Source organism: Arthrobacter sp. zg-Y40 (assembly GCF_020731535.1).
GTDB lineage: Bacteria > Actinomycetota > Actinomycetes > Actinomycetales > Micrococcaceae > Arthrobacter_B.
In genome coordinates this window covers 1-56,093 of the sequence record NZ_JAJFZS010000005.1, presented here as the reverse complement: position 1 = coordinate 56,093, position 56,093 = coordinate 1, and the positions used below count along the sequence as shown (strand labels likewise).

Genomic DNA, 56,093 nt, shown 5'->3' with positions numbered 1-56,093 from the left:
GCAAGGGTGATGTGCGGGCGCAGCGTCTGCGCGAACATGAAGTTCGGGTCGCCCGCCATGAACCCGGCAGTGTCCCCAATCCCGCAGGCGGCCAGGAACCCGGTCAGCTCTGTCAGCAGGGCTGCGTGCAGCGCGGCAAGCTGCGGGGTGGGAGCGTATTCCGCCACGAGGGTCCGTCCGTGCGCGCCGAATCCGGTCAGGTGCACGGGCTGCAGCCGGAAGGAGTCCTCGGGCAGGAGGGCCTCTGTCCGCTCGATGTATCCCGCCAGCAGCTGCCCGTAGTCAGGCAGGCTGATGCCCGTGGCCGCACTGATGACCCGGTGCACGTCAAGCACTTTACCGAAATGGATGAGTGTCAAGTGCAGCTGGCCGCGCGGCACCGGACGGGTCCCGCGCGGCGCACCCGAGGTTAGGGAATCCCGCAGGGCGAGCAGATGCGCCAGCGAGCCAGCGTCGGGCTGCATCTGGGCATACAGCCGCCGGTTGGCATCAAAACCGGTGCGGTGCTCGGGCATGTCAGCAGTCTAGACCGGTCCTCCGTGCCTAGGATGTGGGGATGGTTTTCGAAATCCCCCGGCTGGTCGACGGCCCGCTGGCGCTGCGCCCGCATACTCCTGCCGACCTCGACGCCGTCTACGCCCGGTGCCTGGACCCGCTCACAATCAAGTGGACCACGGTCCCGCTGGACTATACGCCGGAGATGGCGCGGGAGTATCTTGCGGGCATTTCGGTGCCGCAGGAAAATGCCGTGTCCTGGGCGTTGGAAACCGGGGGAAACTACGCCGGGACCATCGACCTGCGCTTCCAGGGTGCGAACTCGGGCAACCTGGGCTTCGTCACGTCACCGGAATTCCGCGGCCGCGGCCTGATGTCCCGCGCCGTGCGGCTGGTACTCGGCCACGCCTTCGATGAGCTGGGCTGGGACGTGGTGACTTGGAGCGCGAACGCCGGAAACGCCGGCAGCTACAAAACGGTCTGGCGCTGCGGATTTCCGGCACCGATAGCCGTTCCCTATCTGCTAAACCACCGCGGCAAGATGGTTGAAGGCTGGATTTCCACCCTGGCCAACGGCGATTCGAGGGAGCCGGCGGCCAGCTGGGCCGACACAGCACGGCGGCTGCCGTCCGTGCCGGCGGGCGTGGAGTAACGCCTAGAGTTCGTCCGCCTTGGGCAGTGTGAGGTCATCGTTGCGGGTCAGTTCCTCCACATTGACGTCCTTGAACGTGATCACGCGGACGCTCTTCACAAACCTGGCGGAGCGGTAGACATCCCATACCCAGGCGTCCTGGAGCGTCAGGTCGAAGTAGATCTCGCCGTCGGCGGAGCGGGCCTGGAGGTCCACATGGTTGGCCAGGTAGAACCGCCGTTCGGTTTCCACCACGTAGCTGAAGAGACCGACAACGTCCCGGTACTCCCGGTACAGCTGGAGCTCCATGTCCGTTTCATAGTTCTCAAGGTCTTCGGCGCTCATGTTCCTATCATCCCCCCAACTGGGCTTAGGTCGTCCCCCGGCACCGCCGCCGTTTCCCCGGGCCTCGGCTTGGAGCCCAGATGCCAGGACATGCGGTGCAGCGGCGTAGGTCCATGGGTATCGATGGCCGCACGGTGCGACTCGGTGGCATAGCCCTTATTGATCTCCCACGCGTAGTGCGGGTTAGCAGCGGCAAACTCTACCATCATGGCGTCGCGTTCCACTTTCGCCAGGACGCTGGCAGCCGCTACGCTCAGGCACTGCATATCTGCCTTGATCCTGGTGTGGACTTCCGCGTCGCAGCCCTCGCCTGGGGCCAGCGCCGCGGGACCGCCGACGCCGCCGACGCCGCCGGCTGCCTCCAGACCGTCGAAGAGACTTCCCTGCCGCTCGGGGGAAAGCCAGTTGTAATTGCCGTCCAAAAGCACGACGTCGGGCCGCCGGGTGAGGCACACCTGATCCCAGGCCCGCGTTCCCGCGAGCCGCAGCGCTGCCGTCAGCCCAAACAGGTCGATCTCCGCAGCGGTAGCGTGTCCGACGCCCCAGGCCAGCGCCCATTTCTTGATCTGGGGCACCAGGGCGTTCCGGTCCGCCACGGAGAGCAGTTTGCTGTCCTTGACGCCTTTCAGGGAACGCACCGTGGCCAGGTCAACGGCCACCAGCCCCACCGACACCGGGCCAGCAAGGGCACCACGCCCCACCTCGTCGCAACCGGCAAGGATTTGGTGCCCCTGCGCGGCGAAGGTCCGTTCAAAACGCAGGGTGGGTGCCTTGGACGCCGCGGAAGCTCTTACGGCAGTGCTCACTTGCTGCTGCTTCCTTCGGGTTCCGGAACGTTTTCGAAGACCTCGGAATAGCTGCTGACTCCGCCGATCCGGTTCAGCGGCCAAGCGGTCACTACAGCCTTGCCCTCAATGTCCCCTACGTCGACGAAGCCGCCGCCCTCACCGGCCTGGTGCTCGCGCGAATCGGCGGAGGCGTTGCGGTGGTCCCCCATCACCCAGACCTTGCCTTCAGGGACTACCACATCGAAGGGAATGTCAGAGGCAGTGGCGCCGGGGTAAAGGTACGGCTCGTCCAGGGCTTCGCCGTTGACGGTGATCTTGCCGTCCGCATCGCAGCACACCACGTGGTCGCCTTCGGTGCCGATGACCCGCTTGACCAGGTGCTGCTGTGATTCATCCGGGAGCAGCCCCACGAAGGTGAGCGCCTCGCGTACCGGATTCGCCGGCTTTTCAACTGTTTGCGGCAGCCAGCCCTTGGTGTCCTTGAACACCACCACGTCGCCGCGGTTCAGGTCTATCGGCTGCGGCACCAGCAGGTTGACGAAGATCCGGTCATTGATCTCCAGCGTCTCTTCCATGGACCCCGAGGGGATATAGAACGCCCGGAAAAGGAAGGTCTTGATCAGGAAGGAAAGCACCAGGGCTATCACCACGATGGTCAGCACTTCCCGCAGCCACGCCCCGAGCCCCCGCTTCTTCTGCTTGGGTGCCATGGCGTGGGCGGCGTGGTCCCGCTGCTCCCCGGAGCCGGGCGTCCCGTCGGGGGACTGGTCCGGTTGCTGCGACATTGCGTTTCCTCTTATTTCTCCGTTGTCCACTCGGCTCCTAAGGATAGCCGGTCAATATTGGTACTGCGTCCGAGCGGCCAAAGAATCCGCTGGGCCTGCCCAATCACCCTTTCGGTGGAGATCAGCCCGCCGCCCGGTGCCCCCAGCAGCGAACGGGAATCCGCCGAAACGGAGCGGTGGTCCCCCAGGACCCACAGGCGGCCCTCGGGAACGACGACGTCGAACGGCTGCTCGCTGGGGGCGTCACCTTCATAAACGTACGGCTCATCCACCGGAGTTCCGTTAACGGTGATTCGGGGATCTGAGTCACTGCAGCAGCTGACACGGTCCCCCGCCACACCGACCACCCGCTTCACGTACACGGTGTCGCTGCCGGCCAGGCCCACCCAGCGGGCCACGGTGACGGCCGCCTCTTCAAGGGCGGGACGTCCACTGTGCAGGGGTGCCAGCGAGCCGCGGCCGTCAAAGACCACGACGTCGCCGCGGCGGATGTCCTCCGACGCATACGCGATCCGGGACACCAGCACACGGTCTCCGGGTTCGAGCAGCGGCTGCATGGAATCCGAGGGGATGTAGAAAACGTCAAACAGGAAGGCCCGGACAAGGGCGGCGAGGATGACCGCCGCAGCGAGAGCACATAGCACAAAACGCCAGCCCGCAATCCGGGGCCGGCGTTCTGTGTGCTTCGCGGAGGGGTCCCCGGAGGCGGATGCTGCAGACAAGTAAATTACTTGGCGGGACGGAAGTCGCGCTTTTCCTTGATCTTGGCTGCCTTGCCACGCAGGTCGCGCATGTAGTACAGCTTGGCGCGGCGGACGTCGCCCTTGGATACAACCTCGATCTTGTCGATGACCGGGGAGTGTACCGGGAAGGTACGCTCCACGCCGACGCCGAAGCTGACCTTGCGGACCGTGAAGGTCGCGCGGAGGCCGTCGCCCTGGCGCTTGAGCACGAAGCCCTGGAAGACCTGAACACGGGTGTTCTTGCCTTCGATGATGTTTACGTGAACCTTGACCGTGTCACCGGCGCGGAACTCGGGGATGTCCGTACGCAGGGAGCCTGCGTCAACAGAATCTAGGATGTGCATTTGTTTATCACTCCTGGTGGACGCCACAGGTCATCCACTTTGGTAACGGCAGCAAGAATGCGTCCCGAAACCGGGGCCGCACGGATGCTGTCGAAGGTAAAGGACCGGCAGGAACCCGAAGTTGGGCTGCCGGCGTGCCTGGCTGTTGGCCGCGTTCCCCCTGTGGCAGGTACGGACCCAGATGGCACAATGCTTTATTTTGCCATATCCGACCCGGCACCACCAATCAGCTGGAGCGGATCGGGCGGGGCATCAGGCCGGAGGAAGGATCCGGCCGCCGCGCACTTCGTACCCCAGGGCGGCCAGGGTGGCCAGGTCCGCTTTGTCCAGGGCAGCGGCGTCGATCTTTTCGATCAGGTCCGGGCGGCGGGCCGCGGTGCGGCGCAGCTGCTCGTCCCGCCGGAAACGGGCGATTTTCCCGTGGTTGCCGCTGAGCAGGACTTCGGGGACGGGCCGGTTCCGCCAGTCGGAGGGCTTGGTGTAAACCGGGTATTCCAGGAGCCCGTCGGAATGGGATTCCTCCACCAGCGACTCGGGGTTGCCGACGACGCCGGGCACCAGCCGGCCCACGGCTTCCACCATGGCCAGCACAGCCACTTCCCCGCCGTTGAGCACATAGTCGCCCAGGCTGACGGGACGCACGTCGAAGTGTTCCCCGGCCCATTCCAGGACCCGTTCGTCGATTCCTTCGTAGCGGCCGCAGGCGAAGACCAGGTGCTTCTCCTCAGCCAGCTCGTAGGCCATGGCCTGGGTGAACACCGCGCCCGCCGGCGAAGGAACAATCAGGACGGGGCGTTCGTCGCCGTCGCCGGCAACCGATTCCAGCGCCGCCGCCCAGGGTTCGGGCTTCATGACCATTCCCGCTCCCCCGCCGTAGGGAGTGTCATCCACGGTGCGGTGCCGGTCGGTGGTGAAGTCCCGCAGGTCATGCACGGACAGGTCCAGCAGTCCGTCCTGCCGGGCCTTGCCGATGAGGGACAGCTCAAGGGCGGCGAGGTACTCCGGGAAGATACTGACGACGTCGATACGCACTTACTGTCCGGCTTCCTTCGTGTCGGCCGCGCCGGCTTCGGGCTTCTTGTCTTCGAGCTTCTTGTCTTCGGGCTTGTTCAGCTCGAAGAGACCCTCGGGCGGAGTGAGCAGCACGTAGCCGCCTTCGACGTTCACTTCAGGGACGATGGCCTCAACGAACGGCACCAGGATTTCCGCGCCGTTGGCGTCTTCGACCACCAGCAGGTCCTGGACCGTAAGGGTCCGCAGCCCGCTGACGGTGCCAACGACGTCGTTGCCCACCCGCGCCTTCAGGCCCACCAGTTCGTGCTCATACCAACCTTCGTCGTCGTCATCTTCGTCGGCGGTTTCGGTATCGATGAACAGCTTGACGCCGCGCAGTTCCTCGGCGCCGTTGCGGTCCTCTACTTCCTCGAAACCGAGCAGCAGGATGTCTTTGTTCCAGCGGGCACTGATCACTGTCAGCGGCCCCTTGGAGGCCGGCTCCACGGTGAGTTCGGTGCCGGGGACAAAGCGGTCCGCGGGCGCGTCGGTCAGCACCTGGACGGTCACTTCGCCGCGGATGCCGTGCGGCTTGCCGATGCGTGCCACCTGTAACTGCATGGAATCTCCTCTGTCGGGGTTGTCTCGCCTGGGATGGTGGGGCGGGAACCCGCCTCACAAAAAATCCGGCCCCTGCACCATTATCTGGTGTCGGGGCCGGATCCTGTGTACTGCTTTTACTGCTGGTACTGCAAGGAAGAACTGTCCGCTTCCGCTGCGCCGTTGATTATCAGCGGCGCCGGTCGGTGTCCACAACGTCAACCCGGACCTGCTCACCGTTGGCAAGGGCGGCGATGACCGTGCGCAGTGCGCGGGCCGTCCGTCCCTGCCGGCCGATGACCCGGCCCAGATCTTCCTGGTGAACCCGAACCTCGAGGGTTTCCCCACGGCGGTTGCTCTTGGCGGAAACGTTGACATCCTCAGGGTTGTCAACGATTCCGCGCACGAGGTGCTCCAGTGCTTCAGCGAGCAATTTACTCAGCCTCAGCCTCGGCGGAAGCCTCAGGAGCTTCCTCCTTCTTGGCCTTGGGGGTGATTGCCTCGGGGACAATCACGGACTTCTTTTCGGGAGCCACGAAGGCTTCCTTCGGGGCCTTGGTACGCAGGGTACCTTCCTGGCCGTCGATGTTCTTGAACTTCTGCCAGTCACCGGTGATCTTCAGCAGTGCTGCGACCTGCTCGGACGGCTGGGCGCCGACGCCGAGCCAGTACTGGGCGCGGTCGGACTTGATGTCGATGTACGACGGGTCCTCGGTCGGACGGTACAGTCCGATTTCCTCGATGGCACGGCCATCGCGCTTGGCACGGGAATCCATGACAACAACGCGGTAGTGTGCTGAGAACTTCTTGCCAAGGCGCTTAAGGCGAATCTTTACGGCCACTTTTGTGGTCACTCCTGATCTGAAATGGGGCGAACCCGTACTTCTGCTCCCGTGGGGCGGGCCATAACGTTAGGGTTCAAAAGGACAAGATGCATGCACGGAGAGAGGGGCCGCGCAGATCGAGTACCTGACCATTGTGCCAGATGGTTCCTCGTTTTGCGACTCACGGCGCCGGCGGGCCCAAAGCGGTTCCCCGGCGGTCCCGGTCAACCCGCGGCGACCCGCAGCCGGTTGCGCCACGGATCCTCGAAGACCAGTTCGGCACCCGTGTGGTGGCTGGCAACGCCCGCAGTCTTCAGGCGGTCGGCCAGCCCTGCGACGTCGTCCGCGGACGGGACGCTGATCAGCACCTCCCCCAATCCCAAGGTGTCGCGGCGCGGCCCGGCGCCTCGGCTGTTCCACACATTCATGGCCATGTGATGGTGGTAGCCGCCGGCGGAAACGAACAGCGCCTGCCCATGGAACCCGGCGGTCCGCTCAAAGCCGAGCGTGGAAACGTAGAAGGCTTCGGCAGTTGCCGTGTCCCCCACCTGCAGGTGGACGTGCCCGACGGCGGCCGCGGAGCCCCGCAGTCCGTCCAGTGCCGCTTCGGTCAGGTGTTCCCGGAGGTAGGCCTGCGGGGACAGGGCCAGCGAAGCCATCTTTACCTGCCGGCCTGCGCCGGTGTTATCCCATTCCCAGGCATCCCGCGGCCTGTCGTAATACAGTTCGATGCCGTTGCCTTCCGGGTCGGTGAAGTAAAAGGCTTCGCTGACCAGATGGTCCGCCGACCCTGCGAATGCCGTGGGGTCATACTGCGCCGCCGAAGCGACGGCCGCGGCCAGTGCCGCCCGGTCTTCGAAAAGAATGGCGGTGTGAAACAGCCCTGCCTCCCCGCGGGAGGCGACCTGCAGGCCCGGCGCCGGGGCCAGATGCACCACCGGCACAGCGCCGCGGCCCAGGTACAGCCCCCCGTCCGCTTCTGCGATCACCTCCAGGCCGAGTGCGCCCCGGTAGTATCCGGAGACCTTCGCCAGATCCCCCACCCTGAGCATCACCGTGCCCATGGCCAGGTTGGCGGGCAGCCGGTCATTTACTTGAACGTTCATGTAAACAGCTTACTTGAAGGTTCATCTAATGGCGAGCCGGGGTTCTCCGTCCGCCAGCCCGGCCAGCAGTTCGGCGACCACCGGCGTCTTCGACTGTGTGTAGTCATCCCAGCCGCCGGCGCTCCCGGCCGCAGATTGCTTGGCAGCCAGATACCGGGCACGGGCCTGGGGGTCATGGCGGAGCAGGTCGCGGAAAACAACGCGGCGCACGCCGACGAGGAGGTCCACCACGTCCTTGGCTGGCAGATCCGGCACCGAGGTGGAACCGATGTGTTCGACCTGCGCATCCGGCACCTGCCTGCGGATGCGCACTGCCATCTCCGCCGCCATGGCTACCCACTCGGAATACCTGCTCGGAACCAGGACCACAGGTTGCTGCTCGCTCATGAGGGCTTCATGCCATCACGCGGCAGCGGCTGTCCCAGCCACGCCCGCATCGCCACCCGTTTGCCCAGGGAGTCCAGGCCCAGCAGCTTTTCGTGCTGCCGCAGGCCCGCCAATCCACCCTCGGGATCAACCACCACTTCGAACCCGCAACTGGCATAGAACGGTGCGTTGAACGGCACGTCGGCAAACGTGCAGAGCGTCATGGAGCCATACCCCTGCTCCCGTGCCCAGCCGAGGGCAGCCTTCACCAGGGTGCGGCCGAGTCCGGCGCCGGCGGCATCGGGATGGACCGACAGCTGCTCCAGATGGGCCTCGCCGTCGACTTCCTCCAGCCGGGCGAAGCCGACGGGCGGCAGCGCCGTGGCTGCATCCCGCAGTCCAGACGCTCCGTCCAAGAGGGCATCGGAGGCCGATTCCAGCGCAGGCAGGAAGGGAAGGTCCTCCGGCTCCGCGCTACGGATTAACGCTCTGACCATCAGCTCTCCCCGTGCCGGCGGGCGAGGAACTCCCGGATGGCCTGTGCTCCGGAGTCCGTGTCCTGCGGGCGGTGGTTCCCGCCAACCTGCCGGTGTTCGGCGCCGGTGGATACCAAGAAATCCGCCACTTCCTCGTACAAAGGTTCCCACCCGCCCGTAAGGACGAGTGTGGGAACGCCCGGAACAATGTCCAGCGGAGCATCCCAGGGCGGCTGTTGCAGGCGCAGGCGGGCGGCCGAGCGGAGACCGGCCTCGTCCGGGGCCGCCGCTGCTTCGGCCGCGAAGACCCGGCGGACAAATTCACGCTGGTATTGCGCGTCCGACGGGCCGGGCGCCGCGTCGAAAAGGGGCTGCAGCAGCTCGCGGTGCGCCGTCGTGGCGGGCAGGTCACGGGTGAGGGAGAAGACGGCCGGTTCGCACAGGACCAGGGAGGACACCCCCGCCGGGTCGCGCAGAGCCGCCAGCATGGCCGGAACCGCACCGGCCGAATGCGCCACCAGATGTCCGCGTCCGCCGAGCGCTTCCCGGATGATGGCAATATCGGTCTCCAGATCGGGCGGCAGCGGTTCGGCGACGGCGTCGTAGCCGTGGCGTCGAAGGAACAGGCAGTCATAGTCCAGGGCAAGCCCGTGCTGCCGCGGCCAGGCGGCAGCACCGAAACTGCCGGCGCCGTGCACAAACACCACTCGTTCCCGAGGCAAATCCACTCCTAATGTCCAAGAATTCCGGAGAAACCCTCCAGCGGCGGCATCATCCTGCGGGGCAGGGGTGCAGGCACCGGACCGGCGGATGCCGGCTCCCCGTTGACCAGCTCCACCACGGTGCCCAGCTCCAGGGCCTCCACCGCGGCCCCCCACCGCCGGCCGTGCCCCTCGTCCGTCCCCCTGCTCCAATCCATCAGGGGAACAAAGCGTGCTTCCCGCTCCCCGCCGGCTCCGGTGAACGCCGAGACAGAGGTGGACAGCACACCTCCGTCGAACAGGAAGGCGATGGAGTCGCCCTGTCCCTGCCCCTGCGCCTGTCCCTGTCCATGGGAGCCCTGCACGTAGTCGAGGACCAGGACACGGCCGACGTCGGACCCGGGGTCCAGCGTTGCGCGGGCAACGCGGCGGGCAGCGGAGCGCGGATCTTCCCCGCCCTTGACCACACCGCCGGGCAGCTCCCAGGCGTTGCCGTTGCGCAGCAACAGCACGCGGTGGTCACGGGTGCGGATCAGGACCTGGACCGTGATGCTGCGCCGGAAGACCGACCCGTAAAAGCCGCTCAGCCCCTGTGCCGCCATGCCGGCCCCTTCCTGTGGTGGCCCCTGCTTCCGCGATTGCGCCGTTTCAGGCACGCACACGCCATTAAACACACAACGCCGGACAAGTGGTCCGGCGTTGTGTGCTGCGCAGCAGGTATTCCTACTTGCCCAGGAACTTATCGAAGCCCTTGGGCAGGTTCAGCGACGAGGGGTCGAAGTCCGCGTCCTGGGCCCCGAAGGCGCTGCCGGTCGGAAGCGCCTTGCGGGCACCGGCGGCCCGGGCCTCTGCTTCCGCCCGTTCCTGGGCGGCCTTCGCCGGGTTGCCCGACTTGGCCTTCTTCTTGCCCTTGGCTGCCTGCTGCTTCTTCCGGGCACCGCCGAAGCCGCCGGGGCCTGCCATACCCGGCATGCCGGGGATGCCGCCGCCGGCAGCCATCTTCTTCATCATCTTCTGGGCCTGGACAAAACGTTCCAGCAGGCCGTTGACCTCGGAGACGTGCACGCCGGAGCCGCGGGCAATGCGGGCGCGGCGGGAGCCGTTGATGATCTTCGGGGCCACGCGCTCGTGCGGAGTCATGGAGCGGACAATGGCTTCGACCCGGTCGATCTCGCGTTCGTCGAAGTTCTCCAGCTGCTCACGCATGCCGGCGGCACCGGGCATCATCATGAGCATCTTCTTCATGGAACCCATTTTGCGGATCTGCTGCATCTGGGCGAGGAAGTCATCCAGGGTGAAGTCTTCCTGGTCGGCGAACTTCTTCGCCATCCGGTTGGCTTCATCCTTGTCCCAGCTCTGCTCCGCCTGCTCGATGAGCGTCAGGACGTCACCCAGGTCCAGGATGCGGCTGGCCATGCGGTCCGGGTGGAAGATCTCGAAGTCCGTCAGGGCCTCGCCGGTGGAGGCGAACATGATCGGCTTGCCGGTCACCGAGGCCACGGACAGCGCGGCACCGCCGCGGGCATCACCGTCGAGCTTGGTCAGGACGACGCCGGTGAAGTTCACGCCCTCGTTGAAGGCCTGGGCCGTGTTCACGGCGTCCTGGCCAATCATGGCGTCAATCACGAAGAGGACTTCGTCCGGGTTGATGGCGGCGCGGATGTCCGCGGCCTGCTGCATCAGTTCGGCGTCCACGCCCAGGCGGCCGGCGGTGTCTACGATAACGACGTCGTGCAGCTTGGTGCGGGCTTCCTGGATGCCCTGGCGGGCCACGGCAACGGGATCACCGGTGGCGGCCTCGAACTCGGAGGACACGCCGGGGTGCGGTGCGTAGACCGGCACGCCGGCGCGTTCGCCGTTGACCTGGAGCTGGCGGACGGCGTTGGGCCGCTGCAGGTCCGCTGCGACCAGCAGCGGGCTGTGGCCCTGGGACTTCAGGTGCTTGGAAAGCTTGCCGGCGAGGGTGGTCTTACCGGCACCCTGGAGGCCTGCGAGCATAATGACCGTGGGCGGGTTCTTCGCCAGGCGCAGGCGCCGCGTTTCGCCGCCGAGGATAGCTTTGAGCTCTTCGTTGACGATCTTGACGACCTGCTGGCCCGGATTCAGGGCCTGGGAAACTTCGGACCCGAGGGCACGTTCCTTGACAGTGGCGGTGAACGCACGCACCACGGGAACGGCGACGTCGGCGTCCAGGAGGGCGCGGCGGATCTCTCGCACGGTGGCGTCGACGTCGGCCTCGGTGAGCCGGCCCTTGCCGCGCAGGTTTTTGAAGGTTGAAGTCAACCGGTCAGACAGTGAATTAAACACGTGCCGCGCACTTCTTTCGTCAGTTTCTTCGCCTTGTTTGCCAGGCCCAGCTGTTAAGGGTACCAAGCCGCTCCGCCTATTTGCCTCCCCTGCCCTACCTCCGCGGCGGCGGCGGTGGGACGCTGGAGTCATGGCCGATCCCCAGCGTGTGCGGACCCTTCTCATCCTTGGCGGCACCGGAGACCTTGCCGAGCGCCTGCTGCTGCCCGGCCTTGCCCGGGTGGTCAGCCGCGGACGCGCGCCCGGGCTGACCGTTATCGGGTCCGGGTCCCGGGAATGGACCCGGGAGCAGTGGCAGGACCGCATGCGGGCATGCTTCGCCGAAGCCTCCGAAGCTGCCGATGAATCCGGCGCCGAATATCTGGCCGACACGGTGGAACGCGGCCGGTACCTGCAGCTGGACCTGTCCAAGGGCGCCGAGCTGGCAGATAGGATCCGGGACCTGGAGCCTCCCCTGGCCGTCTATTTCGCGCTGCCTCCTGCCCTGGCGGTGCAGGCCGTGGGGAAACTGCAGGCCGGCGACCTGCCGCCGGACACCCGGCTGGTGCTGGAAAAGCCTTTCGGCAGCGATCAGGCGTCCGCCGTTGCTTTGAACGAGGCCCTCGCCCGGCTGGTTCCCGAAGAGAATATATTCCGGGTGGACCACTTCCTGGGCATGACCACGGTCATGGATATCCTGGGCCTGCGGTTCACCAACCGGCTGCTGGAACCGGCGTGGAGCAACCTGCACATCGAGAAGATGGAGATCGTTTTCGACGAGCAGTTGGGCTTGGAAGGGCGGGCGAAGTACTACGACTCCGCAGGAGCCCTGAAGGACATGATCCAGAGCCACCTGCTTCACATCATGGCGTTTATGGCCATCGAGGCACCGGCCACCCTCGGCGAGCGCGACCTGCGCGATCTGGTGGCGGCTACCCTGCGCGCCTCCGTCGCCGACCCGGCCGCCAGCCGCCGCGCCCGGTACACCGCCGGCAGCGTGGACGGACGGGAGATCGAGGCTTATGCGGACTCCCCCGGTGTTGATCCCTCCCGCGGCACCGAGACCCTGGCCGAGGTGGACATCCGGATCAACAATGACCGCTGGGCCGGGGTTCCGTTTATCCTCCGCTCCGGCAAGGCCATGAGCCGTGCCCGCAAGGAGGTGCTGGTGACGTTCCGGCCGGTCAGCCACCTGCCGGAGGGGTTCACGGGGATCACCGACCTGCCTTCGCGGCTGCGGATTTCCTTCGGCCCGGCGGAAATTGAGCTGGAACTGAACATCAACGGACCGCAGAGCGTGTTCCGGCTTGAACGCACGGGCTTGAAGGGACCCACCCACGTGTCGCACTTGACCCCGTACGGCGAGGTGATCGAATCGGTGCTCAACGGCGATCCGTTGCTTTCGGTCCGTGCCGACATAGCCGCTGAGTGCTGGCGGATCGTGGATCCGGTGCTGCAGGCATGGGCCGCCGACGAGGTCCCGATGGAGTCCTACCCTGCCGGAACACAGGGACCGCCCGGCTGGAATACCAGCCGGGCGGACCTGTAGGGAGTAGCTAGAGTGCACTGTCCCCGCGTTCGCCGGTACGCACCCGCAGTGCCTCTTCCACGTTGACCACCCACACCTTGCCGTCGCCGGCCCGGCCGGTGTTGGCGGTGGAAACCAGCACATCCACAATGTCATTGACCCATTCGTTGGCCACCAGCACCTCCACCCGCACCTTGGGCAGCAGGTCCACGGTGTACTCCGCACCCCGGTAGACCTCGGTGTGCCCGCGCTGGCGGCCGTAGCCGTTCGCGGAACTGACGGTTAGTCCCTGCACCCCGTAGCTTTCCAGGCTGCCCCGGACGGCGTCGAGCTTCTCGGGCCGGACAATAGCGGTTACGAGTTTCATGAGTTGACCGTCTCCTTGGTGGTGGTGCGTGCCGTATCCGGGAAGGGCGTGAAAGCGCCGCCCGTGCCGAGCCCGTCGAATTCGTAGGCCGTTTCGGCGTGTTCGCTCAGGTCCACGCCGTTGATCTCGTCTTCTTCGGAGATCCGGAAGCCCATGGTCTTGTGGATCGCCAGGCCAATGACCAGGGTCACCACGGCCGAGAAGACGATGGTGATCAGGGCTGCGGCCAACTGCGCGCCGAGCTGCCCGAGACCGCCGCCGTAGAACAGGCCGCCGCCGGCGCCGTCGGCCGGCAGGGCGATGAAGCCCAAGGCGAGGGTGCCCACGAGCCCGGCTACCAGGTGGACGCCTACGACGTCGAGGGAGTCGTCATAGCCGAACCGGTACTTCAGGCCGATCGCCAGGGCGGAAAGGACACCGGCAACCACACCCAGTCCCACCGCGGCCAGCGGGCTGACGTTGGCGCAGGCCGGGGTGATGGCCACCAGGCCGGCGACGACGCCGGAAGCGGCTCCCAGCGAGGTGGCCCGGCCGTCGCGGATCCGTTCGGTCAGCAGCCAGCCGAGCATGGCGGCGGCGGGGGCGGCGAGCGTGTTGATCCAGATGAGGCCCGCCTCTTCAGCAGTACCGGCGGCGCCGCCGTTGAATCCGAACCAGCCGAACCAGAGCAGGGTGGCGCCCAGCATCACGAAGGGGATGTTGTGCGGACGCTGGCTGGGGTCCTTGCCGAAGCCCTTGCGCTTGCCGATGATCAGGGCCAGGACCAGTCCGGCCGCGCCGGCGTTGATGTGGACCACGGTGCCGCCGGCGAAGTCGATGGCCTCGCCCACCACGGAACCCACCGCGCCGTCGGCGCCGAGCAGTCCGCCGCCCCAGACCATAAAGGCCAGCGGGCAGTAGACCAGGGTCACCCAGATCGGGACGAAGACCGCCCATGCACCGAACTTGGTGCGGTCCGCAACGGCCCCGCTGATCAGGGCCACGGTGATGATGGCAAACGTTGCCCCGTATCCGGCGGTGATGAGGTCTTCGCTGCCCAGGATGTCTTCCAGGCCGAAGGAGGTGAAGGGGTTGCCGAACAGTCCGGCGATGCCGTCCCCGCCGGTCATGGAGAAGCCCCAGAGCACCCAGACCACACCGATGAGTCCGATGGATACAAAGCTCATCATCATCATGTTCAGAGCGGCCTTGGCGCGGGTCATGCCGCCGTAGAAGAACGCCACCCCCGGTGTCATAAGCAGCACCAGAGCTGCCGAAACCATTACCCAGACGTGACCTGCTGACAGATCCATCTTCACGTCCCTTCGCGTTTGGCGGGCATCTCCCGCACCACGAACTTTGCCGGGGCCAGATTTCCGGCCGGGCGTAGGGGTGTTGCCGGGAGGTTACAAACACGCAGGTCCGGTAAAAGGGCGGTGACGGGGAGGTTTCCATTGCGTTTCCGGGTACGCAAAAGCCCCGCCTCCCTTGCCGGGAGACGGGGCTTTGAGCTGCGGCGGGTACTAGCCCAGCAGGGCGTCCACGAAGCTTTCGGCTTCGAACGGGGCGAGGTCGTCCGCGCCTTCACCCAGTCCCACGAGCTTCACCGGCACACCCAGGGTGCGCTGGATGGCGACGACGATTCCGCCCTTGGCGGTGCCGTCCAGCTTGGTCAGCACAATGCCGGAAATGTTGACCACGTCGGCGAAGACCTTCGCCTGGGTCAGGCCGTTCTGGCCCGTGGTGGCGTCCAGCACCAGCAGGACCTCGTCCACGGCGGCCTGCTTTTCGATGACCCGCTTGACCTTGCCGAGCTCATCCATCAGGCCGACCTTGTTCTGCAGGCGCCCGGCCGTGTCGATCAGGACCACGTCCGCTTCGCCGTCGATGCCGGCCTTGACCGCTTCAAACGCCACCGACGCCGGGTCGGCGCCGTCGATTTCGGAACGCACGGTGGGCACGCCCACGCGCTGGCCCCAGGTGGCCAGCTGCTCGGCGGCGGCTGCACGGAAGGTATCCGCGGCGCCCAGCACCACGTCCTTGTCTTCGGCCACCAGGACGCGGGCCAGCTTGCCCACCGTGGTGGTCTTGCCGACGCCGTTGACGCCCACCACCATCACGACGGCGGGGGTCTCGGCGTGCCGGGTAACAGCCAGCGAGCGGTCCATTGACGGATCCACCAGTTTGATCAGTTCCTCGCGCAGCATTGCGTGGACTTCCTGCGGGTCCTGGCTGCCGGAAACCTTGACGCGTGCGCGCAGGGCGTCCACCAGTTCCATGGTGGGTTCGGTGCCGAGGTCCGCGAGGAGGAGCGTTTCCTCGATTTCATCCCAGACATCCTCGTCAATCCGGTCGCTGGAAAGCAGCGCCAGCAGCGCCTTGCCCAGCGCGTTGTTGGATTTGGCCAGGCGGGCGCGGAGGCGGGCCAGGCGGCCCTGGACGGGTTCGGGCGTCTCGAGGCCCGGAGCTTCCGGGGCGGGAGCTTCCTCCAGGCCGCGCAGGTCATCGGGAACAACGACGCCGGTCTCCCCCGGCGGTGCCTCAAGCGTGTCGGTGCCGGCACCGGATCCGGTGACCGGGTCGTTGGCGTCGCGGCGGGTGGGGTACATGCTCTTGGGCGTGCGCCGGGTCCGTACCAGCAGCGCAGCGACAGAGCCGACCACAGCCAAGGCGACAAGGACGTAGATCACTATCGATAGGGTCTCATTCACGCTTCCAAGCTTCTCACAGACGGCTCTTTGACTCCCCGGGAATCTGAGAGAATCGCCTTATCATGGTGCGCACTCCCCGAATCCGAATCCCGCAGGAAATCCAAGTCCTGATCGCCGCTGCCTTCGTCATTGCCCTCGGCTTTGGCCTGGTGGCCCCGGTCCTTCCGCAGTTTGCCCTGAGTTTCGACGTCGGCGTGACCGCGTCCTCGGTGATCGTCAGCGCGTTCGCGTTCACCCGGCTGGTGTTCGCGCCGGCCGGCGGGGTGCTGCTGGAAAAACTCGGCGAACGCCCGGTCTATATCGCCGGGCTGCTGATCGTGGCCCTGTCCACCGCCGCGTGTGCCTTCGCGCAGTCCTATTGGCAACTGCTGGTCTTCCGTGGCCTGGGCGGTATCGGGTCCACCATGTTCACTATCTCCGCGATGGCCCTGATCATCAGGCTCGCTCCCCCGGAGGTCCGCGGCCGGGTCTCCAGCGCCTACGCCTCGTCCTTCCTGCTGGGCAACATCGGCGGGCCGCTGCTCGGCGGGCTGCTGGCCGGTTTCGGGCTGCGGATCCCGTTCCTGGTCTATGCCGCCGCCCTGGTCCTGGCCGCCGGCGTGGTGTTCCTGCGGCTCAAAGACACCCGTCCGGTGGCCGGTGCCGAGGAGAGTGCCGCCCCGAAGCTGCCGGTGCTCACGGTCCGGGAAGCACTGAAGGACTCCGCCTACCGGGGCGCCCTTGCCTCATCCTTCGCCAACGGGTGGTCTTCCTTCGGCGTCCGCAACGCGCTGGTGCCGCTGTTCGCGGCCGCGGCCCTGTCCGCGGGCCCGGAAGTGGCCGGCATATCGCTGACCGCCTTCGCTGCGGGCACCGCCGTCGTACTGACCTTCTCCGGCCGGCTGGCCGACAGCTGGGGGCGCCGGCCGATGATCCTGCTCGGACTGGCCATTAACGCGGTGGCCACCGCACTGATCGGCTTCAGCTCCAGCGTTCCGGAATTCCTGATCATTTCCGCCATAGCCGGCATGGGCACCGGCCTGCTGAACCCCGCCCAGCAGGCCGCCGTGGGCGACATCATCGGCAACGGGCGCAGCGGCGGCAAGGTGCTGGCCACCTTCCAGATGGCCAGCGACACCGGTGCCATTGCCGGCCCCGTGCTGGCCGGTATGCTGGCGGACCGCCTGGGCTACTCCTGGGCGTTCGGAGTGACCGGGGGCATTATGGCGCTGGGCTTCGTGGCGTGGCTGGCCGCGCGGGAAACCCTGCCCGCCCGGAAAGCGGCCCCGGCCAGCACTACCATCGAGGAATGAAGCCTTTCCTGCTCCTGGCCACCCGGGCCGAAGACGACGCCGCCGATGAGGAATATGCCTCCTTCCTGCGCTTCGGCGGGCTGGGCGAGGAGCAGCTGCACCGGGTACGCCTGGAGTCCGGCCCCATGCCGCCGGTGGACCTGGCTGACTACAGCGGTGTGATTGTGGGCGGCGGCCCGTTCAATTCCAGTGATCCGGAAGAATCCAAGTCCGCCGTGCAGCTGCGGGTCGAGGCCGAGATGGCCGCGCTGCTGGACGAGGTTGCGGGGCGGGACTTCCCGTTCTTCGGCGCCTGCTACGGCGTGGGCACCTTGGGCCGGCACCAGGGCGCCGTGGTGGACCGCACGTACGGCGAGCCCGTGGGGCCGGTGGAGATTGCGCTGACGCCGGCCGGCCGGGCGGATCCCTTGCTGGAGGGCATCCCGGAGACCTTCGCGGCCTATGTCGGCCACAAGGAGGCGGTGGCGCAGCTGCCTCCGAACGCGGTTAACCTTGCCGGCTCGGCCACGTGCCCGGTGCAGATGTTCCGGGTCCGGACCAACCTGTACGCCACCCAGTTCCATCCCGAGCTGGACGTGGCCGGGCTGCTGACGCGGATCTCGGTGTACCGGAACGCAGGATATTTCCCGCCGGAGGAAGCAGAGACCGTGATGGATGCCGTGCGGGGCTCGGCAGTACACGTGCCGCCGCGCATCCTGGCGAACTTCACCGCACGGTACGCCCGCTAGGGGTTATCCCCGTCCTGCCCGGGCGTCCCGCGCTCGATGCGCTGGCTGATCACGGTGGACACGCCGTCGCCGCGCATAGTCACCCCGTACAGTGCGTCCGCCACCTCCATGGTGCGTTTCTGGTGCGTGATCACAATGAGCTGGCTGGACTCGCGCAGTTCCTCGAAGATGGTGATCAGCCGGCCCAGGTTCGTGTCATCCAAGGCTGCCTCCACCTCGTCCATCACGTAGAACGGCGAGGGCCGGGCCTTGAAGATTGCCACCAGGAGCGCGACGGCGGTCAGGGACCGTTCCCCGCCGGAGAGCAGGGACAGCCGCTTGATTTTCTTCCCCGCAGGACGGGCATGGACCTCAATGCCGGTGGTGAGCATGTTGTCCGGGTCGGTGAGCACCAGCCGGCCTTCGCCGCCGGGAAACAGCCGCGCGAACACATGCTTGAACTGCTCGGCGGTGTCCCGGTAGGCGGCCGTAAACACTTCCTCCACCCGGCGGTCAACGTCGGCAATGATGTCCAGCAGGTCCTTGCGGGTGGCTTTGAGGTCTTCCAGCTGGGTGGAAAGGAACTGGTGGCGTTCCTCCAGTGCCGCGAACTCCTCCAGTGCCAGCGGGTTCACCTTGCCCAGTGCGGCCAGATCGCGTTCAGCGCGCTTCAGGCGTTTTTCCTGCTCGGCCCGGACGTACGGGATGCCCTCCATCAGGGGGTTGCCGTCCTCGTCCACGGGGGTGTGCAGGGCGGCCCACTTGTCCGCACCCTTCCCCTCCGCAGCATCGGCCGGCACCGGAACCGGCTGGTCCGGTCCGAAGTTGGCCACCAGGTGCTCGGCCGTCATGCCCAGCTCCTCCAGCGCCCGGGCCTCGAGCGTCTCGATCCGCAGCCTCTGCTGGGCCCTGGCCAGCTCGTCCCGGTGTACGGAGTCGGTGAGCCGTGCCAGCTCCGCGGCGGCGTCGTTGTTGGCGCTGCGGACTGCTGCCAGTTCGGTTTCGCGGGCCGCCCGGGATTCTTCGGCCAGGTCCCGTTCCGCGGCGGCCAGCACCAGGGACACCTGCAGGTGCGCCAGCACCGCATCCGCGCCAGCCGCCACGGCAACGGCGCGTTCCCGCTGCACTGCGCGGCGGCGGGCACGCTCCGCTGCGGCTTCCCGTGCCCGCCGCTCGGCGACGGCGGAGCGTTCCAGCGCCTCGGCACGCCCGGCAACTGCTTTGAGCTGCTCTTCGGCCGAGCGCAGGCCCAGGCGGGCGTCCATTTCCGCCTGCCGTGCGGCGGACGCTGCGAGCGCCAGCGCATCCCGCTGTCCGGCGGAGGGTTCTTCCTCGGTGGCGTTGTCCTCTCCTGCCGCCGCCAGCCGTTCGGTCACTGCCGCGAGCTTTTCTTCTTCCGCGGCGGCGTTGGCGTCCGCTGCAGCCACCAGTCCGGCCAGGCGCTCGGCTTCTCCGGCTGCAGCACGCACGGCTGAGCCCAAGGTGCCCAACTGTTCGGCGGTGGCTGCCAGCCGTGCGTCGGATTCATGCAGGGCGGCCAGCGCGGCCTCTGCACGGGTTCGCGCTGCCGCCACCCGGGCGGCGGCGGACCCGATCCCTGCCCCTGCTTCCTCCGCCCTGATGCGTGCAGCCTGCAGCCGGGCGTCAGTTTCATCCACCGCAGCCTGGATTTCGAGCAGGCCGGGGGCCGTGGCCGAGCCGCCCCGGGCACTGTAGGCACTCAGCACGTCGCCGTCGGCGGTAATGACCCGGGCAGCGGGATCCGCCGAGAGCAGGACGGCGGCAGCCGACAGGCTATCCACCGCTACGGCGTCAGCCAGCAGGACATTCAGGGCCGCCTGCACCTGCACCTGGTCCTCGGCACTGATCAGGGACAGCACCGGCACGGCGCCGGGAGGCAGCACGGCCTGCCTTGCCGGGACCACGGCGCCCGGAGCGTTTTCCCCGGCGGGACCGGACCCGGCAAGAAGCAGATCCGTCTGCCCCTCCCCCATGTCCTTGAGGTACTGCAGCGCCCGGACGGCGGCGTCGAGGTCCGCTACGGCCACGGCCTCGGCAGCTGTGCCGAGGGCAGCGGCAACGGTGCGTTCAAAGCCGGGCTTAACACTGATCGACAAAGGTGCCAGCACCCCGGGCAGCCCGGCGTCCCGCAGTGCTGTGCTGCCGTCACGGCGGTCCAGTCCGACGGCGAGCGCTTCGCGGCGCGCTGTCAGGGTTTCCGTCTCGCGGACGGCTTCACGCTCGGCAACCTGCACCTGCTGCAGGGCCGCCGCTGCGTCGTCGAGGTCTGCCTGCGCCGCTTCGAACTCTGCGTCGAGGTCCGCTTCCCCGGCCTCGGCACCGGCAGCGGTTCCTTCCAGCCGGCCAAAGGCTTCCTGCGCTTTGGCGCGCCGCTCTTCGGCTGCCGCGATGGAAGTCCGCAGGCGTCCGGCCTCGGCGCGGGCGGAGGCCAGGCGGGAGCGGGCTGCTTCCACCTGGCCGGCCAGCCGCGCCTGCCCTTCACGCCGGTCCGCTGCGGCCCGGAGCAGGGCTGCGTAGCGCCGCTCTTCGGCGGTTGCGTCCTCTTCAGCCGCTTCGCGGATCTCCACGGCGTCTTCCAGCCGGACCCGCAGGTCCTCGATGTCCGCTTCCAGGGCGGCGGCTTCGGCGCGCACCCGGTCCGCCGAGGCCTGCAGCTGTTCAGGGTCCCGGCCGGTGCCGGCAACGGGTTCAGCCGTCCCCAGCAGCCGGGCACGTTCGGCAGCGAGGGCGGCAAGGGAACGGAACCTCTCCTGCAGGGAGGACAGCTCGTACCAGGTGTCCCGTGCCGCATTCAGTTCCGGAGCTGCCCGGGCTGCCAGCGCCTCCAGCTCGGCCTGACGTTCCCGGCTTGCGGCGACGGCGGCTTCCACCGCCACGCGGCGGGCCTTGAGGGCGGATTCGTCTGCGGCTTCCTTCTCGTAGGCAGCAGTGAGGGTGGCCAGGTCATCGGCGAGCAGCCGGGAGCGGGCGTCCCGGACGTCCTGCTGCACCGTCTTGGCGCGGCGGGCGACGGCGGCCTGCTTGCCCAGCGGCCCCAACTGGCGGCGCAGTTCGGCCGTGAGGTCGGTGACGCGGGCCAGGTTCGCGGCCATGGCATCCAGCTTGCGGAGGGTTTTCTCCTTGCGCCGGCGGTGCTTGAGGATGCCGGCGGCTTCCTCAATGAAACCGCGGCGCTCCTCTGGAGTGGCATGCAGCACCTTGTCGAGCTGGCCCTGGCCCACTATGACATGCATCTCACGGCCCAGCCCCGAGTCCGAGAGCAGTTCCTGGATGTCCAGGAGCCGGCAGGGGCTGCCGTTGATGGCGTACTCGGAGCCGCCGGCCCGGAAGAGCGTGCGGGAAATGGTGACTTCGGAGTATTCGATCGGCAGGGCGCCGTCGGCGTTGTCGATGGTCAGGGACACCTGGGCCCGGCCCAGCGGCGCCCGGCCGGAGGTGCCGGCGAAGATGACGTCCTCCATCTTCCCGCCGCGCAGTGTCTTGGCTCCCTGTTCGCCCATCACCCAGGCCAGGGCGTCCACCACGTTGGACTTCCCGGACCCGTTGGGGCCCACCACGGCGGTGACGCCGGGTTCGAACTCGAAGGTGGTGGCCGATGCGAAGGACTTGAATCCTCGCATGGTCAGGGTTTTCAGGTGCACGGGGGTTAATCTTTCCTGCCGGGGTTGATTCCCTAAATCTACGCGGTTAGCGTCAAAATTCCGCTCTACTCGGAGAGCGTAATCCGGCATTTCCCTGCTGATTCGCCGCGCCGGAAAGTAGGCTTCTAAAAGAGTCATATGATTTTAGGGCGTGGATGCAGGCTTCACGGCGGCCGCCAGCGCGATAGTTTCAGCAGCAGACAAGGCAGGCATTTTGACCGGGAACTTCAACTTCCAGCACTCCAATTCGGCCATCCTCAGCGTGAACAGCGTCGAAGCTCCGATGGTTATGAGTTCAAGTGAATTCGACCAGCGGCTTGAGCCATCGCTCAAGCGGCTGCGTCTCTCCAAACGCCTGCTGGAACGGGTTGCCGGCGTCAGCGAGCGGCGCTGGTGGGCCCCTGGAACAGGGTTCGACGACGGCGCCATCGAGGCGGGCGCCAAGGCCCTCGCCGAGGCGGGGATCGAGGCCTCCGAGATCGGCCTGCTGATCAACACCTCGGTGACCCGCCGCAACCTTGAGCCTTCCGTTGCTGTGAAGATCCACAACGGGCTGGGCCTGCCTTCTTCCGCCATGAACTTCGACCTGGCCAATGCCTGCCTCGGCTTCGTGAACGGCATCACGCTGGCGTCCAACATGATCGACTCGGGGCAGATCAACTACGCCCTGATTGTTGCCGGCGAAGATTCCCAGGGCGTGCAGGAGGCCACGTTCGACCGGCTGAACGCCCCGGACTCCACCCGCCAGGACTACCTGCGGGAATTCGCCACCCTGACGTTGGGCTCCGGTGCCGCGGCTGCCGTGATCGGCCGCGCCGACAAGCACCCCGGTTCGCACCGCATCCTCGGCGGTGTCTCCCGTGCAGGCACCCAGCACCATGAGCTGTGCGTGGGCGGCGTGGACGGCATGTACACCGACACTAAGGGCCTGCTGGACGGCGGCCTGGAACTGGTGGTCGACGGCTGGAATGAAGCTCAGGAAAACGGCTGGAACTGGAGCGGCATGGACCGCTATGTCACCCATCAGGTGTCCAACTCCTACACCAACGCCATCATCAAGGCCGTGGACCTGGACCGTTCCAAGGTGCCGATCACGTTCCCGACCTGGGGCAACGTGGGCCCGGCGTCGCTGCCGATGACCCTGGCGCAGGAGTCCAAGACCCTCAACCCCGGGGACCGTGTGCTGTGCATGGGAGTGGGGTCCGGCCTGAACACCACCATGATGGAGATTGCGTGGTAGAGGAGCTTTGGCCCGGCGTTTCCCCCGCCTGGTCCTCGTTTGTCCGCGTACCCTCAACCGCCGCCGTCGACCGGCCCGGCACCGTACACAAGTGGCATGTGCTGGACAACGGTCCTGATCTGGCCGCCGCCGGCGTCGAACCGGAAGGTACGCTGCTGTGCGTCCACGGCAACCCCACCTGGTCCTACCTCTGGCGCAGCATGCTGGCCGCCGGCGCAACGGCGCAGAAGCCGTGGCGGGTAGTGGCCGTCGACCAGTTGGACATGGGCTTTTCCCAGCGGACGGGCACCTTCCGCCGCCTTGAGGACCGGATCACCGACCTTGGCAACCTGACAGACGCGCTGGGCATCAGCGGCCAGGTGGTCACCGCCGGACACGACTGGGGCGGCGTCATTTCCCTGGGCTGGGCACTGCGGCACCGCCGCGAGCTTGCCGGCGTAGTACTGACCAACACCGCCGTGCACCCGGCAGGTTTCTCCCTGCCGCCGGCCTTGAAACTGGCCCTGCACCCGGCCGTCCACCCGTGGGGAACCCGGAGCACCGACGCGTTCATCCGCGTCACCCATGCCCTGGCCCAGCCGGCGCTGTCCGCCGACGTGAAGAACGCTTTCGCCCTGCCGTACCGCAGCGCGGCCCGCCGGGAAGGCGTGGCGAACTTCGTGGCAGACATTCCGGCTGACGAAACGCATCCGAGCTGGCGCACCCTGAACACTGTGGCCGACGGCATCCGCCGTCTCAACGTTCCCTCCCTGGTGCTCTGGGGACCCAAGGACCCGGTGTTCTCCGACCGGTACCTGCGCGACCTGCTGGAGCGGCTGCCGGCTTCTTCGGTGCACCGCTTCGAGGGCGCCGGTCATCTGCTGCACGAAGACGTGGACATTGCCTCACCGGTGTTCTCCTGGCTGCATACTGCCGTGGAGGCCCCGGCCGACACCTCGCTGCGGCGCAGCGAGCCGTTCCGGCCCATGCTCGCCGAACTCGACGAGCGCGCCGACGACACGAGCGCCGCCGTCGTCGATATGGCCCCGCTGGGCGGAAACGGTGCCGGCACACAGCCGCGCACACTGTCCTGGGCCGAGCTGGCCGAGCGGGTCAACGCCCTGGCCGCCGGACTGGCCGCCGCCGGGGTGCGCCCCGGCACCCGGGTGAACCTGCTGGTACCGCCGGGCATTGAACTGACCTCGCTGATCTACGCCTGCCTGCGCCTGAACGCCGTGATTGTGGTGGCCGACGCCGGTCTGGGCACCAAGGGGCTGGGGCGCGCCATCAAGGGCGCCGGTCCCGCGTTCCTCATCGGAATCGACCGTGCGCTCATCGGAGCGCGGGCGCTGGGCTGGCCCGGCACGCGGATCAGCGTCACCGAACTGGCCCCGGCCCGTAAACGGCTGCTGGGCGTCAAGCATTCGGTGGCCGAGCTCATTGCCGGCGGCAGCACAGCCGAGGTGCCGTGGTTCCCCGCGGAACCGGACGCCGATGCCGCTGTCCTCTTCACATCCGGGTCCACCGGTCCGGCCAAGGGTGTGGTGTACACCCACCGCCAGCTTGCCGCCATGCGCGATGCGATCAAGGACACCTACAACCTGCGCGCCGGCACCTCACTGGTGGCAGGCTTCGCGCCGTTTGCCCTGCTGGGTCCGGCCCTGGGCGCCACGTCGGTGACTCCGGACATGGATGTAACCTCCCCGCGTACGCTGACCGCTTCGGCCCTTGCCGACGCCGCAGTGGCCGTGAATGCCACCACCGTTTTCGCCTCCCCCGCCGCGCTGACCAATGTGACAGCAACTTCCGGAGAGCTGGACGCCGCGCAGCGGACAGCGCTGGGACAGGTGGACCTGCTGCTTTCGGCCGGCGCCCCCATTGGCGAGCAACTGCTGGCCATGGTCCAGGACCTGGTGCCCAACGCGTCGCTGCACACGCCTTACGGTATGACCGAGGCGCTGCCGGTGACGGACATCAGCCTGGCGGGCATCCGTGCTGCGGGCTCCGGCAACGGCGTCTGTGTTGGCACCCCGGTGTCCCGTGCCGAGGTGGCCATTGCCGAGGTGTTCCCCGATGGTTCGGTGGGCAGCGACCCGCTGACCACGGCGAACCGTACCGGCGAAATCCTTGTCCGTGCCCCGCATGTGAAGGACCGGTATGACAGGCTCTGGATTACCGAGCGCCACAGTTCTTCGATTACCGGCTGGCACCGCACCGGCGACGTCGGCCACCTCGACGGGGACGGACGGCTGTGGGTGGAGGGCCGCCTGGGGCACATCCTCACCACCGCAGAGGGCGTCCGCACGCCGGTAGCCGCTGAGCAGGCTGCCGAGTCGGTCTACGGCGTGGGCCGGGTGGCCGTGGTCGGCGTCGGACCGGCCGGGGCCCAGGTCCCTGTTGCCGTACTGGAAACCTCGCCGCCGGTCCGGCGGGCCGGAACGGCCGCTGCGGATCTGTCCGCCAAGGTCCGGTCACAGGTACTGGAGCTGTGCGGCATTGACCTCGCCGCGGTGCTGGTGCTGCCGGCGATGCCCACCGACATCCGGCACAACTCCAAGATCGACCGAACCGCGCTGGCCGGCTGGGCCTCGCAGCTGCTGGCCGGGGGGCCGGTGCCAAAGCTTGGAAAGCAGAGCAAGCACGGCAAGGGCGGCCCCGCGGTTCCTGCTTCTGCGGGCGCTGACGGTTCCTCAGCCGGTACCGCCGGCGGCTCCGGATCGCTGCCTGTCTTTGAGGAGGCTTCCCGATGAGCACCTCCGGCAACCTGGCGCCCCGCAACGTCCTGGTGACCGGTGCCAGCGGCCTGCTTGGCGGCGCCGTCGCTGAGCTGCTTGCTGCCAAGGGACACAAGGTACGCACCCTGCAGCGCCGTCCCGGGCTGCCCGGAACGGATTTCGTGGCCGGGTCCGTGGCGGATCCCAAGGCCGCTGCCCGTGCCGTGGAGGGCATGGACGCCGTCATCCACCTTGCCGCCAAGGTGTCCTTTACGGGCGAATGGCAGGAGTTCGAAGAAACCAACATCCTCGGAACCCAGATACTGCTCAAGGCAGCCCGGGAAGCCGGGGTACGCGACGTCGTCTTCGTTTCCTCTCCGTCCGTGGCCCACTTTGGTGAACCAATTGCCGGCGCCGGCGCAGGCAAGGCCGACCCCGAAAGGGCCCGCGGTTTTTACGCCTCGTCCAAGGCCGAGGCCGAACTGCTGGCCTTGGCCGCGAATTCGGCCGAATTCCGGGTGGCAGCCATCCGGCCGCACATCGTCTGGGGCCCCGGTGACACCCAGCTGGTGGAACGGGTCATTGACCGTGCACGGTCCGGCCGACTGCCGCTGCTGGACGCCGGTGCAGCCCTGATCGACACCACGTACATCGACAACGCCGCCTCCGCGATCGTCCGGGGACTGGAACGGATGGACGCCGCCCAGGGCAAGGCGCTGGTGGTGACCAACGGCCAGCCGCGTCCTGTCGGTGAGCTGATCGCCGGCATTTGCGCCGCCGCCGGAGTAAGCGCTCCCCGCTGGAGCGTGCCCGGCGTGGCCGCCCGTAAAGCCGGCAGCGTCATCGAACGTGTATGGCTGGCCGCAGGGCGCCGCGGGCTGGTTCACGACGAGCCCCCCATGACGCGTTTCCTGGCCGAGCAGCTTTCGACGTCGCACTGGTTTGACCAGCGCGAAACCCGGGAGGTGCTGGACTGGACGCCTGAGGTGTCGATCGAGGACGGCATGGCCCGGCTTGCGCTCCATTACGGCGGCGGGGTGGCCCGGTGAGGAGTCTCGCTGCGGTTGGATCGTGGCCGGTGGACAATGTTTCCGTAGCCGTCCTCGGAGCGGACGGCGAAGTGCTGGGCACTGCCGGCGACCAGGACCGTCCGTACCGCTTGGCGTCCGTCACCAAACTGCTCAGCGCCTACACGGTCCTGATTGCCCTGGATGAGGGCGCGCTGGAACTGGACCAGCCGGCGGGACCGGAGGGTTCCACCGTGCGTCATTTGCTGGCGCATTCGGGCGGTTACGATTTCGGCGAGCGCACCGTCCGGTATGCCCCGGGCACCCGCCGGCTGTATTCGAATGCCGGCTTCGAAGTGCTCGGCGAGACGTTGGAAGAAGCAACCGATATTTCATTTGCCGACTACATGCGTGAAGGTGTGCTGAGCCCGCTGGGAATGTCCGCCACCACGCTGGAGGGATCGCCCGCAGCCGGGGCGGTGTCTACTGCTGCGGACCTGACCCGCTTTGCCGCGGAGCTTCAGTCCCCCACGCTGACTGATCCGGGCCGGCTCGCGGAAGCGACCCGTGTGGTCTTCCCGGGCTTGGCGGGGGTACTGCCCGGGTTCGGCCGGCAGAAGGAGAACGACTGGGGTCTCGGCTTTGAAATCCGCGCCCGCAAGTCTCCGCACTGGACCGGTGCCAACAGCTCCCCGAGGACATTCGGCCATTTCGGTCAGTCCGGTACCTTCCTTTGGGTAGACCCCGCAGCCCGCGCAGCAGCCGTTTGCCTCACTGACCGGGACTTCGGTCCGTGGGCAGCCGAGGCCTGGCCAGCGTTGACTGATGCGGTCCTGGCGGAGCTCGCAGACCACTAGCGCCGGCTAAGCCGCCCTCAGGTAGTCCACAACGCAGGCTTCCAAGGTTCCGTCTGCGAAGCGCGGAGGCCCTGGATCCACGGCGGGCCCGTTCCGCATCCGGTCTTGAGGCGACCCGGGCAGCGGCGGTGCCGAGGACTGGTAGGTGTGCCCGGTTGGAGTCATGGTCTCAACCGTGTGCGGCCCCGGCTGGTCGACCGGTCGGACTCGCCAATCAGGTGCTTCCTTGGCCTGGTTGCATGCCTCGCACAGTCCCTGGCCGTTCACGATACTGGTGACCCCGCCGTCCTTGTGCGGATGTACATGGTCGATCTGCCGGATCGGTGCCCCGCACCACGGCATGCGGCAGGTTTGGTCCCGCGCGGCGATGAAGCGGGCCATCGATTCAGGGAACAGCCGGGCACGGGTGTCCATTGCGACCAGCTGCCCGCTGGTCGGATCCGCATAGAGCCGCCGGATCCAGCGTTCTGCGCTTTTGTCCCGCTTCGACTGCCCCCGCCCTGACTGGCGGGCGCCGGTGTTCCTGCTGCGTCCCCCTCCGCTGTCCCCGTCTGCGCGGCGCGTCCGGCCGTTATCCCCGTCTCTCCCGCTCCCCCGCAGCAGGTCCCTCGCCCACTGCGCAGGCACGGGACCATACCCCGGGACAAACGCGGGCTCCGATTCTCCACCCAGCAGGGTCCGGTCCGACATGACCAGCTGCACTTCCACCTTCATCTGGCCCGCATCGGTCTGGCCGGTAATCCGCTCCACGAGGGTATCGGCCATGATCTGGCCCCGCCCCCGGGCATCCCCCGCCGCACGGAGGCGATCCGCTTCACGGGACAAGGCCGCATAAACGCCGACTCCCTGGGCCACGGGCAGCAGCCCGGTCAGGTAGGTCATGGTATCCGGAGCGGGGCGGCAGGAGACGAACCGCTCGGTGGCGGCTTTGGCTGCCCGGTTTACGGCGGCCTTCGGATCCAGCCGGTAGGCGGCGCCTCTGGCCCGGGCAATGATCTGGCGGTCACCCAGTGTTTCCAGCACGCGGGGGTCTCCGGCAACTTCTGCATCTACCCGCTGCCGGTCCTCCACGCTGAGGCACGCCGTCTCCCGAACGAGCAACGTTGCCCGCCATTCGCTGATAGCGCCGGTGGTCAAGGCCTGCAAGGTGCACGGCATCTCGGACGTCAGGGCTTTTGCGAAGCCCAGCAGCCGCCCGCCTCGGTTCGGAGACTCCCTGCGTGCCAACGCAATCTGTGAAGAGATCCCGCGGCCCACATCCTCACGGCGCATTCCTGCTGCGGCCTGTTTCCGGCGCTGGGAAGCATCAAACGCTGCGGCGGCCCGGGCTTGGGCGGCTGAGGCGGCGGCTTTCAGTTCCTCGAGTGCCCGTATCCGGTCGATGAGTTCGCTGTCCTCCGGTTCCGCTCCCGACACCAGGCCAGCTTGGTCAACCAGCACCTCCACCCACCCATGCACCATGGCGCTGCCAGCTACGGCAGTGCCGGCCAGCCGGTGCTCCTGAGGCGACGAGTATTCGAACATGTATTCGATTTTAGGCGGCGGGACAGAGGTAAAACAGGGCAGAAGTACCTGTTCCGCTACCTGTTTTTGCTCTGTTCGCGGCCACTCAGCCCGGGAGGCCGATGCTCCGACGCTATGCCGCGCACACGGATATGTGCACAACCGGACAGCCGACCCGCTAGCCTGCTGGAATGGAAACCTGGCACCGGAACCAACTGAGCATGAGCCAGGGTGAGCTTGTGCAACAGTGGCTGCCGGGGGTTCGCCTCATCCGGGATCTCTCCTGGGCCCTCTCGGACACAGCGGTACTGGAAGTCGAATCCGGGGAGCGCCGGTACGTCGTCAAAGCCGCCGGTCTTTCCAACCACCACATAGGACGCGAGATCGCGGCGCATGAATCATGGACGCGGGTATGGAGCCGGCAGCACCGTGCACCGCGGCTCGTCCGCTCGGACCTCGCCCAGACGGTCCTCGTCACGGAATATCTCGATGGATCGCTGGCGGAGGGGACCACGGCCGAGCATGACCCGGAAGTTCATCACCAGGCGGGTTCGCTGCTGCGTCAGTTCCATGATCAGACCTCGCATACCAACAAGGGCTACGAGAGCGCAGCAACGGCCAGGGCGCTGTCTTGGCTGGAACGGCCGCACCGCATCGAGAAGTCCCAAGTGGAAGACGCCAGGACCATCCTTGCCGCCTATTCGCCAAAGCCGGTAACGGTGGTTCCGACCCACGGCGACTGGCAGCCGCGCAACTGGCTTCTCCATGGCACGGAACTGAGAATCATCGACTTCGGCCGGTTCGCGTTCCGCCCCGCTCTCACGGACTTCTGCCGCCTGGCAGCGCAGCAATGGCGCACCCACCCGCAGCTGAAGGACGTCTTCTTGGCAGGCTACGGTGCAGGCCTCGGGGACGGCGTGCGGGAAGATGACAGCGACATGGAACTCTGGCATATGACGCTGCTGCGCGAAGCAGTCTCCACCGCGGTGTGGGCCTACCAAACCGGCGACCATGCGTTCGAGCGGCAGGGACATCGGATGCTGGCCGACGCGCTGGCTACCTTCCGCACGGATGGATTCCATGCGCACACAACAAAAGGACAATCGTGAGGATCTTCGACCCGCAGATCATCCTGTTCGTGGCCGACACGGAAGGGGCAGCAGCTTCACCCCGGTGACCGAGGGCCACCGGGCGTGCCTCACCCTGTGGACCGACGACGTCGCTGCAGCCTATGCCACGGCCCTCAACGCCGGCGCAAAGGACCTTGAGGGTCCCCACCCGTTCCTGGACGGAAGGCTCCGGGTGGCGTTCGTGGAGGACCCGGACGGACATCCGCTCCAGTTCGTGGAACGTCGGTAGTGTTGGCTACCAGCGCCCGTTCCGCGGCCACGGCTGGCACACCGGACAACTGTAAGAGGACCGGTTCATAAAGGAATCCCTGCGGATCAGCGGATTTCGCCCCAGGGAAGCGCACCGCAGGCACGGTTCCCCCTCCCGGCCGTAGGCGTTCAGGGACCGGGAGAAGTAGCCGGACGCCCCGTTGACATTCACATACAGGGAATCGAAGCTCGTCCCGCCGGCGTCCAGCGCCCGGGTCATCACGTCCTGCGCCGCCTCAATCAGCCGCAGCGCATCCGCACGGCGCATGGTGTCCGTGGGCCGGGCAAAGTGCATCCGCGCAGCCCACAGCGATTCATCCGCATAGATGTTCCCCACCCCGGACACCAGCCCCTGGTCCAGCAGGGCACGCTTGATCCCGGTCCGCCGGGCACGCAGCCGGCGGTAAAAGTCATCGAAGGAAAAGGCCGGATCCAGCGGATCTCGGGCAATGTGCGCGGCCTCTTGCGCCACCAGCGGCAGTCCGGTTTCGGAAAGGCCGCCGGGAGCGCCGTCGGGCGTCGGCACCAGGTCGGTGAGGAACACGCCGCCGAAAATCCGCTGGTCCACGAACCGCAGCTCGGAGGGCATGGCCGCACCGGCGTCGTCGACCGCCGGACTGAGCGAAAAGCGCACCTTGAGGTGCTTCTCGTCCGGCAGCGCGGAGTCTTCCATCAGCAGTTGGCCGCTCATCCCCAGATGCGCCATGAGCGCCAGAGACGGCACGCCGTCGTGATCCTCCTCGACCAGCGGAAGCCACAGGAACTTGCCGCGGCGCACGACGTCGGTGACCACAGCGCCCTCAAGGTTGCCTACCAGGTCCTCGGGACCGGCAGCGTGGCGCCGCACGGAGCGGGCGTCCAGGATCTCGACGCCGGTGATGGTCCGGCCGCGGACCCAGGAGGCGAGTCCGCGCCGGACAACCTCGACTTCGGGAAGCTCAGGCACGGCGGAACCGCCTAGGAACCGGCAGCCGCGGCGTCGGCTTCCCTGGAATTGATCATCTTCCAGGACGCGGCGGCAGCTTCCTGCTCCGCTTCCTTCTTGGAGTGGCCGGTACCCGTGCCGAAGGCCGTATCCCCAATATGGAGCACGGCAACGAAGCTGCGCGAGTGGTCCGGGCCGGAACCGGTGACACGGTATTCGATGTCGCCCATTTTCCGGCTCGCGGCGATCTCCTGGATGCTCGTTTTCCAGTCCGTACCGGCGCCCAGGGCATCGGCGTCGGAGAGGAGCGGTCCCACCAGCCGCATCACCATCTGGCGTGCGGTTTCAATCCCGTGGTCCAGATATACGGCGCCGATAACGGCTTCCGTGGTGTCCGCGAGGATGGAGGACTTGTCGCGTCCGTTGGTGAGCTTTTCACCCTGGCCGAGCAGGATGTATTCGCCCAGCCCCAGGTCGCGGGCAATGCCGGCCAGGGCGCGGGTACTCACGACGGCGGAGCGGCGCTTGGCCAGCTCCCCCTCGGAAAGGTCAGGATTATCCCGGTAGAGCGCATCGGTCACCGAGAACCCCAGAATGGAATCGCCAAGGAATTCGAGGCGTTCGTTCGTGGGGATGCCGCCCTGCTCGTAAGCGTAGGAGCGGTGCGTGAGCGCAAGACGAAGCGTCCCGGCGTCGATATCGACACCGAGACGCTTCATAAGCTCTTCAGTATTCTTCACTTTTTGGATACAACCCGAAAAGCAGTATTCACGGCCCTGGCAGCGGTTCCCCTAAAGGTGTGCATGGCAGGGCCGAACACTGGTCTTAGACGTCCGCGACCTTGCGGCCCTTGTATTCAAGGAACAGCGCGGTGCCGGCGGAATCGGTGACGACCTTGGCCTGGTGCGGCAGGCTATAGGTGACGCGGCCGTTCTCCACGGTCTTCACCAGGTTGGGCGCGGTCGCCTTCCACTGGGACCGGCGTGCACGTGTATTCGCGCGGGACATTTTCCGCTTCGGAACAGCCACGGCTAACTCTCTTCTCTCTCGTCTGACTCTGTACTTGGTGCCGCAGTATCTTCTGCGGCCGTGCCGGTCAACCCTGCGAGGGCTGCCCAGCGAGGATCCACTGCTTCATGGTGGTGACCCGGATCCTCCTCTAGGCGCGCTCCGCATTCGGAGCAAAGGCCTGGGCAGTCTTCCCGGCACACCGGCTGGAACGGCATGGTAAGAACCACGGCGTCCCGCAATACCGGCTCAAGATCGATGACATCTCGCTCGATCCGGCGTTGCTCTTCTTCCTCGTCTTCTTCGAAGGACTCAGCGTCCTCGTAGTAGAAGAGTTCCTGCACATCGACTTCTTGGTCGTACGCGAGTGGCTTCAGGCACCTGCCGCATTCGCCCCTTACGGGAGCGATGACTACGCCGGATACCAGAATCCCTTCGTGCACGGCCTCCAACCTCAAGTCAACCTCGAGCTCGGATCCTTCCGGAACGCCGATAAGCGCAACACCGAAGTCTTTCGGTGCCGGTACATGTTCATGCAAGGTCCGCATCGTTCCCGGGCTGCGCCCGAGGTCCCTGACGTTGATTGCCAGGGGTGTATTCGGATTGGACCGCGAAAATTCGCTAATGAGAACTCCTGTAGAACATAGACCGACATATCATCTTAGCCTGACTTGCCGGAATCTCTCAAACTGCGGCTGCGCTGCAGCCACGGAGCCCGCGCATGCACGGAACTCCGAGGTCCAGTTTACCCGCCTGCGGGCCAAGAGCTAATCGGCGGCAAGCAGGCGCTTGAGCACGGCTGCCGGGACAAATCCGCTGATGTCTCCGCCCAGGGCGGCGACCTCCTTGATCAGGGAGGATGAGAGGTGGGTATAGCTTCCCTCGGCGGGCAGGAAGACGGTTTCGACGCCGGTGAGGTGCCGGTTCATCACGGCCATCGGCAGTTCGTACTGGTAGTCCTGGACGGACCGCAGGCCCTTTACTATGGCGCCGGCACCGTGCTCGCGGCAGAACTCCGCCAGCAGCCCCTCCCCCATGGGAACCACGGATACCCCGCGCAGCGAGCCCAGTGCCTCGGCCGCCAGTTCCAGGCGCTGTTCGGCCGGGAAACGGTACTTCTTCGCATAGTTGGTGGACACCGCCACAATGACCTCGTCAAAGAGGCTTGCCGCGCGGGCAATGACCTCAATATGGCCGTTGTGGATAGGGTCAAAGGAACCTGGGCATACAGCGCGTCGCATAAGTCGAATCTACCGGGTCCGGCAGGGTAATACTGGAAGAATGAGTTTCTCCACCCCCGCGTCCCTGCTCCGCTCCCGGCAGGCAGCCGGCCCCGCGCCCTGGCAGCGCACCGCCGCCGGCGCCAACCTGCTCGCAGCAGACGGCAACCTGGGCGTGACCATCTTCGAAGAAATCACCGCCACGGCCGGCCGGCACAACGCCATCAACCTCGGCCAGGGGTTCCCGGACGAGGACGGCCCGGCGGAAATGCTCGACGCCGCCCGCGCCGCCATTGCTTCCGGCGCCAACCAGTACGCGCCGGGCCAGGGACTGCCGGTGCTGCGCGAGGCCATCGCCGCCCACCAGGACCGCTTCTACTCCCTGGCAGTGGATCCCGGAACCGAGGTGATTGTCAGCACCGGAGCCACCGAGGCCATCGCATCGGCGCTGCTGGCGCTGGCTGGCCCGGGAGACGAAGTGCTGACCTTCGAGCCGTTCTACGATTCCTACGGTGCCGTGATCGGCCTCAGCGGCGCCACGCACACCACCGTTGCCCTGCAGGCCCCGCATTTCCTGCCCGACGACGGCGCGCTGGAGGCCGCGTTCAGCGAGCGCACCAGGGTGGTGCTGGTGAACAACCCGCACAACCCCACCGGGACCGTCCTGCCGCGTGAAGTGCTCCAGCAGGTCGTGGACCTGGCGGCGCGGTACAACGCCGTGATCGTCACCGATGAAGTGTATGAACACCTCACCTTCGGGCCGCAGCACATCCCCGTCGCCACCCTGCCGGGGGCGGCCGAGCGGACACTGACCGTTTCCTCCGCCGGCAAGACGTTCTCCGTGACGGGCTGGAAGATCGGCTGGCTCACCGGCCCGGCACCGCTGGTGTCCGCGGTCCGGACGGTCAAGACCTTCCTGAGCTACACCTCCGGCACCCCGTTCCAGTACGCCGTTGCGGTTGGCCTGGGCCTGCCTGATGCCTACTTCACGGAGGCCGCGGCTACCCTGAAAGCCAAACGCGACCTCCTCGGCGAGGGGCTGCGCGCAGCGGGCATGACCGTCCTGCCTTCCTCCGGAACCTACTTCCTCACCGCGGATACCTCCGCCCTGGGCATCACGGACGCCACCGCGCTTGCCCGCCGGCTCCCGGAGCTGATCGGTGTGGCGGCCATCCCGGTGGCAGTGTTCTGCCACGCGGACGGCGCGCAGCGCACACGCTCACTGCTGCGCTTCGCGTTCTGCAAAAAGTTCGAGGTCCTGGAGCAGGCATCAGAACGCCTGGCCGGGCTGGGCGGTGCCCTGTGAACGCCTCACGGCTGCTGCGCGGCATCGGAGCCCACGCCACCATCACGGAAGACGGCTTCACGCCGGGCGCCTATGTGCTGAGCATCGGCGGGGCGGAACAGTCCCACGTAGACCTGGCCCGACCCGGGGAGATCTTCTATGAATACCTGCGCCGTATGGGCAACGTCCTGGACCTGGTTCGGCCCGCCGGGGAGCCGGTGCGCGCCCTGCATCTGGGTGCCGGCGCCCTGACCCTTGCCCGATACCTGCAGGCCACCCGTCCCGGTTCCCGGCAGGCCGCAGTGGAGCTGGAACGGGAACTGCTGGACTTTGTCCTGGCCCACCTTCCGCTGCCGGAGGGAACGGATCTGCAGACGGTGATCGGTGATGCCCGTGAATCGCTGGACCGCTTTACCGGGCAGGAGTTCGACGCCGTTGTCCTGGACATCTTTGCCGGCGCCGATGCACCCGGGCACCTGACGACGTCGGACTTCTACGCGGAGCTGGCCGCCTTGCTCTGCCCCAACGGCGTGCTGCTGGTCAATGTGGGAGACGATCCGCCGCTGGCGTTCGCCCGCAGGCAGATCCGCGAACTGGCGGCAGGCCTGGAACGTGCCGGCCGCGGAGCGGTGGCCGCGCTGGGTCCGGCCGACATGTTTACCGGCCGTTACCCCGGCAACATCGTGCTGGCGGCAACCCCGTTCCCGTGGCCGGAGGAATGGACCCGGCAGCTGCTGGCCGCCGGCCCGCATCCTGCTGCGGTGCTCACGGGCGAGGACCTGGACGTGTTTGCCTCGGGATCCTAGCGGGCGCGGCTAACCGGCCTGCTGCGCGGGCTCGGCGAACCACAGGGTGGTCTCGCCGTACTTACGCTCGCTGAAGCGTTCCAGCCCCGCCGGCCAGACCGGCTCATCGGAGCGGGTGGATCGTTCCAGCACCACGACGGCGCCCTCGGACAGGTGTTTCGCCAGCGGCGCCAGGACCGTTTCCAGTTCGGCCTCCGTCAGGGCGTAGGGGGGATCGATGAAGACCAGGTCCCACCGGACTTCTTCGGGCACACGCAGCAGGAATGTTTCCGCCTTGGCCCGGTGCACGCTCACCCGGTTGGAGCCCAGCAGCTTGTTGACCAGTTCCGCGTTGCGCCGGCAGGTGGCCGCGGCCTTGTCTGCAAGCTCCACCAGGTCCACGGCCTCGGCTCCGCGGCTGGCGCTTTCCACACCCAGTGCTCCCGAACCGGCGAACAGGTCCAGTACCCGGGCGCCCTGCAGCACCTCGTAGGATTCCAGGCGGGAGAACAGTGCTTCCTTGACCCGGTCCGTGGTGGGACGGGTTCCGTCGCCCGGAACGCTGAACAAGGTGGATCCGCCGGCGGTCCCGGCAATAATGCGGCTCATGCCTTCACTTTATCCGCGTTCCAGGAAGGCTTCGGCCTCGGGGTTCAGGTACGCCTCGATCGCCTCGTCCAGGGCCGGATACTCCCGCAGGTCCGGGTCCTCCGCAACCAGGGCGACGGCATCAGCCCGTGCCTTTTCGATGACCTTTTCGTCCTGCACCGCCCGCAGCAGCTTCAGTGTGGAGCGCCCGCCGGACTGGCTGGCACCCAAGATGTCGCCCTCGCGGCGCAGTTCCAGGTCCTTGCGGGAGAGCTCGAAGCCGTCGGTGGTCGCGGCAACCGCTTCCAGCCGTTCCCGGCTGGGATGGCCCGGTTCCAGGCTGGTGACCAGCAGGCAGGTGCCGGGCAACCCGCCGCGGCCCACCCGGCCGCGCAGCTGGTGCAGCTGGGAGATGCCGAACCGGTCCGCATCCATGATCACCATGAGGGAGGCGTTGGGAACGTCCACGCCCACCTCGATGACGGTGGTGGAGACCAGCACGTCCACGTCACCGTCATTGAAGGCCGCCATCGCTTCGTGTTTCTCCGCCGGGTCCAGCCGGCCGTGCAGCGCCGCCACTGTTTTTCCGGCGAGGGCGGGGACCGTGGCCAGGTACTCCGTCATTTCCGTGACGGAGGCCAACTGCTGCTTCGGCGCCCGTTCGCCGCCGGCCGGCGGTTCGGCAGGGTCAAAGAGCGCCAGCTCGCTGCCCGGCTCTTCTTCCTTGTCTCCGATCTTGGGGCACACAACGTAGACCTGGCGCCCGGCGTCGATTTCTTCCCGTGCGCGGGCCCAGATCCGCTGCTCCCACTGCGGCTTTTCGGCCAGCGGAGAGACGAACGTGGAAATCGGTGCCCGCCCGGCCGGCAGTTCGGTCAGCGTGGACACCTCAAGGTCGCCGAACACGGTCATGGCGACGGTGCGCGGAATAGGGGTTGCCGTCATCACCAGCAGGTGCGGGGTGCTGTGCCCCTTGGTGCGCAGCACGTCCCGCTGCTCCACGCCGAACCGGTGCTGTTCATCCACCACCACCAGGCCGAGGTCGGCGAAGGAGACGTGCTCCGAGAGCAGCGCGTGGGTGCCGATGATGATTCCCGCTGCTCCGCTGGCCGCATCCAGCAGTGCCGCCCGGCGTGCCGCAGTGTTCATGGAACCGGTCAGCAGGGTCACCCGGGTGCCGTCCGGATCACCGTCCAACTGTCCGCCACGGCCCAGCGGGCCAAGCATGGCGGTAATAGATTCGTAGTGCTGGGCTGCCAGTACCTCCGTGGGGGCGAGCAGGGCGGCCTGTCCCCCGGCGTCGATCACCTGCAGCATGGCCCGCAGCGCCACCAGGGTCTTGCCCGACCCCACTTCGCCCTGCAGCAGCCGGTTCATCGGGTGGTCTCCGGCCAGTTCCCGGGAAAGGTCCCGGCCGATTTCGGCCTGCCCGTTCGTGAGCGTGAAGGGCAGGGAGGCATCAAACCGGTCCAGCAGGCCGCCGGGCACGGCAGGGCGGGCCGTGGCTTCTTCCTCAGCGGTCAGCGCCCGACGGCGGGCCAGCGCGGTCTGCAGCACCAGGGCTTCCTGGTAGCGGAACCGGTGCCGTGCGGCGTAGGCCTCTTCCATGGTGGCGGGGCGGTGGATCCGGTTATACGCCTCTGCCAGGCCGGGAAAACGTTCCCGGCTCCGGATTGCGGCGGGGAGCGGATCGCGCAGCCGGTCCGTCTCCATGGTGTCCAGGAGCATGGCCACGGACTTGGCAATCTGCGGGCTGGCGAGTTTGGCTGTGGCCGGGTACACGGGAATGGGGCGTTTGAGCTCTTCCTCGTCCACGGTGTCTTCATCCAGCAGGACATAGCTGGGGTTGGTGAGCTGCAGCTGGCCCTTGTAGGCGCCCACCTTGCCGGAGAACATCGCCCGGGTGCCTACGGCCAGCTCCTTGGATGCGTTGAATCCGTTGAAGAACGTCAGATGCAGCTGGCCGAGGCTGCCGTCGGTGTCATCGGTGACCACCACCTCCACGATCATTCCCTTGCGGGCGCGCATCTGCCGCCGGTTGTTGCTCTGTACCCGGGCTATCAGGGTGACATCTTCGTCGAAGGGTATTTCGGCAATGGGGGTGAGCTCCCCGCGTTCGAGGTAGCGCCGGGGGAAGTGGTGCAGCAGGTCGCCGACCGTCTTGAGGCCCAGCTGCTTGTCCAGCTTCGTGGCGGACGGCTTGCCGATGCGGCGGTCGAGCGGGAAATCCAGTTCTGCGGGAAGCCTAGAGTCCATGCGCCCCGGGGATTTCCTGGTTCTCGGGGATCTCCTTGGTTTCGTGTCCGTCCGCGGAGAGCTCCGTAATGGTCAGGTTCATCGGCTCGCCCAGCCCGCGCAGCAGCTCTATGGCGGCGCCGGCCTCCGGGGTGTGCACGTGCACCCGCCAGCGGTAACCGTCCGCAACAGGGCTGACGGCGCTCATGATCACCGAGTCGCCCAGCTCATCCAGCTGCAGCCGCAGGGTGGCGGCGTCCAGCGGACTGAGATTGATGGTGCACATAACTTCGACGCCCTCCATCCGGGGCATATGCGCGTGGATGTGCGGATCCTGGACATCGTAGCCGTGCAGGCCGTCCAGCAGTTCCTCCTGCAGCTCCTCGCCCAGGGCTGCGGCGCGGAGCGCGTCAAGCACCAGCAGGAAGCCGACGCCGCCGGCATCCACCACCCGGGCTTCCGTCAACGCGTCCAGCTGGTTTTCGGTGTGGACGACGGCGGCAAGGGCAGCGTCCAGCATGGCCCGCAGAGTCACTGCCAGGCCTACGTTGCTGTCATCGCCGGTGACGGCGGCTTCACTGTCCGAGGCTGCATGGGCTGCCGCTTCCAGGACCGAGAGCATGGTGCCCGGGACGGGATCGCTGAGCACCGACCAGGACCGGAGCTGGGCGCGCTGCAAAGCAGAGGCGAGCAGCGGCGCGGACAACCGGACGGCGCCGGCCAGGGGTTCGGCCATGGACGTGAGGAAGACCGAAAACAGGGTGCCGGAGTTGCCGCGGGCATCTTCCATGGCGGCGCGGCCTGCGGTTCCCAGCAGTTCGCCGATGTCGGCTGTATCGGTTTCGGCAGCTGCCTTGGCGGCGGCGCAAAGTGTCAGGTACAGGTTGGTGCCGGTGTCGCCGTCGGCCACCGGAAAAATGTTGATGGCATTGAGGCGGTCGCTGTGGTTGCCAAGGGACACCTCTGCGTTGCTCAACCATCGCTTCAGCGCTTGCGCGTTGGCGGTGATCTTAGTCTGCAAAGTAGTCCCGTTTCCTGCTTGTGCCACTCATCTGGGGCCCGTCCCGTCCGGTCTTCGCCGTCTTTGCCGCTAACCGTTTATGTCATTAGGAAGCCTACCGCAGGGCGGTGACAGAACCGATAACAATTCACCCTTTCCCTGCGCCGGAGGCTCCCGGGTACCCGGCCATAGTGCCACCGTCCAGGGCTGCCCCTATTTCCGCGATGGCAGCGTAGTCAGGCAGCACAATGGACTGTCCGTCCGGTGAGGTGCCCACCCCTTCGTTAGGCAAGGTAAACATGTGCACATCCTCCGGCCCTACCTTGCGCAGGCTCACGCCCAGGCGCCCGGCTGCCACCGCGTCCAGGCCCTCGTCCACGCTGAGGTACGGCGACATTCCGCCCACGATCTCATTGACCTTCACCGGATTCAGCAGCGTCCCCCGGGCCATGATCCCGTTCAGGAGGCCCCGCACAAAAGCCTGCTGGTTGCGCACCCGCTGGTAGTCGCCGTCGGCAAAGGCGTACCGTTCCCGTACGTACTTCAATGCGGACTCTCCCTGCACCCGGATGCTTCCGGCCGCAAAATACTCTGCGCCCGGTTCACGCGAGGTGAAGGCCGTATGGTTTTCCAGCGTGACACCGCCCAGCGAGTCCGTGAGCCCCTTGAATCCTTCGAAATCAATGACCACCACGTGGTCGATCGGGACGTCGAAAAGCTCCTGGACGGTTTCCACCGTGAGGGAAACACCGCCCAGCGCCATGGCTGCGTTGATCTTATTCGCGCCGTGGCCGGGTACGTCCACCCACGTGTCACGCATAATCGACATCACGTAGACACCGCTCCGGTCCGCCGGAATGTTCACCAGCATCATGGTGTCGGACCGTGCGTTGTCCGAGCCCGGGTCGCGGCTGTCGCTGCCGATCAACAGGAAATTCTGCGAATCCCCGGCAGCCGGGTCCTTCTGCGGGCTGCCGGCAGGCAGGGCACCGGTAAGCGTCTGCTTCCCCGAGTCGAAGGTCCGGGCCAGGTGCCACAGATAGCCACCGGCCGCGAGGGCGGCAACCAGTACAACACTGAGCATCACGGTCAAAGCGGTGCGTACGGGATGCTTAGCGTCAGATTCGGGTGGTAGCCGGTGCTCGCTCACAGTCGTCCTCCGCTCGTCGGGGTTCGAAGTATATACATCGGCATCCCGGGACCGATTCCGGTCCCCCTCGGCGTGCCGGATACCCTTGATGCATGAAGTCCTACGCTTTGCCCGCGGTACTGCTGCTGGTGGCCGTCTCCGCCACAGCCTGCACTGCGACAGCCAATGTTGATGCCGCCCCGGATGCCGCCAATCCAGACTGCGCCGCCGTAATGGTGGCCCTGCCTGATGAAATGGCCGGCTACCGGCTGCGGGACACCGCCAGCCAGTCAACGGCGGCCTGGGGCGATCCGTCCAAGGCGATCCTCCGGTGCGGCGTGCCCGTGCCCGGGCCCACCACGGACCCGTGTGCCGAGGTCAACGGCGTGGACTGGGTGCTGCGCGAAAACGAAGACACCTGGACCGCCACAACATACGGCCGCGAACCGGCCGTGGAGGTGGTCTTTAACCCCAACGAAGTGGCTTCTTCCACCATCCTGGTTCAACTGCAGAACGCGGTATCGAAGATCGAGCCCACCTCGCAGTGCCTCAGCCCGGAGGACACCCTGGAACTGGACGGATAGCCTCCGGCTTAGTCGGCGCCGCTTCCCGCTGCCTGGACATAGTCCGCAACCGTATCCGAAGCCAAGGCACCGGAGATACCGGCGAGCTGGCCGGGATCCGCGATCTGTACCGGCCCGCCGTCCGCCCCGGCACCGTTGCTGGTCCGCAGGGCGAACATGTGCACGTCCTGGGACCGCATGCTCCGCAGGCTCACTGCCATGCTTCCCAGCGTGCGGGAGTCCAGGCCTGCATCGACGCTGAGGAAAGGAGCAAAGTCGCTGATGGCGCCCCGCGCGGTCACGGCGTTGTTGAGCGGACCACGGGTCAGCATCCCGTCGACGATACCTGCAACAAATGCCTGCTGGTTCTTCACCTGCTGTATGTCGCCATCCGTGAAACCCTGACCGGTCCGGACGTAGTTGAGCGCAGCATCCCCTTCCAAGGTGATCGGTCCGGAGGGGAAATAGTCGCCGTTGGCTCCCCCGGAGGAGAATGCCGTGCCGTTGTTCACGGTGACTCCGCCGAGTGCGCTCGTGAGCCCCCGAAAGCCTTCGAAATCGATGACGGCTACATGGTCGATCGGGGTGTTGAACATATTCTGCACACTTGCCACGGTCAGGGGGACCCCGCCAAGCGACATGGCCGAATCGAGCCGGCGGGTGCCGTAGCCGGGCACGTCCACGGAAGTACCGGGCAGGATGGACAGTGCATAGACCCCGCTTCGGTCGCCGGGAAGGTGCAGGAGCATCATCATGTCCGGTGCCGCCTCGGCGCTGCCGGAATTGCCTGCTTCGCTGCCCATCAGCAGGATGTTCAGTGACTTTTCCGCGGCAGCAGGCCGCGGCGGTTTGTCCAAGGGGAGCGCCCCCACAATGGTGTTCCTGCCGCCGTCGAAGGCAGTTGCCAACGACCAGAGGTAGCCGCCCAGGACCAGTGCCGCGGCCAGGACAACGCTGGCCACAAGCCACAGCCCGTTCCGCACGCGCCTAACGGCCACCCTCCGGCGGCCGTGTTCCTTGGATGGGGGTTCCTTGGATGGGGAAACTGGAGAGGGGTGCGTACGCATAGCCGGTCCTCGCATCAGGGTCCGTGGTCGGTCCTAGACATGCGAGTGTAGCCAGCACGGGCACACGGGTCCTGAGAATAACCACGGAAGGCATACCCGAAAACTTGCGGACCCTACCCGGAGACAGGGCCCGGCCGGCCCGGCCGGCCCGGCCGGGCCGGCCGCTTACCGCAGGCCGGTGGGCCGCTGCAGGGCCAGGGTGATCAGTTCGTCGATCAGCTCGGTGTACGGCAACCCGGACTTGGCCCACATCTGCGGGTACATGCTGACCGGCGTGAAGCCGGGCATGGTGTTGATCTCGTTGATGATCAACTTGCCGTCCTGCGTGTAGAAGAAGTCCACCCGGGACAGGCCCTCGCCGCCGACAGCTTCGAATGCGGCCCCGGCCAGGTCACGCACCCGGGCGGAAATGTCCGCCGGAAGGTCCGCCGGGCAGCTGAGGTCGACGGCGGCACCGTCAACGTACTTCGCCTCGAAGTCGTACCATTCGTGGCCGCCGTCGCGCACCGCGATCTCGCCCGGCTGGCTGGTCCGCGGGTCCTGGGTCCCGCGGCCCTGCAGTACGGCCACTTCAATTTCCCGGCCGGTGATCCCGGCTTCGACAACCACTTTGGGGTCGTGCAGCCGGGCCGCTTCGATGGCTGCCGGCAGCTGCGCCGGATCGGTGACCCGGGTGATGCCCATGGAGGAACCGGCGCGGGCCGGTTTGACGAACAACGGGAAGTCGAGCGCACCGGCGCGGGCCAGGCAGGCCTGCGGGTCGCGCTGCCACTGCCTGTCGGTGATGACTTCGTAGGGGCCGACCTCGAGCCCGGCGGCCGCGAAAACCACCTTCATGTAGTGCTTGTCCATGCCCACGGCCGAAGCCAGGACGCCCGCGCCCACGTAGCGGACATCGGCCATTTCCAGCAGGCCCTGCAGGGTTCCGTCCTCACCGAAGGGTCCGTGAAGCAGCGGCAGCACGACGTCGATGCGGCCCAAGCTGCGCGGCAGGCTGCCGGGCTCGTGGGCCACGAGTTCGCTGCTGCCGTCCTGCGATGAAAGGACCACGGAGTCGTCGGAGACGGCCACCTCCGGCAGCGTGCTGGAGCGCAGCGACCAGGAGGCGGGATCTGCGTCAACCAGGCTCCATTGGCCGTTCTTGGCGATGCCGATAGGAACGACGTCGTACTTGGCCGTATCAATGGCCTGCAGCACTCCGGCAGCCGTTACGCAGCTGACGGCGTGCTCGCTGGATCGTCCGCCGAAGAGGACGGCCACCCGGGGGCGGGCGGCACGGCCGGGCTCTTCGGCAGTGGTGGGCAGGGGTTCAACAGTCACGGGGCGGACACACCTTCGGATTTCAATTCACGGGCCAGCAGCCGCGGGCCCAGTTCTTCCACAGTAATTACGCCCTGCAGTACGGCGACGACGTTTTCGGTGATGGGCATGTAGACGCCCAGCTGGGTGGCCCGGTCCAGGACGGCCTGGGCGGACTTGATGCCTTCGGCAGTCTGGGTCATGGAAGCGTTGACCTCGGCCAGGCTCAGGCCCTGCGCCAGCAGCGTTCCCGCGGTGTGGTTGCGCGAAAGGGGGGACGAGCAGGTGGCAATGAGGTCGCCCATGCCGGCCAGGCCGGCCATGGTCTCCGCGTTGCCGCCCAGGGCCAGGGCCAGGCGCGTGGTCTCGGCCAGCCCGCGGGTCATCACCGAGGCCTTGGTATTGTCTCCCATGCCCTTGCCGTCGCAGATGCCCACGGCGAGGGCAATCACGTTCTTGACGATGCCGCCTATCTCGGTGCCCACCACATCGGCGTTGGTGTAAGGCCGGAAGTACGGCGCGGTGCAGGCCTCTGCAATCCATGCGGCCGTATCCAGGTCGGTGCAGGCCACCACGGAGGCGGTGGGTTCCTGCCGGGCGATTTCCATGGCCAGGTTCGGCCCGGAAACCACCGCGATGCGCTCGGGGGGAACGCCCAGTTCCTCGGCAATGACTTGGCTCATCCGGGCGTCGGTACCGCGTTCCAGACCCTTCATCAGGGACACCACCACCGCGTCGGCGGGCATGAGGGGCAAAACGTCCTGCAGCTGGGCGCGCAGCGACTGTGCGGGCACGGCCAGGACGACCAGTTCCGCTCCGGCAAGAACCTCGGCGAGATCTGTTGAAGCACGCAGGTTTTCGGGCAGGACGGTGTCTTTGAGGTACTGCGTATTGCGGTGCCTGCCGTTGATATCCTGGGCCACCTCGGCCCGGCGGGCCCAGAGGCGGACCTCGGTGCCGCGTCCGGCGCCGGAATCCGCGGCGATCTTGGCGAAGGCAGTGCCCCAGCTTCCGGCGCCCAGCACGGCGACGACGGCGGGGTGCTCACTTCTGGCGGTCACTGTCCAGCCTCTTTCGGTTTATCTGCTTCAAAGGAACGGCCAATCTGTTTCTGGCCCTTGGACACGGGATCCCAGCGTTCGGCGGGCGGCTGGGTCCCGCGCAGCTTGGCCACCATGTCGGTGAGATCGGACATGATCCGGTCAGTGGCGGCGTCGAGCACCGCCTTCGTGATGGGACGGCCCGCAAACTCCGAGAGGTCCACCGGTTTGCCCACTACCAGGTGCACCTCCTTGCGGGGAAACAGCGACGGACGCTTGGCATAGCGGGGCAGCAGGTCCTGCGAACCCCAGTGGGCAACCGGGATAACCGGGACCCCGGTCTGCAGGGCCAGCCGCGCCGCACCGGTCCGGCCCTTCATCGGCCACAGGTCCGGGTCACGGGTCAGTGTCCCCTCGGGATAAATCACCAGCGCACGTCCGGCCGCCAAGGCCTTCCCCGCAGCATTCAGGGACCCGGCTGCGCCGGTGGTTACGCGTTCCACCGGGACCTGGTTGCTGTACTTCAAGGCTGGGCCCAGGACGGGAGCCTTGAACAGCGAGGCCTTGGCCATGAAGTGCGGCGGGTGGCCCTGGTTGTACAGGAAATGCCCCACCACAACGGGATCGACTTCGGTCACGTGGTTCGGGCACACAATAAAGCCCGAATCCTGCGGCAGGTTCTCCGCCCCCTGCCAGTGCTTCTTCAGGAAGACATTGAACACGGGCCGCAGCGTCCCGGCCAGCAATGCGAAAACTACCCGTGACCTAGTCGATTCCTTCATGGCGTCAGGCTACCGGAGTCCGGCAGATACACCGGACGTGACGTCAAAGTCCGCCCCGAGGCCCTCGAGCTTGCCCTGGAAGTGCTCGTAGCCGCGGTTGATCAGCTCGATGCCGGTCACCCGGGAGGTGCCTTCTGCTGCCAGCGCCGCGATCAGGTGGCTGAAACCGCCGCGCAGGTCCGGAATGTCGATTTCTGCGCCGCGCAGCTGCACCGAGCCGGCGATAACCGCCGAGTGCAGGAAGTTGCGCTGGCCGAACCGGCACGGGACGCTGCCCAGGCATTCGCGGTGGACCTGGATGTTGGCGCCCATACGAACCAGTGCATCGGTGAAACCGAAGCGGTTCTCATACACGGTTTCGTGCACAATCGAGACGCCCTCAGCCTGGGTCAGCGCAACTACGAGGGGCTGCTGCCAGTCCGTCATAAAGCCGGGGTGTACATCTGTTTCCAGCACCAGCGGGTTCAGGGCACCGCCGGGGTGATAGAAGCGGATGCCGCCGTCGTCGACGTCGAACGCGCCGCCGATCTTGCGGTAGGTGTTCAGGAAGGCGGTAAGGTCCTTCTGGTCCGCGCCTTCAACATAGATGTCGCCCTTGGTAACCAGGGCAGCGGAAGCCCAGGACGCCGCTTCGTTACGGTCCGGCAGCGCCCGGTGGTTGTACCCGGTCAGCTCGGTGACACCCTCGATGCGGATGACGCGGTCCGTCTGCACGGAAATGATGGCGCCCATTTTCTGCAGGATCGCGATCAGGTCCAGGATTTCCGGTTCCACGGCAGCGCCGCGCAGTTCGGTGATGCCCTCGGCCTTAACCGCGGTCAGCAGCACCTGCTCGGTGGCGCCGACGCTCGGGTACGGCAGTTCAAGCTTGGCACCGGTGAGGCCGCGCGGTGCGGAGATGGAAATGCCGCCGGGGCGCTTTTCCACCACGGCACCGAAGTTGCGAAGCATCTGCAGGTGGTAGTCGATCGGGCGGTCGCCGATCTTGCAGCCGCCAAGGTCGGGAATGAAAGCCTCGCCGAGGCTGTGCATCAGGGGCCCGCACAGCAGGATCGGGATGCGCGAGTCCCCGGCATGGGCGTCAATGTCCTTGGACGCCGCCGTTTTCGCGTTCTTCGGATCCATCGTGAGGTCGCCGGTTACCGGGTCCTTGGTGACCTCTACGCCGTGCAGCTTCAGCAGGGAGGTGACAACCTCGACGTCCTTGATTTCCGGAACGTTGCGCAGCAGGGACGGGCCGTTGCCAAGCAGGGCCGCAACCATGGCTTTGGGGACCAGATTCTTCGCCCCGCGGACCGGTACCTTCCCCGATAGAGGAACACCGCCTCGGATGGTGAGAACGCTACCCATGAACACCTGATTTCTTAACTAGTTGGGCCCCAAAAGCAATAAGAGACTGCAACCAAGCATAGGAGGAAGCGTCTGCTTACTGAAATAACGCCGCCTTGCCATGGCCCCTCGTCGGGGTGATTCCCGACACGTTGCACCGCCCGGACAAACGGACAGGCCCCGCCTGGACGGGGCCTGTCAATGATATAGGGATTTGGTTAGGTGCACGAAACGCTGCCGGGGGCAAACCGGCGGCTGCCTGCCTCCTAAGGCAGGGCCGGGAGGGTGACGGGTTTGTAGGAAGGCCGCTGCGCTTCGAAACCGGTGATTTCCGACTCGTGGCGCAGGGTCAGCCCAATGTCATCCAGGCCCTCGAGCAGCCGCCAGCGTGTGTACTCGTCAATCTCGAAACCGGCGCTGACGCTGCCGCACAGGACCGTGCGGGCCTGCAGGTCCACCGTAACTTCCGTGCCGGGAGAGTCTTCCAGCACCTTCCAGATGAGCTCGATGTCGTCCTGGGCCACCTGGGCGGCCACCAGCCCCTGCTTGCCGGAGTTCCCGCGGAAGATGTCCGCGAAGCGGGAGGAAAGCACGGCCCGGAATCCGTAATCCTTCAACGCCCAGACGGCGTGTTCCCGCGAGGAACCGGTGCCGAAATCCGGCCCTGCCACCAGGACGGAGCCGCGACTGTACGGTTCCCGGTTGAGGATGAAGTCTTCGTTCTTGCGCCAGCCGGCGAACAGTGCGTCCTCGAATCCGGTCCGGGTGATCCGCTTCAGATAAACGGCCGGGATGATCTGGTCTGTGTCCACATCGCTTTGGCGCAGCGGAACACCGATGCCGGTGTGGGTGGTAATTTTTTCCATGGGGTCTCTCCTAGGCAGCAGCAGCAGCAGCGTCGACGGCGGCACCCGGCAGCGGGTCCAGGTCCGAGGGTGAACTGAGGGTTCCGCGCACGGCGGTAGCGGCGGCCACCACCGGCGAGACCAGGTGGGTGCGTCCGCCCTTGCCCTGCCGCCCTTCGAAGTTGCGGTTGGACGTGGAGGCGCAGCGTTCCCCGGGTTCCAGCTGGTCCGGATTCATGCCCAGGCACATGGAGCAGCCGGCAAACCGCCATTCGGCGCCGAAGTCCTTGAAGACCCGGTCCAGCCCCTCGGCTTCGGCTTCCAGCCGCACGCGGGCAGAACCCGGGACCACCATCATCCGGACCGCCGGGTCCTTCTGCCGGCCGCGGATAATGTCGGCCGCAATGCGCAGGTCCTCGATGCGGCTGTTCGTGCAGGAGCCCAGGAACACCGTGTCCACCCGGATCTCCTTCATGGGTGTTCCGGGGGCCAGGTCCATGTAGGCCAGCGCGCGCTCTGCTGCTGCCCGGGCGTTCCCGTCGGTGAAGTGTGCGGGCGCCGGCACGGCATCCGAAAGCGACACACCCTGCCCCGGGTTGGTGCCCCAGGTGACGAAGGGTTCCAGGGTGTCGGCGTCGAGGAACACTTCGGCGTCGAACTGTGCGTCCTCGTCCGTGGCCAGGGACTTCCACTGCTCGACGGCGGCATCCCAGTCCCGCCCCTGCGGCGCGTGCGGCCGTCCCTTGAGGTAGGCGAAGGTGGTCTCGTCAGGGGCAACCATCCCGGCCCGCGCACCCGCCTCGATGGACATGTTGCAGATGGTCATCCGCGCTTCCATGGACAGGGAGCGGATGGCGGAACCCCGGTATTCCAGCACGTAGCCCTGTCCCCCTCCGGTGCCGATCTTGGCGATCACGGCCAGGATGATGTCCTTGGAGGTGACTCCCGGCCGCAGCGCGCCCTCGACATTGATGGCCATGGTGTTGAAAGGCTTGAGGGACAGTGTCTGGGTGGCCATCACGTGTTCCACCTCGGAGGTCCCGATGCCCATGGCCAGGGCGCCGAAGGCACCGTGGGTAGAGGTGTGCGAGTCGCCGCACACAACGGTCAGGCCGGGCTGGGTCAGTCCCAGCTGCGGTCCTACCACGTGGACAATGCCCTGCTCGGCATCCCCCAGCGAATGCAGCCGCACACCGAACTCAGCACAGTTGGCGCGCAGGGTTTCAATCTGGGTCCGGCTGACCGGGTCCGCAATCGGCCGGTCGATGGCCAGCGTGGGCGTGTTGTGGTCCTCCGTGGCAATGGTCAGGTCGGGGCGGCGCAGGCCGCGGCCCGCCAGCCGGAGGCCCTCGAAGGCCTGCGGGGAGGTCACCTCGTGGACGAGGTGCAGATCGATGTAGAGAAGGTCCGGCGCGCCGTCTTCGCCTTTGCGGACGACATGCTCGTCCCAGACTTTTTGTGCAAGCGTCCTGCCTGCCACATGCTCACCCATACCGATACCCCTTAACGATTCACTGCTGATGCCTTAAGGGAACCAGCACGCCGTACCGCCGCGCCAGCTTTTGGATTTGCATCTCAGATAGTGAGACGGCAGTATCAGTGCATGGACACAGCAAGCGGCGTAGGAGTCATCGATAAAGCGGCCATGGTGCTGGATGCACTGGAGGCCGGCCCCACCACGCTCGCGCAGCTGGTTTCGGCCACGGGACTGGCCCGGCCCACCGTTCACCGGCTGGCCCTGGCACTGGTGCACCACCGGCTCGTGGGACGGGATATCCAGGGCCGTTTCGTCCTCGGCGGCCGCTTGGTGGAGCTGGCATCCGCAGCCGGCGAGGACCGGCTGATCGCCTCGGCCGGACCCGTGCTGCTGCAGCTGCGCGACATCACCGGAGAAAGCTCCCAAGTGTTCCGCCGACAGGGCGAATGGCGGGTCTGCGTCGCCTCCGCCGAACGGCCCATCGGGCTGCGGGACACCATCCCGGTAGGCACCCAGCTGTCCATGAAGGCCGGCTCCGCAGCCCAGTGCCTCCTTGCATGGGAGGACCATGACCGGCTGCTCGAGGGGCTGCACAACGCACGGTTCACTCCCACCGTCCTGGCCGGCGTCCGACGCCGGGGCTGGGCCCAGAGCCTTGGCGAACGTGAACCCGGGGTCGCCTCGGTGTCCGCTCCGGTGCGCGGTCCGTCCGGCCGGGTGATTGCCGCCGTGTCTATTTCCGGGCCCATTGAACGGCTGACCCGCCAGCCCGGCCGCATCCACGCCGAAGTCGTTGCCAAGGCAGCCGCCCAGCTGACGGAAGCCCTGCGCAAGAACGCCGACTAAGCCTATATTGGGAGTCTCCGATGCACGGGAGGCATGATGAAGCGGATGCGCGTGCTCTGGAACATCGTCCGGGTCACCAACGCGGATTACATCATTTACGGCTTCCTCATCGTCCTGGGTGTGGCCACCCTGCTGATCCCGTTGTTCGAATCGGCCATTCCCGGGCTGGGAGACAGTCTCTGGTAGCTCTTCGGATCCTTTACGACCATCGGATTCGGTGACTTTGTTGCCGTCACGCCCATGGGGCGGCTGATTACCGTGGTGGTGGCCCTGTACGGCATCCTGGTGGTCGCGCTGTTGACCGGCATCATTGTGGGGTTCTACAACGAACTCCTGCGGGTCCGTTCCCGGGATTCCCTGAACGGGCTGCTCGATGAGCTGGAACACCTGCCCGACCTGTCCCGGGAGGAGCTGCAGTCACTGTCGCAGCGCATACGGGAGCGCCATATCCTGCGCTAGCAGTCTAGCCCGTCGGCACGTCAGCCGGCGAAGTGGTCCCAGCCCGTGGCCGGTGGGACCTGTCCGCCAAATGTAACCCCCTCGCCGTCGTGCACCTGCCCTATCCGTACAAAGCCCTGCGGAAGGGCAGCATCCGGAGGGAAGGCGGCCAGCAGACCGTGGTCCTCTCCCCCGCCCAGGACCCACACGAGCGGATCGGCGCCCAGGCGTGCAGCTGCCGGGGCCAGGGACGCTGCCTTCGCGAGGAGGTATTCCGCGTCCAGGTCAATGCCCACGCGGGATGCCCGGGCAACGCGGCCTGCGTCGCGTACCAGCCCGTCGGAGACGTCCAGCATGGCCGTGGCGCCGGCACGGGACGCCTCGGGACCGGCACCGGCGCGCGGCGGCCGCGGACGAAGCTGGGCCATAGCCAACCCCGCCAGCTCCTGGTCGTCAGCCGCTTCGGGATCCGCCATGTCGACATTGCCCTCCAGTACAGCCAAGCCGGCTGCAGCCAGGCCCAAGGCACCGATGTGGGCCAGGACGTCCCCGGCGCGTGCACCCGAGCGCAGTACCGGCCGGCGGCCCTGCAAATCGCCGGTTACCGCCGCCGTCACCACTATCTGGTCCCCGCGGCCGAGGTCACCGCCCACCACTGAACACTGTTCGAAGGCCAGGGCCGCGATGCCGGCTGCGAGCCCCTCGGCCAGATCCTCGACCCAGGACACCTCCGTGGTGCCGGGCAGGGTGAGGCTGACGACGAGGGATGTGGGAACGGCTCCCATCGCGCGGATGTCGGAAACGTTCTGCGCCACGCATTTCCACCCAACGTCGAATCCGGTGGTCCGGTAGCCCGAAGGCCACAGCAGGCGGAAGTCCGCATCCTGGACCAGGGTGTCGATGGAAATGGCCGTCCGCCCGTCCGGCGACGCAATCACCGCTGCGTCATCGCCCGGACCCAGTAGTGCCGTGTCCGGCCCCAGCCGGGGGAAGATCCGGGCCAGGAGTGCCTTCTCGTCGAGCTGGTCCACGGTCAGGGCCTCGTTGGGCACAGTCTGTTCCTCGGTTTTCAGTGGGGGTATGGGGAAGGAGTGCGGATTCGAAATTATCACGCCGCCCCCGCTGCCCCTCGCCTCGTCCGGGGCTTAAATGCAAAACCGGCCCCGGACATATTGTCCGGAGCCGGTTACTGGTGACCCCAGCGGGATTCGAACCCGCGTTATCGCCGTGAGAGGGCGACGTACTAGGCCGCTATACGATGGGGCCGTGTACAGTGCCGCAAGCATAGATCTAGCCGTTGGTTACAACGGGTGGATTAGCCTGCGCACTTCCTTTGCCGGTTTCGAAGAACCGGCTGAAAGAGTATTTCATACTCTTTCAGTGGAGACCAACCGGCAGATGCCTTGTTGGTTACCGCTGGGATACCAGGACTCGAACCTAGAATGTCGGTACCAGAAACCGATGTGTTGCCAATTACACCATATCCCACTGTGCTTCAGGCGACGCGTTTGGCCGGTTTCCCTGCCGCGTTCCTTTGGGCTTCAACCCCTCAGCACGAGTTATTACTATACACGGGTTCCGGAGCAAGTACAAAACGGGCTCTTTCACCCCTCTCCGGCTGCTGTCAGAGCAGGCCCGGCAGCTCTGCCAGCGAACCGATGGTGTGCACGTCTGCCGGCACGGGCATGCTGTCCTCACGGACCGGTGACGGGTTGTCCGTGCGGTCCAGCCATACCCCCAGCAGCCCGGCGGCGACAGCTCCTGCCGCGTCCACCCGGAGATTGTCCCCCACATAGGCGGTGCGCTCAGGCGCGGCGCCCAGGAGACGGACACCCTCATGGAAAATGATCGGGTCCGGCTTGGAGACGCCCACTGTGTCTATGCCCACCAGGACCTTGATGCGCTCCAGTCCGGCGGCGTCGAGCTTGGCCCGCTGGTAGTCGTGGACATTGTTGCTCACCGCACCGTAGGAAATCCCGCGGGCGTCCAGCGCATCCAGGAGGGGCACGACGTCGTCGAACGCCCGGAAGTAGCGCGGCAGGGCCTGCTCGTAGGCGTCGTTCCAGGCGCGGGCGGCGTCACTGTCCAGCGGCGCCAGGCCCGCCTGCTCGCGCGCGTGCTGCAGGCGCAGCACCCGCTGATCGGCAAAGTCCAGCCGCCCCGCAAGATAGGACTCATAGTGGCCCTGCGGGTCGGCGGCGAACAGGGCGGTATACGCGTCCCAGTCCGCCGCCGTGAAATGGGTCAGATCCGCGGCCCCTACTGCCTGCAGAGTACTGCCCATGGCAGCCTGCAGGTCCACCAATGTTTCATCGATGTCGAACAGCACCGCATCAATGGACCTGCCCATCAGGTGCTCCTACGCGGCGTCGCGGAAGGCGCGGATGCGCGCGAGCGAGGAATCGCGGCCAAGGATGACCATCGACTCGAACAGCGGCGGCGAGATCCGTCGGCCGGAAACAGCGGTACGCACGGGGCCGAAGGCCAGGCGCGGCTTGATGCCCATGTCCTCCACGAGGGCCTGGCGCAGCGCCGCCTGGATGTTCTCGGCAGTCCAGTCCGTGACCGGTTCCAGTGCACCCAGCGCTGCATCGAGCACTTCGGCCAGGTTCGCCGGCAGTCCCTTGCGTGCGTCATCGGCAACGTCCACGGCGTCGTCGGCCTTGAACAGGAAGCCGAGCATATCCGGGGCCTCGCCGAGCAGGGTGATGCGTTCCTGCACCAGCGGGGCTGCTTCGGTGAGGATCTGCTCTTCACGGCCGGTGAGGGTCTCCCCCACCAAGCCGGCGTGCTGCAGGTACGGGACCAGGCGGTTGCGGAAGTCAGTGGGTTCGAGCATCCGCACGTGGGTGCCGTTGATGGCTTCGGCCTTCTTCAGGTCGAACCGCGCCGGGTTGGCAAGGACGTTGTGGATGTCGAAGTTCTCCACCAGCTGCTCAACGGTGAAGATGTCCTCGTCAGCCGAGAGCGACCAGCCCAGCAGGGACAGGTAGTTCAGCAGGCCTTCCGGAATGAAGCCGCGCTCCCGGTGCAGGAAGAGGCTGGATTCGGGATCGCGCTTGGAGAGCTTCTTGTTGCCGGCGCCCATGACGTACGGCAGATGGCCGAACAGCGGCATGTACTTCGCCACTCCGACGTCGATCAATGCACGGTACAGCGCAACCTGGCGCGGGGTGGAGGAGAGCAGGTCCTCGCCGCGCAGCACGTGGGTGATGCCCATCAGGGCGTCGTCCACGGGGTTCACCAGTGTGTACAGCGGGGCGCCGTTGGCGCGGACCACCACGAAGTCGGGAACGGTGCCGGCCTTGAACGTGATCTCACCGCGGACCAGGTCGGTGAACGTGATGTCTTCATCGGGCATCCGGACGCGGAGCACAGGCGAGCGTCCTTCGGCCTTGAAGGCTTCGATCTGCTCCGGGGTCAGGTCCCGGTCATAGTTGTCATAGCCGAGCTTGATGTCGCGGCCTGCAGCGCGGTGGCGGGCTTCGATCTCTTCGGGAGTGGAGTAGGACTCATAGAGGTAGCCGGCGTCGCGCAGCTTGGCGATGACGTCCTGGTAGATCTCTCCGCGCTGGGACTGCCGGTACGGCTCATGCGGACCCCCCACGTTGACGCCTTCGTCCCAGGTGATGCCCAGCCAGTCCAGCGCGTCGAGCAGCTGCAGGAAGCTTTCCTCGCTGTCGCGGGCCGTATCGGTGTCCTCGATGCGGAACACCATGGTGCCCTTGGTGTGCTTGGCATAGGCCCAGTTGAACAGGGCTGTCCGAATCAGGCCCACGTGCGGGGTGCCGGTGGGAGACGGGCAGAACCGCACGCGCACGGGCGTGTCATCGGTAACGGTGGGCAGGTCAGCTAAGGGAGTGGGCGCATTAGTCATGATGCTTCCCAGTTTAGTCGCTTCTGCCCCGCAGGGCCCTCACCGGGCATGTGAGAGCAGCCAGAGGAACACTCCTCCCCCGGCAAGTGCGCCGGCAGCAGCAGCAGCGAGGCGCCGGAACCGGTAATTGTGGTGCGGCGCCGCTTCGCGGAAACGCAGGGCCACTGCGGTCCCCAGCCCGGCTGCCAGGAGCACTGCGGCCGCCGGGCCGTAAACCCCCGCCGGCAGCAACAGGTAGGCCTCCGCCGCGGTGATGACGACGCCGGCGCCCAGGGACACGTCCAGCCAGTCCCAGGATGCAAAGCAGTTCGCGATCATCAAGACAACGGCGGAAGTGATCAGCCCGAAAGCGGCGGCGGACAGCGCCAACGGACCGTCCAGCCACAGAATTGCCCACTGCGTCATGCCCGCCAGTGCGGCCGCGCCCAGCACAGCGGGCGGCAGGGACGACGGCGGCAGCGGACGCAGGTCGCCGCGGCGCCCGAGAGTGGCAATGAGTACGGTGGGGAACACACCCAGCAGCAGTGCCGCTCCTACGGCCCACGGCCATGCGGCAGCCGGTGCGAAGCTGAGGAACGGGGCAGCCAGGAGGATGGCGGACCATAGTGCCGCCGGCACGGCGAACGTGCCGTGGCCTTCCTGCCTGACCGCCCCGAAGGACATCAGCTGCGGACGGTGTTAACCAGGCGGCCGATGCCCTCGATGTCGACCTCGAAGCGCTGGCCGTCGGTAATGATGCCTACTCCTGCAGGGGTTCCGGTGAGGATGACGTCGCCCGGCAAGAGGGTAAAGGCCTGGGACACGTAGGACACCAGTTCCTTGACACCCCAGATCATGGAGCTCGTGTTGCCGTCCTGAACGAGCTCGCCGTTCAGGAAACCGCGCACGTCGGTGCTTTCCGGGTCCAGTTCGGTTTCAATCCACGGGCCCAGAGGGCAGGAGGTGTCAAAGCCCTTGGCCCGCGCCCACTGGTCATCGGTACGCTGCACGTCGCGGGCGGTGAGGTCGTTGGCGCAGGTGTACCCGAAGATCACTTCGTCCACCCGTTCGATGGGGACGTCCTTGCAGATGCGGCCGATAACGACGGCGAGCTCCGCCTCGTATGAGACCTCGTCCGAGAAGGAGGGCAGCACCACGGGATCATTGGGGCCGATGACCGAGGTGTTGGGCTTGAGGAACATCAGCGGTGCCGCCGGCACCTCGTTGCCCATCTCGCTGGCGTGGTCCGCGTAATTGCGGCCGATGCCCACTACCTTGCTGCGCGGGATAATCGGCGCCAGCAGCCGAACGTCTTCGAGCTTGTGCCGCTCCCCCGTGAGCTGGATCCCCGAAAAGAACGGGTCTCCCTTGATGACGGCAATTTCTTCGCTGCCTTCTTCTCCGCCGACCACGCCGAACGCCGGGTCGCTGTCCTGTACAAATCGAGCAATACGCATGGATACAAGCCTAGTGGAGAATCAGCCCCTGCCGACATGGGCACCCCTGGAGCGGTGCCCCTGTAGGCCGCAACCAGGGTTCCCGGGTTAAACAGGTGAGGCCCGTACCAACACTGGTACGGGCCTCACCCCACAATTTGTCCGGCGGTGACCTACTCTCCCACACCCTCCCGGATGCAGTACCATCGGCGCTGTGGGTCTTAGCTTCCGGGTTCGGAATGGGACCGGGCGTTTCCCCCACGCTATGACCGCCGTAACCCTTCCACCCGCACCACACACCCAAAACAACCAGGCATGCGTGGGGAAAACAATGGTCACGAACATCAAACAGACGTAAGCAAATATTCAAATATAGTGTTCATTCGTTCCCAGGGGAACAACCCTCACGGGTTGTTGTCCGGGAACCACATAGTGGACGCAAGCAGCATGATCACAACACCCTCTACATTGGGAAACCGTTTGAAGTCGTGTTTCCCCAGGTGTTGATGTGGTGTAAGTTATCGGCCTATTA

At 66.6% G+C, this 56,093-nt stretch carries 57 protein-coding genes, 2 tRNA genes, 1 rRNA gene and 1 pseudogene (1 of these 61 running past the window's edge); 16 read left to right on the top strand and 45 right to left on the bottom strand.

Going from position 1 to position 56,093, the window contains the following annotated elements:
* Positions 1-515 carry the 5' portion of a 2'-5' RNA ligase family protein gene (locus LJ754_RS07265; protein ID WP_227926092.1) on the bottom strand. The gene continues 85 nt to the left of window position 1, outside the view, so the window shows 515 of its 600 coding nt (coding positions 1-515); the start codon lies at positions 513-515; its stop codon lies beyond the left edge, outside the window.
* Between the two features lie 41 nt (positions 516-556).
* Here LJ754_RS07265 and LJ754_RS07260 point away from each other — a divergent pair, with 41 nt between their 5' ends.
* Positions 557-1,147 carry a GNAT family N-acetyltransferase gene (locus tag LJ754_RS07260; protein WP_227926091.1) on the top strand — a complete coding sequence of 197 codons (591 nt, stop codon included), beginning with the start codon at positions 557-559 and terminating at the stop codon, positions 1,145-1,147.
* 3 nt (positions 1,148-1,150) lie between these two features.
* On the opposite strand, the gene LJ754_RS07255 is transcribed toward LJ754_RS07260, so the two are convergent.
* The 15 genes from LJ754_RS07255 to ffh all read right to left on the bottom strand — a co-directional run bounded on the left by LJ754_RS07255 (position 1,151) and on the right by ffh (position 11,504).
* Positions 1,151-1,471 (bottom strand): DUF2469 domain-containing protein, encoded by a 321-nt coding sequence (locus LJ754_RS07255; RefSeq protein WP_227901490.1) that lies wholly within the window; start codon positions 1,469-1,471, stop codon positions 1,151-1,153.
* The gene (locus LJ754_RS07250; protein WP_227926090.1) at positions 1,468-2,277 is read right to left on the bottom strand and encodes a ribonuclease HII; all 810 of its coding nucleotides are present in this window, start codon (positions 2,275-2,277) and stop codon (positions 1,468-1,470) included. Before LJ754_RS07250 ends, LJ754_RS07255 begins: the two co-directional genes overlap by 4 nt.
* Entirely contained in the window at positions 2,274-3,044 is a 771-nt protein-coding gene (lepB, locus tag LJ754_RS07245; RefSeq protein ID WP_442860141.1) for a signal peptidase I, read from the bottom strand. Before lepB (LJ754_RS07245) ends, LJ754_RS07250 begins: the two co-directional genes overlap by 4 nt.
* Before the next feature lie 11 nt (positions 3,045-3,055).
* Positions 3,056-3,766 carry a signal peptidase I gene (gene lepB, locus LJ754_RS07240; protein WP_227911697.1) on the bottom strand — a complete coding sequence of 237 codons (711 nt, stop codon included), beginning with the start codon at positions 3,764-3,766 and terminating at the stop codon, positions 3,056-3,058.
* Between the two features lie 5 nt (positions 3,767-3,771).
* Positions 3,772-4,131 carry a 50S ribosomal protein L19 gene (gene rplS / locus LJ754_RS07235; protein WP_227911698.1) on the bottom strand — a complete coding sequence of 120 codons (360 nt, stop codon included), beginning with the start codon at positions 4,129-4,131 and terminating at the stop codon, positions 3,772-3,774.
* 252 nt (positions 4,132-4,383) lie between these two features.
* Entirely contained in the window at positions 4,384-5,163 is a 780-nt protein-coding gene (trmD, locus tag LJ754_RS07230) for a tRNA (guanosine(37)-N1)-methyltransferase TrmD (protein WP_227926089.1), read from the bottom strand.
* Positions 5,164-5,745, bottom strand: a complete 582-nt coding sequence (gene rimM, locus LJ754_RS07225) for a ribosome maturation factor RimM (RefSeq protein ID WP_227926088.1) — start codon at positions 5,743-5,745, stop codon at positions 5,164-5,166.
* Positions 5,746-5,914: 169 nt separating this feature from the next.
* Positions 5,915-6,157: an RNA-binding protein gene (locus tag LJ754_RS07220; RefSeq protein WP_227911701.1), complete on the bottom strand. Its 243-nt coding sequence runs from the start codon at positions 6,155-6,157 to the stop codon at positions 5,915-5,917.
* 1 nt (position 6,158) lies between these two features.
* Positions 6,159-6,566: a 30S ribosomal protein S16 gene (rpsP, locus tag LJ754_RS07215; RefSeq protein WP_227911702.1), complete on the bottom strand. Its 408-nt coding sequence runs from the start codon at positions 6,564-6,566 to the stop codon at positions 6,159-6,161.
* A 206-nt stretch (positions 6,567-6,772) separates the two neighbouring features.
* On the bottom strand, positions 6,773-7,654 hold the full coding sequence (locus LJ754_RS07210; protein WP_227926087.1) for a VOC family protein: 882 nt from the start codon (positions 7,652-7,654) through the stop codon (positions 6,773-6,775).
* 21 nt (positions 7,655-7,675) lie between these two features.
* Entirely contained in the window at positions 7,676-8,041 is a 366-nt protein-coding gene (locus LJ754_RS07205) for a GrpB family protein (protein ID WP_227926086.1), read from the bottom strand.
* The gene (locus LJ754_RS07200; RefSeq protein ID WP_227926085.1) at positions 8,038-8,517 is read right to left on the bottom strand and encodes a GNAT family N-acetyltransferase; all 480 of its coding nucleotides are present in this window, start codon (positions 8,515-8,517) and stop codon (positions 8,038-8,040) included. Before LJ754_RS07200 ends, LJ754_RS07205 begins: the two co-directional genes overlap by 4 nt.
* Positions 8,517-9,218, bottom strand: a complete 702-nt coding sequence (locus LJ754_RS07195; RefSeq protein WP_227926084.1) for an alpha/beta fold hydrolase — start codon at positions 9,216-9,218, stop codon at positions 8,517-8,519. The genes LJ754_RS07200 and LJ754_RS07195 overlap by 1 nt, the downstream gene beginning before the upstream one ends.
* An 8-nt stretch (positions 9,219-9,226) precedes the next feature.
* Positions 9,227-9,799: an NUDIX domain-containing protein gene (locus tag LJ754_RS07190; protein WP_227926083.1), complete on the bottom strand. Its 573-nt coding sequence runs from the start codon at positions 9,797-9,799 to the stop codon at positions 9,227-9,229.
* Positions 9,800-9,920: 121 nt separating this feature from the next.
* Positions 9,921-11,504, bottom strand: coding sequence for a signal recognition particle protein (ffh, locus tag LJ754_RS07185; RefSeq protein WP_227926082.1), 1,584 nt, complete (start codon positions 11,502-11,504; stop codon positions 9,921-9,923).
* A 130-nt stretch (positions 11,505-11,634) separates the two neighbouring features.
* Between ffh and LJ754_RS07180 the strand changes: the two genes are divergently transcribed.
* Positions 11,635-13,032 (top strand): glucose-6-phosphate dehydrogenase, encoded by a 1,398-nt coding sequence (locus LJ754_RS07180; protein WP_227926081.1) that lies wholly within the window; start codon positions 11,635-11,637, stop codon positions 13,030-13,032.
* Positions 13,033-13,039: 7 nt separating this feature from the next.
* On the opposite strand, the gene LJ754_RS07175 is transcribed toward LJ754_RS07180, so the two are convergent.
* The 3 genes from LJ754_RS07175 to ftsY form a co-directional block, all read right to left on the bottom strand.
* Positions 13,040-13,378: a P-II family nitrogen regulator gene (locus LJ754_RS07175; RefSeq protein WP_227911708.1), complete on the bottom strand. Its 339-nt coding sequence runs from the start codon at positions 13,376-13,378 to the stop codon at positions 13,040-13,042.
* Entirely contained in the window at positions 13,375-14,670 is a 1,296-nt protein-coding gene (locus tag LJ754_RS07170; protein ID WP_227926080.1) for an ammonium transporter, read from the bottom strand. Before LJ754_RS07170 ends, LJ754_RS07175 begins: the two co-directional genes overlap by 4 nt.
* Positions 14,671-14,880: 210 nt before the next feature.
* A complete protein-coding gene (gene ftsY, locus LJ754_RS07165; RefSeq protein ID WP_227926079.1) occupies positions 14,881-16,068 on the bottom strand; it encodes a signal recognition particle-docking protein FtsY in 1,188 nt (395 codons plus the stop codon).
* Between the two features lie 62 nt (positions 16,069-16,130).
* Here ftsY and LJ754_RS07160 point away from each other — a divergent pair, with 62 nt between their 5' ends.
* Both LJ754_RS07160 and LJ754_RS07155 read left to right on the top strand, forming a co-directional pair.
* Positions 16,131-17,360 carry an MFS transporter gene (locus LJ754_RS07160; RefSeq protein ID WP_227926078.1) on the top strand — a complete coding sequence of 410 codons (1,230 nt, stop codon included), beginning with the start codon at positions 16,131-16,133 and terminating at the stop codon, positions 17,358-17,360.
* Positions 17,357-18,088 carry a glutamine amidotransferase gene (locus LJ754_RS07155; protein WP_227911712.1) on the top strand — a complete coding sequence of 244 codons (732 nt, stop codon included), beginning with the start codon at positions 17,357-17,359 and terminating at the stop codon, positions 18,086-18,088. Before LJ754_RS07160 ends, LJ754_RS07155 begins: the two co-directional genes overlap by 4 nt.
* Here the strand turns inward: LJ754_RS07155 and smc are convergent.
* The gene (gene smc / locus LJ754_RS07150; RefSeq protein ID WP_227926077.1) at positions 18,085-21,729 is read right to left on the bottom strand and encodes a chromosome segregation protein SMC; all 3,645 of its coding nucleotides are present in this window, start codon (positions 21,727-21,729) and stop codon (positions 18,085-18,087) included. The two genes, LJ754_RS07155 and smc, sit on opposite strands and share 4 nt — an antisense overlap.
* A 214-nt stretch (positions 21,730-21,943) precedes the next feature.
* On the opposite strand from smc, the gene LJ754_RS07145 reads away from it, so the two are divergent.
* From LJ754_RS07145 to LJ754_RS07130, 4 genes are read left to right on the top strand one after another with little or no spacing between them, the layout of a single operon-like run.
* Positions 21,944-22,969 carry a 3-oxoacyl-ACP synthase III gene (locus LJ754_RS07145; protein ID WP_227911743.1) on the top strand — a complete coding sequence of 342 codons (1,026 nt, stop codon included), beginning with the start codon at positions 21,944-21,946 and terminating at the stop codon, positions 22,967-22,969.
* On the top strand, positions 22,963-25,698 hold the full coding sequence (locus tag LJ754_RS07140) for an alpha/beta fold hydrolase (protein WP_227926076.1): 2,736 nt from the start codon (positions 22,963-22,965) through the stop codon (positions 25,696-25,698). Before LJ754_RS07145 ends, LJ754_RS07140 begins: the two co-directional genes overlap by 7 nt.
* Positions 25,695-26,711, top strand: a complete 1,017-nt coding sequence (locus tag LJ754_RS07135) for an NAD-dependent epimerase/dehydratase family protein (RefSeq protein ID WP_227926075.1) — start codon at positions 25,695-25,697, stop codon at positions 26,709-26,711. The genes LJ754_RS07140 and LJ754_RS07135 overlap by 4 nt, the downstream gene beginning before the upstream one ends.
* 29 nt (positions 26,712-26,740) lie before the next feature.
* Positions 26,741-27,526, top strand: coding sequence for a serine hydrolase domain-containing protein (locus LJ754_RS07130; protein WP_227926074.1), 786 nt, complete (start codon positions 26,741-26,743; stop codon positions 27,524-27,526).
* 6 nt (positions 27,527-27,532) lie between these two features.
* Here the strand turns inward: LJ754_RS07130 and LJ754_RS07125 are convergent, their stop codons facing one another.
* Complete coding sequence (locus LJ754_RS07125) at positions 27,533-29,050, bottom strand: HNH endonuclease (RefSeq protein WP_227926073.1); 1,518 nt, start codon at positions 29,048-29,050, stop codon at positions 27,533-27,535.
* A gap of 170 nt (positions 29,051-29,220) precedes the next feature.
* Between LJ754_RS07125 and LJ754_RS07120 the strand changes: the two genes are divergently transcribed.
* Positions 29,221-30,138, top strand: coding sequence for a phosphotransferase (locus LJ754_RS07120; protein WP_227926072.1), 918 nt, complete (start codon positions 29,221-29,223; stop codon positions 30,136-30,138).
* Positions 30,041-30,388 carry a VOC family protein gene (locus tag LJ754_RS07115; RefSeq protein ID WP_331461513.1) on the top strand — a complete coding sequence of 116 codons (348 nt, stop codon included), beginning with the start codon at positions 30,041-30,043 and terminating at the stop codon, positions 30,386-30,388. The genes LJ754_RS07120 and LJ754_RS07115 overlap by 98 nt, the downstream gene beginning before the upstream one ends.
* Before the next feature lie 6 nt (positions 30,389-30,394).
* Here the strand turns inward: LJ754_RS07115 and mutM are convergent, their stop codons facing one another.
* The 5 genes from mutM to coaD all read right to left on the bottom strand — a co-directional run bounded on the left by mutM (position 30,395) and on the right by coaD (position 33,582).
* Positions 30,395-31,354 (bottom strand): bifunctional DNA-formamidopyrimidine glycosylase/DNA-(apurinic or apyrimidinic site) lyase, encoded by a 960-nt coding sequence (mutM, locus tag LJ754_RS07110; RefSeq protein WP_227926070.1) that lies wholly within the window; start codon positions 31,352-31,354, stop codon positions 30,395-30,397.
* A gap of 11 nt (positions 31,355-31,365) precedes the next feature.
* Complete coding sequence (rnc, locus tag LJ754_RS07105) at positions 31,366-32,073, bottom strand: ribonuclease III (protein ID WP_227911721.1); 708 nt, start codon at positions 32,071-32,073, stop codon at positions 31,366-31,368.
* An 85-nt stretch (positions 32,074-32,158) separates the two neighbouring features.
* Positions 32,159-32,362, bottom strand: coding sequence for a 50S ribosomal protein L32 (gene rpmF, locus LJ754_RS07100; protein WP_146364453.1), 204 nt, complete (start codon positions 32,360-32,362; stop codon positions 32,159-32,161).
* A 2-nt stretch (positions 32,363-32,364) separates the two neighbouring features.
* A complete protein-coding gene (locus LJ754_RS07095) occupies positions 32,365-32,931 on the bottom strand; it encodes a YceD family protein (RefSeq protein ID WP_227911744.1) in 567 nt (188 codons plus the stop codon).
* Between the two features lie 177 nt (positions 32,932-33,108).
* Positions 33,109-33,582 carry a pantetheine-phosphate adenylyltransferase gene (gene coaD, locus LJ754_RS07090; protein ID WP_227926069.1) on the bottom strand — a complete coding sequence of 158 codons (474 nt, stop codon included), beginning with the start codon at positions 33,580-33,582 and terminating at the stop codon, positions 33,109-33,111.
* A 40-nt stretch (positions 33,583-33,622) separates the two neighbouring features.
* Between coaD and LJ754_RS07085 the strand changes: the two genes are divergently transcribed.
* The gene (locus tag LJ754_RS07085) at positions 33,623-34,867 is read left to right on the top strand and encodes an aminotransferase class I/II-fold pyridoxal phosphate-dependent enzyme (protein ID WP_227926068.1); all 1,245 of its coding nucleotides are present in this window, start codon (positions 33,623-33,625) and stop codon (positions 34,865-34,867) included.
* A complete protein-coding gene (locus tag LJ754_RS07080; protein WP_227926067.1) occupies positions 34,864-35,652 on the top strand; it encodes a spermidine synthase in 789 nt (262 codons plus the stop codon). Before LJ754_RS07085 ends, LJ754_RS07080 begins: the two co-directional genes overlap by 4 nt.
* 9 nt (positions 35,653-35,661) lie before the next feature.
* Here the strand turns inward: LJ754_RS07080 and rsmD are convergent, their stop codons facing one another.
* The 4 genes from rsmD to LJ754_RS07060 form a co-directional block, all read right to left on the bottom strand.
* The gene (gene rsmD, locus LJ754_RS07075; RefSeq protein WP_227926066.1) at positions 35,662-36,240 is read right to left on the bottom strand and encodes a 16S rRNA (guanine(966)-N(2))-methyltransferase RsmD; all 579 of its coding nucleotides are present in this window, start codon (positions 36,238-36,240) and stop codon (positions 35,662-35,664) included.
* Positions 36,241-36,249: 9 nt separating this feature from the next.
* Positions 36,250-38,475 carry an ATP-dependent DNA helicase RecG gene (locus LJ754_RS07070; protein ID WP_227926065.1) on the bottom strand — a complete coding sequence of 742 codons (2,226 nt, stop codon included), beginning with the start codon at positions 38,473-38,475 and terminating at the stop codon, positions 36,250-36,252.
* Positions 38,465-39,442 carry a DAK2 domain-containing protein gene (locus LJ754_RS07065; protein ID WP_227911745.1) on the bottom strand — a complete coding sequence of 326 codons (978 nt, stop codon included), beginning with the start codon at positions 39,440-39,442 and terminating at the stop codon, positions 38,465-38,467. Before LJ754_RS07065 ends, LJ754_RS07070 begins: the two co-directional genes overlap by 11 nt.
* Positions 39,443-39,602: 160 nt before the next feature.
* On the bottom strand, positions 39,603-40,604 hold the full coding sequence (locus LJ754_RS07060) for an LCP family protein (protein ID WP_227926064.1): 1,002 nt from the start codon (positions 40,602-40,604) through the stop codon (positions 39,603-39,605).
* 92 nt (positions 40,605-40,696) lie between these two features.
* Between LJ754_RS07060 and LJ754_RS07055 the strand changes: the two genes are divergently transcribed.
* Positions 40,697-41,167 carry a DUF3515 domain-containing protein gene (locus LJ754_RS07055; protein WP_227911728.1) on the top strand — a complete coding sequence of 157 codons (471 nt, stop codon included), beginning with the start codon at positions 40,697-40,699 and terminating at the stop codon, positions 41,165-41,167.
* 8 nt (positions 41,168-41,175) lie between these two features.
* On the opposite strand, the gene LJ754_RS07050 is transcribed toward LJ754_RS07055, so the two are convergent.
* The 7 genes from LJ754_RS07050 to leuC all read right to left on the bottom strand — a co-directional run bounded on the left by LJ754_RS07050 (position 41,176) and on the right by leuC (position 49,000).
* On the bottom strand, positions 41,176-42,129 hold the full coding sequence (locus LJ754_RS07050; protein ID WP_227926063.1) for an LCP family protein: 954 nt from the start codon (positions 42,127-42,129) through the stop codon (positions 41,176-41,178).
* A gap of 249 nt (positions 42,130-42,378) precedes the next feature.
* Positions 42,379-43,518 (bottom strand): D-alanine--D-alanine ligase family protein, encoded by a 1,140-nt coding sequence (locus LJ754_RS07045; protein WP_227926097.1) that lies wholly within the window; start codon positions 43,516-43,518, stop codon positions 42,379-42,381.
* 11 nt (positions 43,519-43,529) lie between these two features.
* A complete protein-coding gene (locus LJ754_RS07040) occupies positions 43,530-44,573 on the bottom strand; it encodes an NAD(P)H-dependent glycerol-3-phosphate dehydrogenase (protein WP_227926062.1) in 1,044 nt (347 codons plus the stop codon).
* Positions 44,570-45,334 carry a lysophospholipid acyltransferase family protein gene (locus LJ754_RS07035; RefSeq protein ID WP_227926061.1) on the bottom strand — a complete coding sequence of 255 codons (765 nt, stop codon included), beginning with the start codon at positions 45,332-45,334 and terminating at the stop codon, positions 44,570-44,572. The genes LJ754_RS07040 and LJ754_RS07035 overlap by 4 nt, the downstream gene beginning before the upstream one ends.
* Before the next feature lie 9 nt (positions 45,335-45,343).
* Positions 45,344-46,684, bottom strand: coding sequence for a UDP-N-acetylglucosamine 1-carboxyvinyltransferase (murA, locus tag LJ754_RS07030; RefSeq protein WP_227911732.1), 1,341 nt, complete (start codon positions 46,682-46,684; stop codon positions 45,344-45,346).
* 245 nt (positions 46,685-46,929) lie between these two features.
* Positions 46,930-47,529: a 3-isopropylmalate dehydratase small subunit gene (leuD, locus tag LJ754_RS07025; RefSeq protein WP_227911733.1), complete on the bottom strand. Its 600-nt coding sequence runs from the start codon at positions 47,527-47,529 to the stop codon at positions 46,930-46,932.
* 10 nt (positions 47,530-47,539) lie between these two features.
* A complete protein-coding gene (leuC, locus tag LJ754_RS07020; RefSeq protein WP_227926060.1) occupies positions 47,540-49,000 on the bottom strand; it encodes a 3-isopropylmalate dehydratase large subunit in 1,461 nt (486 codons plus the stop codon).
* Positions 49,001-49,111: 111 nt separating this feature from the next.
* Between leuC and LJ754_RS07015 the strand changes: the two genes are divergently transcribed.
* From LJ754_RS07015 to LJ754_RS07005, 3 genes and pseudogenes are all read left to right on the top strand, one after another.
* Positions 49,112-49,831 (top strand): IclR family transcriptional regulator, encoded by a 720-nt coding sequence (locus LJ754_RS07015; RefSeq protein WP_227911735.1) that lies wholly within the window; start codon positions 49,112-49,114, stop codon positions 49,829-49,831.
* A gap of 33 nt (positions 49,832-49,864) precedes the next feature.
* On the top strand, positions 49,865-50,017 hold the full coding sequence (locus LJ754_RS07010; RefSeq protein WP_227926059.1) for a hypothetical protein: 153 nt from the start codon (positions 49,865-49,867) through the stop codon (positions 50,015-50,017).
* A gap of 15 nt (positions 50,018-50,032) precedes the next feature.
* Positions 50,033-50,290: pseudogene (locus LJ754_RS07005) on the top strand (potassium channel family protein); the annotation flags it as partial.
* A gap of 20 nt (positions 50,291-50,310) precedes the next feature.
* On the opposite strand, the gene thiL reads toward LJ754_RS07005, so the two are convergent.
* The 8 genes from thiL to rrf all read right to left on the bottom strand — a co-directional run bounded on the left by thiL (position 50,311) and on the right by rrf (position 55,838).
* On the bottom strand, positions 50,311-51,321 hold the full coding sequence (gene thiL, locus LJ754_RS07000; RefSeq protein WP_227926058.1) for a thiamine-phosphate kinase: 1,011 nt from the start codon (positions 51,319-51,321) through the stop codon (positions 50,311-50,313).
* Between the two features lie 138 nt (positions 51,322-51,459).
* A tRNA-Glu gene (locus tag LJ754_RS06995) sits at positions 51,460-51,535 on the bottom strand.
* A 150-nt stretch (positions 51,536-51,685) separates the two neighbouring features.
* Positions 51,686-51,757 (bottom strand) — tRNA-Gln (locus tag LJ754_RS06990).
* Positions 51,758-51,893: 136 nt separating this feature from the next.
* Positions 51,894-52,619, bottom strand: a complete 726-nt coding sequence (locus LJ754_RS06985; protein ID WP_227926057.1) for an HAD family hydrolase — start codon at positions 52,617-52,619, stop codon at positions 51,894-51,896.
* A 9-nt stretch (positions 52,620-52,628) separates the two neighbouring features.
* A complete protein-coding gene (gltX, locus tag LJ754_RS06980; protein WP_227926056.1) occupies positions 52,629-54,146 on the bottom strand; it encodes a glutamate--tRNA ligase in 1,518 nt (505 codons plus the stop codon).
* 39 nt (positions 54,147-54,185) lie between these two features.
* Complete coding sequence (locus tag LJ754_RS06975) at positions 54,186-54,809, bottom strand: hypothetical protein (RefSeq protein ID WP_227926055.1); 624 nt, start codon at positions 54,807-54,809, stop codon at positions 54,186-54,188.
* Complete coding sequence (locus LJ754_RS06970) at positions 54,809-55,582, bottom strand: fumarylacetoacetate hydrolase family protein (RefSeq protein WP_227911741.1); 774 nt, start codon at positions 55,580-55,582, stop codon at positions 54,809-54,811. The genes LJ754_RS06975 and LJ754_RS06970 overlap by 1 nt, the downstream gene beginning before the upstream one ends.
* 139 nt (positions 55,583-55,721) lie before the next feature.
* Positions 55,722-55,838: ribosomal RNA gene (rrf, locus tag LJ754_RS06965) — 5S ribosomal RNA — on the bottom strand.
* Positions 55,839-56,093: the final 255 nt, after the last annotated feature.

Coding starts and splice junctions, on each gene's coding strand:
- LJ754_RS07260 (WP_227926091.1), top strand. CDS start 557: ATGGTTTTCGAAATCCCCCGGCTGGTCGACGGCCCGCTGGCGCTGCGC.
- gltX (WP_227926056.1), bottom strand. CDS start 54,146: ATGACTAATGCGCCCACTCCCTTAGCTGACCTGCCCACCGTTACCGAT.
- LJ754_RS07085 (WP_227926068.1), top strand. CDS start 33,623: ATGAGTTTCTCCACCCCCGCGTCCCTGCTCCGCTCCCGGCAGGCAGCC.
- LJ754_RS07180 (WP_227926081.1), top strand. CDS start 11,635: ATGGCCGATCCCCAGCGTGTGCGGACCCTTCTCATCCTTGGCGGCACC.
- coaD (WP_227926069.1), bottom strand. CDS start 33,582: ATGCGACGCGCTGTATGCCCAGGTTCCTTTGACCCTATCCACAACGGC.
- rsmD (WP_227926066.1), bottom strand. CDS start 36,240: ATGAGCCGCATTATTGCCGGGACCGCCGGCGGATCCACCTTGTTCAGC.
- leuD (WP_227911733.1), bottom strand. CDS start 47,529: ATGGAAAAAATTACCACCCACACCGGCATCGGTGTTCCGCTGCGCCAA.
- leuC (WP_227926060.1), bottom strand. CDS start 49,000: ATGGGTGAGCATGTGGCAGGCAGGACGCTTGCACAAAAAGTCTGGGAC.
- LJ754_RS07125 (WP_227926073.1), bottom strand. CDS start 29,050: ATGTTCGAATACTCGTCGCCTCAGGAGCACCGGCTGGCCGGCACTGCC.
- lepB (WP_442860141.1), bottom strand. CDS start 3,044: ATGTCGCAGCAACCGGACCAGTCCCCCGACGGGACGCCCGGCTCCGGG.
- LJ754_RS07155 (WP_227911712.1), top strand. CDS start 17,357: ATGAAGCCTTTCCTGCTCCTGGCCACCCGGGCCGAAGACGACGCCGCC.
- LJ754_RS07190 (WP_227926083.1), bottom strand. CDS start 9,799: ATGGCGGCACAGGGGCTGAGCGGCTTTTACGGGTCGGTCTTCCGGCGC.
- LJ754_RS07035 (WP_227926061.1), bottom strand. CDS start 45,334: ATGAAGGAATCGACTAGGTCACGGGTAGTTTTCGCATTGCTGGCCGGG.
- LJ754_RS07255 (WP_227901490.1), bottom strand. CDS start 1,471: ATGAGCGCCGAAGACCTTGAGAACTATGAAACGGACATGGAGCTCCAG.
- LJ754_RS07010 (WP_227926059.1), top strand. CDS start 49,865: ATGATGAAGCGGATGCGCGTGCTCTGGAACATCGTCCGGGTCACCAAC.
- LJ754_RS07205 (WP_227926086.1), bottom strand. CDS start 8,041: ATGAGCGAGCAGCAACCTGTGGTCCTGGTTCCGAGCAGGTATTCCGAG.
- rplS (WP_227911698.1), bottom strand. CDS start 4,131: ATGCACATCCTAGATTCTGTTGACGCAGGCTCCCTGCGTACGGACATC.
- LJ754_RS07200 (WP_227926085.1), bottom strand. CDS start 8,517: ATGGTCAGAGCGTTAATCCGTAGCGCGGAGCCGGAGGACCTTCCCTTC.
- LJ754_RS07070 (WP_227926065.1), bottom strand. CDS start 38,475: ATGGACTCTAGGCTTCCCGCAGAACTGGATTTCCCGCTCGACCGCCGC.
- LJ754_RS07160 (WP_227926078.1), top strand. CDS start 16,131: ATGGTGCGCACTCCCCGAATCCGAATCCCGCAGGAAATCCAAGTCCTG.
- rimM (WP_227926088.1), bottom strand. CDS start 5,745: ATGCAGTTACAGGTGGCACGCATCGGCAAGCCGCACGGCATCCGCGGC.
- LJ754_RS07175 (WP_227911708.1), bottom strand. CDS start 13,378: ATGAAACTCGTAACCGCTATTGTCCGGCCCGAGAAGCTCGACGCCGTC.
- LJ754_RS07115 (WP_331461513.1), top strand. CDS start 30,041: ATGCGTTCGAGCGGCAGGGACATCGGATGCTGGCCGACGCGCTGGCTA.
- LJ754_RS06970 (WP_227911741.1), bottom strand. CDS start 55,582: ATGCGTATTGCTCGATTTGTACAGGACAGCGACCCGGCGTTCGGCGTG.
- LJ754_RS06975 (WP_227926055.1), bottom strand. CDS start 54,809: ATGTCCTTCGGGGCGGTCAGGCAGGAAGGCCACGGCACGTTCGCCGTG.
- LJ754_RS07210 (WP_227926087.1), bottom strand. CDS start 7,654: ATGAACGTTCAAGTAAATGACCGGCTGCCCGCCAACCTGGCCATGGGC.
- LJ754_RS07120 (WP_227926072.1), top strand. CDS start 29,221: ATGGAAACCTGGCACCGGAACCAACTGAGCATGAGCCAGGGTGAGCTT.
- LJ754_RS07135 (WP_227926075.1), top strand. CDS start 25,695: ATGAGCACCTCCGGCAACCTGGCGCCCCGCAACGTCCTGGTGACCGGT.
- LJ754_RS07170 (WP_227926080.1), bottom strand. CDS start 14,670: ATGGATCTGTCAGCAGGTCACGTCTGGGTAATGGTTTCGGCAGCTCTG.
- LJ754_RS07055 (WP_227911728.1), top strand. CDS start 40,697: ATGAAGTCCTACGCTTTGCCCGCGGTACTGCTGCTGGTGGCCGTCTCC.
- murA (WP_227911732.1), bottom strand. CDS start 46,684: ATGGGTAGCGTTCTCACCATCCGAGGCGGTGTTCCTCTATCGGGGAAG.
- LJ754_RS07015 (WP_227911735.1), top strand. CDS start 49,112: ATGGACACAGCAAGCGGCGTAGGAGTCATCGATAAAGCGGCCATGGTG.
- LJ754_RS06985 (WP_227926057.1), bottom strand. CDS start 52,619: ATGGGCAGGTCCATTGATGCGGTGCTGTTCGACATCGATGAAACATTG.